Annotated in this window: 55 protein-coding genes, 2 tRNA genes and 1 pseudogene; 36 read left to right on the top strand and 22 right to left on the bottom strand. The window is 65.9% G+C overall.

The genetic code is table 11. The features are described 5' to 3' along the window. Positions 1–269 precede the first annotated feature (269 nt). Positions 270–455: pseudogene (locus tag V8324_RS22360) on the bottom strand (IS110 family transposase); the annotation flags it as partial. A 78-nt stretch (positions 456–533) separates the two neighbouring features. Here V8324_RS22360 and V8324_RS09480 point away from each other — a divergent pair. From V8324_RS09480 to V8324_RS09490, 3 genes are all read left to right on the top strand, one after another. Further along, positions 534–734, top strand: a complete 201-nt coding sequence (locus V8324_RS09480; protein WP_336419693.1) for an efflux RND transporter permease subunit — start codon at positions 534–536, stop codon at positions 732–734. A gap of 196 nt (positions 735–930) precedes the next feature. Then, positions 931–1,110, top strand: coding sequence for a copper-binding protein (locus tag V8324_RS09485; RefSeq protein WP_336419694.1), 180 nt, complete (start codon positions 931–933; stop codon positions 1,108–1,110). Between the two features lie 181 nt (positions 1,111–1,291). Continuing rightward, positions 1,292–3,622: a heavy metal translocating P-type ATPase gene (locus V8324_RS09490; RefSeq protein WP_336419695.1), complete on the top strand. Its 2,331-nt coding sequence runs from the start codon at positions 1,292–1,294 to the stop codon at positions 3,620–3,622. A 465-nt stretch (positions 3,623–4,087) separates the two neighbouring features. On the opposite strand, the gene V8324_RS09495 is transcribed toward V8324_RS09490, so the two are convergent. The 4 genes from V8324_RS09495 to V8324_RS09510 form a co-directional block, all read right to left on the bottom strand. Continuing rightward, positions 4,088–5,146: a glycosyltransferase family 2 protein gene (locus V8324_RS09495; protein ID WP_336419696.1), complete on the bottom strand. Its 1,059-nt coding sequence runs from the start codon at positions 5,144–5,146 to the stop codon at positions 4,088–4,090. 89 nt (positions 5,147–5,235) lie between these two features. After that, positions 5,236–5,994, bottom strand: coding sequence for a glycosyltransferase family 2 protein (locus V8324_RS09500; protein ID WP_336419697.1), 759 nt, complete (start codon positions 5,992–5,994; stop codon positions 5,236–5,238). After that, a complete protein-coding gene (locus tag V8324_RS09505) occupies positions 5,991–7,064 on the bottom strand; it encodes a polysaccharide pyruvyl transferase family protein (protein WP_336419698.1) in 1,074 nt (357 codons plus the stop codon). Before V8324_RS09505 ends, V8324_RS09500 begins: the two co-directional genes overlap by 4 nt. A 177-nt stretch (positions 7,065–7,241) precedes the next feature. Continuing rightward, positions 7,242–7,317, bottom strand: a tRNA-Lys gene (locus V8324_RS09510). Positions 7,318–7,557: 240 nt separating this feature from the next. Here V8324_RS09510 and dapF point away from each other — a divergent pair. The 7 genes from dapF (at position 7,558) to V8324_RS09545 (ending at position 14,098) form a co-directional block, all read left to right on the top strand. Beyond that, positions 7,558–8,391, top strand: coding sequence for a diaminopimelate epimerase (dapF, locus tag V8324_RS09515; RefSeq protein WP_336419699.1), 834 nt, complete (start codon positions 7,558–7,560; stop codon positions 8,389–8,391). After that, entirely contained in the window at positions 8,388–9,644 is a 1,257-nt protein-coding gene (gene mtaB / locus V8324_RS09520) for a tRNA (N(6)-L-threonylcarbamoyladenosine(37)-C(2))-methylthiotransferase MtaB (RefSeq protein WP_336419700.1), read from the top strand. The genes dapF and mtaB overlap by 4 nt, the downstream gene beginning before the upstream one ends. Positions 9,645–9,733: 89 nt before the next feature. Beyond that, positions 9,734–10,333, top strand: a complete 600-nt coding sequence (locus V8324_RS09525) for a glutathione S-transferase (RefSeq protein ID WP_336419701.1) — start codon at positions 9,734–9,736, stop codon at positions 10,331–10,333. 218 nt (positions 10,334–10,551) lie between these two features. Further along, on the top strand, positions 10,552–11,115 hold the full coding sequence (gene petA / locus V8324_RS09530) for a ubiquinol-cytochrome c reductase iron-sulfur subunit (RefSeq protein WP_336419702.1): 564 nt from the start codon (positions 10,552–10,554) through the stop codon (positions 11,113–11,115). A gap of 12 nt (positions 11,116–11,127) precedes the next feature. Next, positions 11,128–12,450, top strand: coding sequence for a cytochrome b (gene petB, locus V8324_RS09535; RefSeq protein WP_336419703.1), 1,323 nt, complete (start codon positions 11,128–11,130; stop codon positions 12,448–12,450). A 16-nt stretch (positions 12,451–12,466) separates the two neighbouring features. Further along, positions 12,467–13,312 carry a cytochrome c1 gene (locus tag V8324_RS09540; protein WP_336419704.1) on the top strand — a complete coding sequence of 282 codons (846 nt, stop codon included), beginning with the start codon at positions 12,467–12,469 and terminating at the stop codon, positions 13,310–13,312. Positions 13,313–13,432: 120 nt separating this feature from the next. Next, complete coding sequence (locus V8324_RS09545; RefSeq protein ID WP_336419705.1) at positions 13,433–14,098, top strand: cupin domain-containing protein; 666 nt, start codon at positions 13,433–13,435, stop codon at positions 14,096–14,098. On the opposite strand, the gene V8324_RS09550 is transcribed toward V8324_RS09545, so the two are convergent. Both V8324_RS09550 and mutY read right to left on the bottom strand, forming a co-directional pair. Further along, positions 14,095–15,234, bottom strand: coding sequence for an alkane 1-monooxygenase (locus V8324_RS09550; RefSeq protein WP_336419706.1), 1,140 nt, complete (start codon positions 15,232–15,234; stop codon positions 14,095–14,097). The two genes, V8324_RS09545 and V8324_RS09550, sit on opposite strands and share 4 nt — an antisense overlap. Next, entirely contained in the window at positions 15,231–16,322 is a 1,092-nt protein-coding gene (gene mutY, locus V8324_RS09555; RefSeq protein WP_336419707.1) for an A/G-specific adenine glycosylase, read from the bottom strand. Before mutY ends, V8324_RS09550 begins: the two co-directional genes overlap by 4 nt. Before the next feature lie 80 nt (positions 16,323–16,402). Between mutY and V8324_RS09560 the strand changes: the two genes are divergently transcribed. Both V8324_RS09560 and V8324_RS09565 read left to right on the top strand, forming a co-directional pair. Next, complete coding sequence (locus tag V8324_RS09560) at positions 16,403–16,918, top strand: DUF721 domain-containing protein (protein ID WP_336419708.1); 516 nt, start codon at positions 16,403–16,405, stop codon at positions 16,916–16,918. Positions 16,919–16,944: 26 nt separating this feature from the next. Next, positions 16,945–17,550, top strand: a complete 606-nt coding sequence (locus V8324_RS09565) for a DsbA family protein (RefSeq protein ID WP_336419709.1) — start codon at positions 16,945–16,947, stop codon at positions 17,548–17,550. 22 nt (positions 17,551–17,572) lie between these two features. Here the strand turns inward: V8324_RS09565 and lpxK are convergent, their stop codons facing one another. After that, a complete protein-coding gene (gene lpxK / locus V8324_RS09570; protein ID WP_336419710.1) occupies positions 17,573–18,571 on the bottom strand; it encodes a tetraacyldisaccharide 4'-kinase in 999 nt (332 codons plus the stop codon). Further along, positions 18,568–19,788, bottom strand: coding sequence for a 3-deoxy-D-manno-octulosonic acid transferase (locus tag V8324_RS09575; protein WP_336419711.1), 1,221 nt, complete (start codon positions 19,786–19,788; stop codon positions 18,568–18,570). Before V8324_RS09575 ends, lpxK begins: the two co-directional genes overlap by 4 nt. A gap of 173 nt (positions 19,789–19,961) precedes the next feature. On the opposite strand from V8324_RS09575, the gene V8324_RS09580 reads away from it, so the two are divergent. Further along, complete coding sequence (locus V8324_RS09580; protein WP_336419712.1) at positions 19,962–20,708, top strand: glutamine amidotransferase; 747 nt, start codon at positions 19,962–19,964, stop codon at positions 20,706–20,708. Here the strand turns inward: V8324_RS09580 and V8324_RS09585 are convergent. Both V8324_RS09585 and V8324_RS09590 read right to left on the bottom strand, forming a co-directional pair. Continuing rightward, positions 20,696–21,307 carry a methyltransferase domain-containing protein gene (locus tag V8324_RS09585; RefSeq protein ID WP_336419713.1) on the bottom strand — a complete coding sequence of 204 codons (612 nt, stop codon included), beginning with the start codon at positions 21,305–21,307 and terminating at the stop codon, positions 20,696–20,698. The genes V8324_RS09580 and V8324_RS09585 overlap by 13 nt on opposite strands. Beyond that, positions 21,304–21,960, bottom strand: coding sequence for a class I SAM-dependent methyltransferase (locus tag V8324_RS09590; protein WP_336419714.1), 657 nt, complete (start codon positions 21,958–21,960; stop codon positions 21,304–21,306). The genes V8324_RS09585 and V8324_RS09590 overlap by 4 nt, the downstream gene beginning before the upstream one ends. A 109-nt stretch (positions 21,961–22,069) precedes the next feature. Between V8324_RS09590 and V8324_RS09595 the strand changes: the two genes are divergently transcribed. From V8324_RS09595 to V8324_RS09610, 4 genes are all read left to right on the top strand, one after another. Then, complete coding sequence (locus V8324_RS09595; protein ID WP_336419715.1) at positions 22,070–23,104, top strand: succinylglutamate desuccinylase/aspartoacylase family protein; 1,035 nt, start codon at positions 22,070–22,072, stop codon at positions 23,102–23,104. A 157-nt stretch (positions 23,105–23,261) separates the two neighbouring features. After that, the gene (locus tag V8324_RS09600) at positions 23,262–24,809 is read left to right on the top strand and encodes a cation:proton antiporter domain-containing protein (protein WP_336419716.1); all 1,548 of its coding nucleotides are present in this window, start codon (positions 23,262–23,264) and stop codon (positions 24,807–24,809) included. A 61-nt stretch (positions 24,810–24,870) separates the two neighbouring features. Then, on the top strand, positions 24,871–25,800 hold the full coding sequence (locus tag V8324_RS09605; RefSeq protein WP_336419717.1) for a histone deacetylase family protein: 930 nt from the start codon (positions 24,871–24,873) through the stop codon (positions 25,798–25,800). A gap of 123 nt (positions 25,801–25,923) precedes the next feature. Continuing rightward, entirely contained in the window at positions 25,924–26,946 is a 1,023-nt protein-coding gene (locus V8324_RS09610) for an aspartate-semialdehyde dehydrogenase (RefSeq protein ID WP_336419718.1), read from the top strand. A gap of 208 nt (positions 26,947–27,154) precedes the next feature. Here V8324_RS09610 and V8324_RS09615 read toward each other — a convergent pair whose 3' ends face one another. The 3 genes from V8324_RS09615 to V8324_RS09625 all read right to left on the bottom strand — a co-directional run bounded on the left by V8324_RS09615 (position 27,155) and on the right by V8324_RS09625 (position 30,644). Continuing rightward, positions 27,155–28,783: an AMP-binding protein gene (locus V8324_RS09615; protein ID WP_336419719.1), complete on the bottom strand. Its 1,629-nt coding sequence runs from the start codon at positions 28,781–28,783 to the stop codon at positions 27,155–27,157. An 84-nt stretch (positions 28,784–28,867) separates the two neighbouring features. Then, complete coding sequence (gene gatB, locus V8324_RS09620; protein WP_336419720.1) at positions 28,868–30,382, bottom strand: Asp-tRNA(Asn)/Glu-tRNA(Gln) amidotransferase subunit GatB; 1,515 nt, start codon at positions 30,380–30,382, stop codon at positions 28,868–28,870. Between the two features lie 185 nt (positions 30,383–30,567). After that, positions 30,568–30,644 (bottom strand) — tRNA-Pro (locus V8324_RS09625). Between the two features lie 381 nt (positions 30,645–31,025). Here V8324_RS09625 and V8324_RS09630 point away from each other — a divergent pair. The 3 genes from V8324_RS09630 to V8324_RS09640 are packed head-to-tail and all read left to right on the top strand — an operon-like array spanning position 31,026 to position 33,730. Then, positions 31,026–32,174 (top strand): SPFH domain-containing protein, encoded by a 1,149-nt coding sequence (locus V8324_RS09630; protein WP_336419721.1) that lies wholly within the window; start codon positions 31,026–31,028, stop codon positions 32,172–32,174. A 4-nt stretch (positions 32,175–32,178) separates the two neighbouring features. After that, entirely contained in the window at positions 32,179–32,601 is a 423-nt protein-coding gene (locus V8324_RS09635; RefSeq protein WP_336419722.1) for a hypothetical protein, read from the top strand. A gap of 7 nt (positions 32,602–32,608) precedes the next feature. Then, entirely contained in the window at positions 32,609–33,730 is a 1,122-nt protein-coding gene (locus V8324_RS09640; RefSeq protein WP_336419723.1) for a primosomal protein N' (replication factor Y) - superfamily II helicase, read from the top strand. Between the two features lie 4 nt (positions 33,731–33,734). Here the strand turns inward: V8324_RS09640 and V8324_RS09645 are convergent, their stop codons facing one another. Further along, positions 33,735–34,151, bottom strand: coding sequence for an Hsp20/alpha crystallin family protein (locus tag V8324_RS09645; protein WP_336419724.1), 417 nt, complete (start codon positions 34,149–34,151; stop codon positions 33,735–33,737). A gap of 94 nt (positions 34,152–34,245) precedes the next feature. Between V8324_RS09645 and dtd the strand changes: the two genes are divergently transcribed. Then, positions 34,246–34,683, top strand: a complete 438-nt coding sequence (gene dtd, locus V8324_RS09650; protein ID WP_336419725.1) for a D-aminoacyl-tRNA deacylase — start codon at positions 34,246–34,248, stop codon at positions 34,681–34,683. Between the two features lie 21 nt (positions 34,684–34,704). On the opposite strand, the gene V8324_RS09655 is transcribed toward dtd, so the two are convergent. Beyond that, positions 34,705–35,427 carry a 2-dehydro-3-deoxygalactonokinase gene (locus V8324_RS09655; protein ID WP_336419726.1) on the bottom strand — a complete coding sequence of 241 codons (723 nt, stop codon included), beginning with the start codon at positions 35,425–35,427 and terminating at the stop codon, positions 34,705–34,707. Beyond that, the gene (locus V8324_RS09660) at positions 35,424–35,843 is read right to left on the bottom strand and encodes a TIGR01244 family sulfur transferase (protein ID WP_336419727.1); all 420 of its coding nucleotides are present in this window, start codon (positions 35,841–35,843) and stop codon (positions 35,424–35,426) included. Before V8324_RS09660 ends, V8324_RS09655 begins: the two co-directional genes overlap by 4 nt. A gap of 134 nt (positions 35,844–35,977) precedes the next feature. On the opposite strand from V8324_RS09660, the gene dapB reads away from it, so the two are divergent. After that, entirely contained in the window at positions 35,978–36,796 is an 819-nt protein-coding gene (gene dapB, locus V8324_RS09665) for a 4-hydroxy-tetrahydrodipicolinate reductase (RefSeq protein ID WP_336419728.1), read from the top strand. Between the two features lie 88 nt (positions 36,797–36,884). Next, positions 36,885–37,238, top strand: coding sequence for a dihydrodipicolinate reductase (locus V8324_RS09670; protein ID WP_336419729.1), 354 nt, complete (start codon positions 36,885–36,887; stop codon positions 37,236–37,238). Positions 37,239–37,279: 41 nt separating this feature from the next. On the opposite strand, the gene V8324_RS09675 is transcribed toward V8324_RS09670, so the two are convergent. Next, the gene (locus tag V8324_RS09675; protein ID WP_336419730.1) at positions 37,280–37,489 is read right to left on the bottom strand and encodes a DUF1674 domain-containing protein; all 210 of its coding nucleotides are present in this window, start codon (positions 37,487–37,489) and stop codon (positions 37,280–37,282) included. Positions 37,490–37,551: 62 nt separating this feature from the next. On the opposite strand from V8324_RS09675, the gene V8324_RS09680 reads away from it, so the two are divergent. The 8 genes from V8324_RS09680 (at position 37,552) to V8324_RS09715 (ending at position 46,814) form a co-directional block, all read left to right on the top strand. Continuing rightward, a complete protein-coding gene (locus tag V8324_RS09680; protein WP_336419731.1) occupies positions 37,552–38,823 on the top strand; it encodes an RsmB/NOP family class I SAM-dependent RNA methyltransferase in 1,272 nt (423 codons plus the stop codon). 81 nt (positions 38,824–38,904) lie between these two features. Next, positions 38,905–40,647, top strand: coding sequence for a heparinase II/III family protein (locus tag V8324_RS09685; protein WP_336419732.1), 1,743 nt, complete (start codon positions 38,905–38,907; stop codon positions 40,645–40,647). Between the two features lie 44 nt (positions 40,648–40,691). Continuing rightward, complete coding sequence (gene purH, locus V8324_RS09690) at positions 40,692–42,281, top strand: bifunctional phosphoribosylaminoimidazolecarboxamide formyltransferase/IMP cyclohydrolase (RefSeq protein ID WP_336419733.1); 1,590 nt, start codon at positions 40,692–40,694, stop codon at positions 42,279–42,281. A 7-nt stretch (positions 42,282–42,288) separates the two neighbouring features. Beyond that, a complete protein-coding gene (lspA, locus tag V8324_RS09695; protein ID WP_336419734.1) occupies positions 42,289–42,759 on the top strand; it encodes a signal peptidase II in 471 nt (156 codons plus the stop codon). A gap of 50 nt (positions 42,760–42,809) precedes the next feature. Then, on the top strand, positions 42,810–43,340 hold the full coding sequence (locus V8324_RS09700) for a DUF3035 domain-containing protein (protein ID WP_336419735.1): 531 nt from the start codon (positions 42,810–42,812) through the stop codon (positions 43,338–43,340). A gap of 106 nt (positions 43,341–43,446) precedes the next feature. Continuing rightward, positions 43,447–44,787, top strand: coding sequence for a M16 family metallopeptidase (locus tag V8324_RS09705; protein ID WP_336419736.1), 1,341 nt, complete (start codon positions 43,447–43,449; stop codon positions 44,785–44,787). Then, the gene (locus V8324_RS09710; RefSeq protein ID WP_336419737.1) at positions 44,784–46,097 is read left to right on the top strand and encodes a M16 family metallopeptidase; all 1,314 of its coding nucleotides are present in this window, start codon (positions 44,784–44,786) and stop codon (positions 46,095–46,097) included. Before V8324_RS09705 ends, V8324_RS09710 begins: the two co-directional genes overlap by 4 nt. A 36-nt stretch (positions 46,098–46,133) precedes the next feature. Next, positions 46,134–46,814 (top strand): aspartate/glutamate racemase family protein, encoded by a 681-nt coding sequence (locus V8324_RS09715; protein ID WP_336419738.1) that lies wholly within the window; start codon positions 46,134–46,136, stop codon positions 46,812–46,814. A 15-nt stretch (positions 46,815–46,829) separates the two neighbouring features. Here the strand turns inward: V8324_RS09715 and phaZ are convergent, their stop codons facing one another. After that, positions 46,830–48,110: a polyhydroxyalkanoate depolymerase gene (gene phaZ / locus V8324_RS09720; protein ID WP_336419739.1), complete on the bottom strand. Its 1,281-nt coding sequence runs from the start codon at positions 48,108–48,110 to the stop codon at positions 46,830–46,832. Positions 48,111–48,215: 105 nt separating this feature from the next. Between phaZ and phaC the strand changes: the two genes are divergently transcribed. The 4 genes from phaC (at position 48,216) to V8324_RS09740 (ending at position 52,264) form a co-directional block, all read left to right on the top strand. Next, positions 48,216–50,021, top strand: coding sequence for a class I poly(R)-hydroxyalkanoic acid synthase (gene phaC, locus V8324_RS09725; RefSeq protein WP_336419740.1), 1,806 nt, complete (start codon positions 48,216–48,218; stop codon positions 50,019–50,021). A gap of 147 nt (positions 50,022–50,168) precedes the next feature. Further along, entirely contained in the window at positions 50,169–50,594 is a 426-nt protein-coding gene (locus V8324_RS09730; RefSeq protein WP_442970504.1) for a phasin family protein, read from the top strand. A 130-nt stretch (positions 50,595–50,724) separates the two neighbouring features. Then, positions 50,725–51,291: a polyhydroxyalkanoate synthesis repressor PhaR gene (gene phaR, locus V8324_RS09735; RefSeq protein WP_336419742.1), complete on the top strand. Its 567-nt coding sequence runs from the start codon at positions 50,725–50,727 to the stop codon at positions 51,289–51,291. Between the two features lie 7 nt (positions 51,292–51,298). Then, positions 51,299–52,264 (top strand): LysR family transcriptional regulator, encoded by a 966-nt coding sequence (locus V8324_RS09740; protein ID WP_336419743.1) that lies wholly within the window; start codon positions 51,299–51,301, stop codon positions 52,262–52,264. Here the strand turns inward: V8324_RS09740 and V8324_RS09745 are convergent. Both V8324_RS09745 and V8324_RS09750 read right to left on the bottom strand, forming a co-directional pair. Further along, positions 52,256–52,714: a nucleoside deaminase gene (locus V8324_RS09745; protein ID WP_336419744.1), complete on the bottom strand. Its 459-nt coding sequence runs from the start codon at positions 52,712–52,714 to the stop codon at positions 52,256–52,258. The genes V8324_RS09740 and V8324_RS09745 overlap by 9 nt on opposite strands. Positions 52,715–52,754: 40 nt before the next feature. Continuing rightward, a complete protein-coding gene (locus tag V8324_RS09750; RefSeq protein ID WP_336419745.1) occupies positions 52,755–53,423 on the bottom strand; it encodes a cyclic nucleotide-binding domain-containing protein in 669 nt (222 codons plus the stop codon). Positions 53,424–53,529: 106 nt separating this feature from the next. On the opposite strand from V8324_RS09750, the gene V8324_RS09755 reads away from it, so the two are divergent. Next, entirely contained in the window at positions 53,530–54,333 is an 804-nt protein-coding gene (locus tag V8324_RS09755) for a pseudouridine synthase (protein WP_336419746.1), read from the top strand. Positions 54,334–54,405: 72 nt separating this feature from the next. Here the strand turns inward: V8324_RS09755 and V8324_RS09760 are convergent, their stop codons facing one another. Further along, positions 54,406–55,098, bottom strand: a complete 693-nt coding sequence (locus tag V8324_RS09760) for a metal-dependent hydrolase (protein ID WP_336419747.1) — start codon at positions 55,096–55,098, stop codon at positions 54,406–54,408. Positions 55,099–55,209: the final 111 nt, after the last annotated feature.

The raw sequence follows: 55,209 nt of genomic DNA on the forward strand, positions 1-55,209 counted from the left end.
GACCGTCATTTGGCGAGGCTTAGCCCGCCTCGCCGACCTCGTCGAAGGAGCATGTCTCGCAAACCCGCCCCCGGACACTTGTGGGTAACTGCAAGGGAAAACGGATGCTTACGGTGATCCCTGAAGGGCGGCATATCATGGCGGTGTTCACGCGCCGTCGATCCTCTGCCGAGAAAGGAATATGCCTCGCGTCAGAGACTACCATCACCAAGCGGCCAGTTCCATCCGGATTTTCTTCGGACCCGCTGAGCGATGTCATCCGAGAGTCAAGCCTCCATCCCGACGACGCAGCGTGGGACTTGCTCCAAAGTGGCATTCAGGGCCAAGCGCTTGATCTGCTTGCGGATGACCAGCTGGCCGGAGCGGTCGAACCCGACCAGGTGAAACGTGTCCTTCCCGATGTCGATCCCGACAACGGCAAGGTCCTCGATGCTTCCTGTCTTCTTTGCACACATGGCTGCTTCTCCTTGTTGCGCGGTTGATCCCGGTTAAGGATAACCCAACGGTGGGGGAAGCAGCCGGAACATCCCATTATGTATGGTGATGCGACCGGATCGGAGGTGATGCAGCGCATCGCCGCCCCCATGATCGGCGGTATGGCCACGGCGACGCTGCTGACGCTGTTCGTCATTCCCGCGATCTTCGTCATCTGGAAGCGTCTGGCCCTCACCAGGATCGACCGGCAGGAGCTTCAGCCCGTCCGCACGTTCACCACCCCGCAGCCCGGCGAATGACCGGCCCGCGAGTCCCGCGCTCAATAATGGAGGATCCCATGCGCAAACTCATCCTGCCCCTGACCGTTGCAACTCTCACCGCGCCTGCCGCGCTCGCACAGAGCGACATGAGCGGCCACGACATGACCATGGGCGATCACGCCACGAGGGCCGAGGGTTTTATGCCGAGGCCACACTCAACAGCCTGTCGGACGGCGTGGCCAATGTCAGCCACGGCCCGATTCCCGATATCGGCTGGCCCGCCATGACGATGGACATGACCCTGCTCGACGGTGCCGAGATCGATGGCGTCGAGCCCGGCGACGAGGTGATGATGATGATCGAGAAAGGCCCTGACGGCATGTACGCCATTCGCGCGCTGATGCCGAAGGAATAGCTCGGAAGACGACCTCTCCGCGCGGCACTTCGGCGCCGGGCGGAGAGGGAACGCGACCCGATCTACAAGCGGTCTTTCGTTTGACCCAAGAATGCTTAACTCGCGATGAGTTGCGGTCGGCCAAGACAGCACGCTCATGTGACCACGAACAGCTGACCCACCGGCATGAAGGAGCCGCCCCATGGCCAAGCACGCCCATCACGACCACGACATCGCCCCCGATGCAAAGACCGCGACCGACCCGGTCTGCGGCATGCAGGTCGAGATCCGGCAGGGCGCGCGATCGAGCGACTACGACGGCCAGACCTATCATTTCTGCTCTGACGGCTGTCAGGAGAGATTCGACGCCGATCCTTATTTCTATACATCCGTCAACGCCGAAAAGGCCGGCCAGCGCGGCCAGCCCGGGGCGCAATACACCTGTCCGATGCACCCCGAGATCGTCCGCGACGAACCAGGCTCCTGCCCCAAATGCGGCATGGCGTTGGAGCCGATGGTGCCGTCGGACGAGCCGAACCAGGAACTGACGGATTTTACCCGCCGCATGTGGATCAGTGCGGCTGCGGCCGTCCCGCTGATGATCATCACCATGGGCGAGCTTGTCGGGCTCGACGTGCGGGGTTGGCTGGGGCACCAGCTTTCGGTCTATGTCGAATTCGTGCTCGCCACGCCGATCGTTCTCTGGGCGGCGCAGCCCTTTTTCCGGCGCGGCATCGACTCGATCCGCAACGTCTCGCCCAACATGTGGACGCTGATCGCGCTCGGCGTGGGTGCCGCCTATCTCTATTCGCTGGTGGCGACCTTCGCGCCGGGGGTCTTTCCGGACCAATACCGGATGGGCGCGGGCGTCGGCACCTATTACGAGGCCGCGGTGGTGATCATCACGCTGGTCTTCGTCGGTCAGGTGCTGGAGTTGCGCGCACGCGAGCGCACCGGCGACGCGATCCGCGCGCTTCTCGATCTCGCGCCCAAGACCGCGCGCCGCATCCTGCCCGACGGATCGGAATACGACGCCCCGCTCGAGAACATCGTCGAGGGCGATATGCTGCGCGTGCGCCCCGGCGACAGCGTGCCGGTCGACGGCGAGGTGGTCGAGGGCCGGTCGTCGCTGGACGAGAGCATGATCACCGGCGAGCCGGTGCCGATCGAGAAGGTCGAGGGCGACCGGGTGACCGGCGGCACGATCAACAAGAACGGCACGCTGGCGGTTCGCGCGACCGAAGTGGGGGCCGACACGGTCCTTTCGCAGATCGTCGACATGGTGGCGGGTGCGCGCCTGTCGCGCGCGCCGATACAGGGGCTGGCCGACCGCGTGGCGGCTGTCTTCGTGCCGAGCGTTGTCGCCGTGGCGATCGTCGCGTTCTTCTCGTGGCTGATGGTCGGCCCCGATCCGGCGCTGGCCTTCGCCATCGCCGCGTCCGTGTCGGTCCTGATCATCGCCTGCCCCTGCGCCCTGGGGCTTGCCACGCCGATCTCGATCACCACCGCCGTGGGCCGCGGCGCGCAGGCGGGCGTGCTGATCAAGGATGCCGAGGCGCTGGAACGCATGGCCCGCGTCGACACCGTGATCGTGGACAAGACCGGCACGCTCACGGAAGGCAAGCCGCGGCTCACCGATGTCGTGGCCGAGGACGGGCATGACGAGGATGAGGTCCTGCGCCTCGCCGCAGCGCTGGAGAAATGGTCCGAGCATCCACTGGCCGAGGCGATCATCGCCGGGGCGACGGATCGCAATCTCACCCCCGAAAGTGCCGAGGATTTCGAAGCGGTGACCGGCAAAGGCGTGCGCGGCACCATGAACGGGCGCAAGGTCGCGCTCGGCAATGCCGCGATGATGGACGAGCTCGGTGTCGCAACCGACAGCTCCGACGACGCGGCCGATGCGCTCCGGCTCGAAGGCAAGACCGCGATGTATGTCGCCGTGGACGGATCGCTTGCCGGCATCGTCGCCGTTGCGGACCCGATCAAGGACAGCACCGAAGGTGCCATCCGCGAGTTGCACGCGCTTGGTCTGACCATCATCATGGCGACGGGCGACAACCGGCGCACCGCCGAGGCGGTCGCGCGCAAGCTTGGCATCGACGAGGTCCGCGCCGGCGTTCTGCCCGAGGACAAGCAGAAACTGGTCGAGGAGCTGCGCGCGAAGGGCGCTTCGGTGGCGATGGCCGGCGACGGGGTCAACGACGCGCCGGCCCTCGCCGCCGCCGATGTCGGCATCGCCATGAGCACCGGGGCCGATGTCGCGGTGGAAAGCGCCGGGATCACCCTGCTCAGGGGCGATCTCGTGGGCCTCGTACGGGCGCGCAAGCTTGCCACGGCGACGCTGCGCAACATCCGGCAGAACCTGTTCTTCGCCTTCGCCTACAATGCCGCCGGCGTGCCGATCGCCGCCGGCATCCTCTACCCGGTCTTCGGGACCCTGCTGTCGCCGATGATCGCGGCCGCCGCGATGAGCCTGTCATCGGTCTCCGTGATCTCCAACGCCCTGCGGCTGCGCCGTGTGAAACTGTGATGCAGACCCGNCTTCGGGACCCTGCTGTCGCCGATGATCGCGGCCGCCGCGATGAGCCTGTCATCGGTCTCCGTGATCTCCAACGCCCTGCGGCTGCGCCGTGTGAAACTGTGATGCAGACCCGGATGCTAGGCAGAGCACTCAGGGGGTTCTTGCTGTCGCGGGATAACATCAAGTGGCGGGGCATGAACATCGACCTATCGCCCGTGGACTGCCCGGGCACGTTGACAACCGAGCCGGCGCCGGTCCCGGACCGTGGATCACAGGCCCCGAGGGGCGCCATGGCGGATCAGAGGAGATCAGGCGACGACGGTGAGTGGAGCCGGGCTTGTCTCGGCGGCAGGCCCCTCCCATGGGCACGCAAGCTTGTTGGCGCCGTTTGTGGCAGAGCGCTTGCACCCGTAATTGCATAGTTACGTGCGGCACGACCTGTGCAAGTCGGTTGCTCGAAGTGGGATGGGTCGTTCAAAGCCCAATAGACACTCCGGCGTGTCTGAAATCGTCGAACCTGTGCAAAACGCGGGAATTCTCGTACAGAAATGTCCCGTCGCCGACAGCATGCATCTGCACCAGCAGATCCGACAACAGGTGGTGGTCCCGCGAACCCGCACTATAGGAATTTTCACGTATCGCCATGTCGATCTTGGCGTATAAAGCACCCGTGAACCGATAATGCTGGAAAGGCAACAGAATCCGGTGATTGCCGTCTAAGGACGTCCTGTGCGAATCTTTGAAATAGGCGCCGTCGGGCCACTTTGCCATCAACGGCTTGTAAATGTTATTGTATGGTGGAATTCTGGTGCCAAACCGGCTGTGTTTCATCCGTTTCCACCAAATCTCGTATCTGGATCTGGGCGTCTCCTGTCTCTGGTAAGGCCGTGCAATACCGTAGGCATTGTACAGCCGCGCACGGGCACCGGGGTGGAGGATCTTGGGAAATTTACCGACACGCAATTTCACATGAGGTTCGGCATCGAAATACCAATTCGCGGCCAGATCAATCTCGCGTTGATCGGACATTGCTGCGAGGTCGGACAATGTCTCGGGATAGACATCCAACATCAGGCCATAGGCAAGATTGCTTCCGTCTCGGTCCAGCATACCGGCAATGTCCTGAAACGTCTTGCCCGCAGGAAGATGAATGAATTCGTCAAGGTCAGTCTGCACAGCCCAACGATTTTTCGCAAAGCGGGCGTAGAAGATCGTCCGCCAGATATGCAGGATGCGGCCACTCAGCATCTTGTCTACCATGCTTTTGGGCAGATCGACCTGGTCGCCGTAACGATACTTGCTTTCGAAAAGTACGACATCCGGCTGCGATAAAAGATATTCTCTGGTCCCGTCCGTGGAACGGTCGTTCAGGATTGCGAATTGTTCGATGCCCAGTTTCCGGTAGTGCTCCAAGAATGCGGGTAAGAAATACATCTCGTTGCGACCAATGGCACAAAGCGTCATTGCCTCGGGATGCGGTTGGCGTGACGAGACGACTTCGAGATCGTCAAATGCGGTGAAAGGATGCGTCATGAAACACTTAAATAACAGTTGTCCAAAGCGCCAGTTTGCCCGGTTTGAGTATCATTTCGGATGTTCAAGTGTTTCAAGAGGACTCTCTTTTATCGAGTTTGGATTCGGAGATTGTGTTTGAACTGCCGCTTGAGGTCTCGTCTCAGAATCCTGAAGCCGATTGCAAGATACTCCATATAACTCAAATTATGGCGGTATAATCGTACGAACCGAAGGCGCCCAATGATATTAGTACTAAGTCTGGAGCCTTGATGATCACGGAGCACCGCAATCGCCATTGGAGACGCGGATATTCGTTCATCAAAAAGCATGAGTTCTATCGCCAGGGCCTTGTCTTCTGACGTGCGAAGCGTTTCATTAAAGCCGCCAGCGCGCCAAAATAAAGTCTTTTCGATCAACAGGTTTGAGCCGTATGTTCCCGGGTTCCGGTGTAACAATACTGAAATTTGCAAATTGTCAGGATCAAGAGATTTGTAGAGTTCAAGGTTTCCGTTCCGGTGAATATCCAAGCGCCCGTAAACACAACGCGTCCTGACCGCTTGCAAAACAGCCGTAGCCTCGCGCAGGTAATTCGTATCCCACCAGTCGTCGTCGTCCAGAAAGGCGAGGTGCGTGCCCTTGGCCATAGCCGCGCCGAAGTTCCGCGCGCGCGACGGACCCACTCGAGGCGGTAGCCTGTAGAGCGTAACACCTTGGGGCAGGCTTGCAGGATCGGCATTGTGCGTGCCATTGTCGACCACAATAACTTCAAGAGGGGTGAGGCTTTGCGCCAGAACCGAGCGAATGGCCGTACATACGAATTCTGAAGGTCGGTCACAAGTGGGGATGATGACGGAGATCTGCGTCACGATACCAGCTTTCTGATTGCGGACTGGAAAGCGATGATCTGATTGCTTTTCGCAATTTCTATATTCTTGCGGATCTGAGCAGCATACGTATCGTCAAGCGCATTGCCAAGGTACTCGTTTGCAACGCGATGAGTTGAAAAAATAAGTTGAGGATTGTCGCTGAACGCGTAGAGACCCTGCGCCATGAAGGCGTGAAATAGAAACTCCTTCTTCTTGTCGCCCAGAGTTGTGAATTGATGTCGGGCACCTTCTCCGACGCAAATAACGGGAACCCCCTCTCGCATCGCATTGATAGCACAATGATACGTGTCAGTGACAATCAATCGACAGCGCCTCAACTCCTCGAGTTTTTCGTAAAAAAGCGACGCATCGCCGCCTGATGATTTCCAGCCGATATCGTACAACGGAAGGCTTGCTGCACGAGACAGCGCTTTGGTAAAGCGATGGACAGGCCATTTGCGGAGCAGCCGGCTTTTAGGCCCTGCAGTTCTGCCAAAGCTGAAACCGATTCGATCGGCTGAGCCGACGGTCGCGGATTGCGTTGCCAAGAAAAACGCCGCATCGACGCCGCATGATACGTCAGTTGGATTGCCTCGGAAAATCTGCGCGATAGCAGCGCTCATGGGGTCACGTGGAATGATCGCCGCAGCTTGACTGTAGAGTCTTGTTGCCGTTTCCCTATACCGAGTCGACATTTGGCAAGCTGCGTTCGGCAATAAGTTTGAACTGACAATCAGCACCTTCTTCAAAATAGAGTCTGGACATTCCTCAAGAAGCAATCCTTTTAAATATATATCAATGGCTTTAGTTTCGGTGATTTTGAGCTTTGACACGAGGTGTTTTAGAACGTCATCCACGTAAACCGAGGACGTCGTGAAGTCACCCCAGATCACAATAATATCAGAATCAGATAGTTGACGCTCCGGAGAGTGTAGAAATTCATAATGCAAGCATCGGGAGCTTCCACAATCAATCGTGATAGCTTCTTCTATGTTGAAATATGAAACCTCAAAGTGATCACCCAAGGCGGCGTGGCAAAAGTTCTCGAACGCGAGATCGACACTGAGCATCCCGTAATTCATCTTCCGCGGAAACGCACATATGCAAGCTATTTTCATGGCCCTCTCGTTCCGCGCGTCGCTTTTTCGGCGGTAGTTGTCACATCCCGTAAAGTAGTATGGCTGTTTCTCGAACAGTTCCGGCTCTAGTTTGCGCTAGCCTTAATGTCTTGTTGTTTAAAGAAAAGATGGTGAGCCGTGCAGGATTCGAACCTGCGACCCACTGATTAAAAGTCAGTTGCTCTACCAACTGAGCTAACGGCCCATCTCTCGTTTCGGGCAACCCGTCGGGCCACCCGTCACCGCCTTAAACCGATCTCTCCCGAAGGATCAAGCGGTAATGTCCGGCGGCCTGCGTTCGAAAACGCGCGTCCTCCCACGTCGTGACGGGACGCCTCACAGGGTGCGTTCCTAGAAACACCGCCGCGAGGGGTCAACCCCGAAAGTGACGCGATTGCGTGGGACCGTATGGATTCATCCTGACAGTGCCGTTATATGCGTCGGGATGACAGATATGCGCGACACTGGATTGCCCTTCATGAAGATGCACGGCCTCGGCAATGATTTCGTCGTGCTGGATGCGCGAGCGCACGCGATCGATCTGTCGCCGGCGCTGGTCGCGGCCATCGCGGACCGGCACCGGGGCATCGGCTTCGATCAGCTGGCGTTGATCGAGGCCGGACCGGGCGACGCGCATCTGGTGTTCCATAACGCCGACGGCTCTGTCTCTGCGGCCTGCGGCAACGCGACGCGCTGCATCGCGAGGCATCTCATGGACGAAAGCGGCGCGTCCAAGCTGGAGCTGACCACCGCGCGCGGCCGTCTGCATGCGGTTGATGCCGGTGACGGGCGGGTCGCGGTCAATATGGGGCAGCCGCAGCTTGCCTGGGACGAGGTGCCGCTATCGGAGGCCATGGAGACGCTGGAACTGCCGATCGAGGGCGGCCCGGCCGCCACCGGCATGGGCAATCCGCATTGCACCTTTTTAGTCGCCGATGCCGACACCGTGCCGCTCGACAGTTTTGGGCCGCGCTACGAGCATCACCCGCTTTACCCCGAGCGCACCAATGTGCAGGTGGCAAGCCTCGTCGCCCCCGATCACCTGCGCGTGCGGGTGTGGGAGCGGGGTGTGGGCATCACGCTGGCCTCGGGCTCGTCTTCCTGCGCGGCCGCCGTCGCCGCGGTTCGGCGGGGGCTGACCGGGCACAGGGTGCGGGTCGATCTCGATGGCGGGACGCTCGACATCGACTGGCGCGCCGACGGGGTCTGGATGACCGGCGAGACGGCGCATGTCGCGACCGGGGTGCTAACCCCCGAATTTCTTGCGAGGATTCCATGACGGCGCCGCGTTTCACCACGCTCGGATGTCGGCTCAACGCCTACGAGACCGAGGCGATGAAGGATCTCGCCGGGCAGGCGGGGCTGGGCGACGCGCTCGTGGTCAATACCTGCGCGGTGACCGCCGAGGCCGTGCGCAAGGCCAAACAGGAGGTGCGGCGCCTGCGCCGCGAGAACCCGGACGCACGGCTGATCGTCACCGGCTGCGCGGCACAGACCGAACCCGGCACCTTCGCCGCGATGCCCGAGGTGGACGTCGTCATCGGCAATACCGAGAAGATGAAGCCCGACACCTGGGGCCGGTTGGCCGCGGATTTCATCGGCGCGTCCGAGCGGGTGCAGGTCGACGACATCATGAGCGTGACCGAGACCGCCGGCCACCTGATCGACGGGTTCGGAACGCGCAGCCGCGCCTATGTGCAGATCCAGAACGGCTGCGACCATCGCTGTACCTTCTGCATCATCCCCTACGGCCGCGGCAATTCGCGCAGCGTTCCTGCGGGCCTCGTGGTCGACCAGATCAAGCGGCTGGTCGATGCCGGCTATAACGAGATTGTGCTGACAGGCGTTGACCTTACGAGCTGGGGGGGCGACCTGCCGGCGGCGCCGCGGCTGGGGGATCTGGTGATGCGCATCCTCAAGCTGGTGCCCGATCTGCCGCGACTGCGGATCAGTTCGATCGATTCGATCGAGGTGGACGACGCCCTCATGCAGGCCATCGCGACCGAGCCGCGGCTGATGCCGCACCTGCATCTCAGCCTTCAGCACGGCGACGACCTGATCCTTAAGCGGATGAAGCGTCGCCATCTGCGCGATGACGCGATCCGGTTCTGCGAAGATGCGTTGCGCCTGCGCCCTGACATGACCTTCGGCGCCGACATCATCGCCGGTTTCCCGACCGAGACCGAGGCGCAGTTTGTCAACTCTTTGAAATTGCTAGAAGAGTGCCACCTGACATGGCTGCATGTCTTTCCCTACTCGGCCCGGCCTGGCACGCCCGCCGCGCGGATGCCGCAGGTGAACGGGCGCGTGATAAAGGAGCGCGCGGCACGTCTGCGCGCGGCGGGGGCGGCGCGGGTCACCGCTCATCTTGCGGAACAACAGGGCCGCGCCCACAATATCCTGATGGAACACCCGCGCATGGGCCGGACCGAGCAATTCACCGAAGCGCGCTTCGACAGCGACCGCCCCGAGGGCGCGATCGTGACCGCCACGGTGACCGGCCATACCGGCACGCAACTGACCGCGGCCTGAGCCCGGCCTGAGGCCTGCGTACAGCGTGTACGCTTTACACCCCCGTTGCGTACGCATAGCGTCGCCCTGCAACAGCCGAGGATCTCGCCATGCAGCTCATCGCGTCACCGCAATCCCCGTTCGTGCGCAAGGTGCGCGTCCTGATGATCGAGGCGGGGCTCGAGGATCAGATCGAGGTGGTCAACGTGACCACCACCCCGCTCGAGACCGATCCGCAGGCGGCCGCGGCCAACCCGCTTGGCAAGATCCCGGCGCTCGTCCGCCCCGAGGGCACAACGCTTTACGACAGCCGGGTCATCACCCGGTATCTCGACACGCTGGCATATCGCAGCGTCTATCCGCCCGCGCGGCTTTGGGAGGTGCTGACGCTCGAGGCCACCGCCGAGGGGATCATGGAGGCCGCCGTCCTGATGGTCTACGAGGGCAAGTTCCGCCCCGAGGAGATGCAATACGGCCCGTGGATCGAGGCGCAATGGGCCAAGATCGAACGCGGGCTCGACGCCATGGAGGCCCGCTGGATGAGCCACCTCGCCGGCCCGCTCGACATGAGCCACATCGCCACCGGCTGTGTGCTGGGCTATCTCGACCTGCGCCACGACGCGCGCAGCTGGCGCAAGGGGCGGCCGGCGCTGGAGGCATGGTACGCGGAATTCGCAGGGCGCGACAGCATGACGCGGACCGCCCCTTAGGCCGGGCCTTGCGCCCGGCATGTGAAAAAACCTGATCCGATGCTCAATTCGGGCAGTATAAAGCGCGACACAAGCGCGCTCTGCCCCGATCTCGGGGTATTGTGGGCTGGACGGCTTGGGCTAGCCCCGCTAGATAACGCGTTAGAATAAATCCAGCCAAGCTGTAGTCCGATCTTCGCGACGCTGCAGCGACGGCTCTGACAGATGGAGTTTACCTCGTGTCCCATACCGACGATCACGACGGCACCCGTAGGGATTTCCTGTACTTCGCCACCGCCGGGGCAGGGGCCGTTACTGCAGGCGCGGCGATCTGGCCGCTGATCAACCAGATGAACCCCTCAGCGGATGTGCAGGCCCTGTCCACCATCCGCGTCGATATCGGCGGTGTCCAGACGGGCCAGCAGATCAGCGTCAACTTCCTTGGCAAGCCGGTCTTCATCCGCCGGCGCACGGAAGCCGAGATCGAGGAAGCGCGCGGCGTCTCTCTGGACGCCCTGCCGGACCCGCTGGCGCGCAACGCCAACCTTGCCGATGACGCCCCCGCGACCGACGAGAACCGGACGCTGGACGAGAACGGTGAGTGGCTGGTCGAGCAGGGTGTCTGCACGCATCTCGGCTGCGTCCCGATCGGGGACGGGGCCGGCGATTACAACGGCTGGTTCTGCCCGTGCCACGGATCGCATTACGACAGCGCCGGGCGCATCCGCAAGGGACCGGCGCCCGAGAACCTTCCGGTGCCGATGGCCGAATTCGTCGACGATACGACGATCAAACTGGGATAAGGAGAGGCGCACATGTCCGGTATTCCGCACGATCATTACGAGCCGACAACGAGCGGTCAGAAATGGCTGCATTCGCGGCTGCCCATCGTCGGGCTCCTGTATGACACGATCATGATCCCGACGCCCAAGAACCTCAACTTCATGTGGATCTGGGGCATCGTCCTGACCTTCTGCCTTGCGTTGCAGATCATCACCGGCATTGTCCTGGTGATGCATTACGTGCCGCATGTCGACATGGCCTTCGGGTCGGTCGAGCACATCATGCGCAACGTGAATGGCGGGCACTTCATCCGGTACCTGCACATGAACGGCGCCTCGCTGTTCTTCGTCGCCGTCTACCTGCACATCTTCCGCGGCCTCTATTACGGGTCCTACAAGGCCCCGCGCGAGGTGACGTGGATCATCGGCATGCTGATCTATCTCGCGATGATGGCGACCGCGTTCATGGGCTACGTGCTGCCCTGGGGGCAGATGTCGTTCTGGGGCGCCACGGTGATCACCGGGCTGTTCGGCGCGATCCCGTTCATCGGCGAGCCAATCCAGACCTGGCTGCTGGGCGGTCCGGCCGTGGGCAACGCGACGCTGACGCGGTTCTTCTCGCTGCACTACCTGCTGCCCTTCGTGATCGCCGCCCTCGTGGCGCTGCACATCTGGGCATTCCACACCACCGGCAACAACAACCCCACCGGGGTCGAGGTGCGCCGCACCTCGAAGGCCGACGCGGAAAAGGACACGCTGCCGTTCTGGCCCTATTTCGTGATCAAGGACCTCTTCGCGCTGGCCGTGATCATGGTCGTCTTCTTCGCGATCGTCGGGTTCATGCCCAACTATCTCGGCCATCCCGACAACTACATCGAGGCCAACCCGCTGGTGACGCCGACGCACATCGTGCCGGAATGGTACTTCCTGCCGTTCTACGCGATCCTGCGCGCCTTTACCTCGGATGTCTGGGTGGTGATGTTCGCAAGCTGGATCACCGGCGGGATCATCGACGCCAAGTTCTTCGGGGTGCTGGCGATGTTCGGGTCGATCGCGGTCATGGCGCTTGCACCCTGGCTTGACACCTCGTCGGTCCGCTCGGGCCGGTACCGGCCGATGTTCAAGTGGTGGTTCGCGCTGCTCTGCGTCGATTTCGTGGTGCTGATGTGGGCCGGGGCGATGCCCGCCGAGCCTCCCTATTCGACGATCTCGCTGATCGGGTCGGCCTACTGGTTCGCCTACTTCCTGGTGATCCTGCCGCTGCTCGGCGTGATCGAGAAACCCGAGGCGGCCCCGGCCACCATCGAACAGGACTTCGATGCGCATTACGGCCCGTCTCAGGCCCCCGCCGAATAAGAAAGGACGAAAGACAATGTTCAAGACATCAGGCATTGCGGCCGTCACGGCGCTGGCCCTGTCCACCGGGGGGGCGTGGGCTGCCGCTGGCGAGACGCATATCGAGGATGCGCAGTTCTCGTTCGAAGGTCCCTTCGGGGCCTTCGACCAGGTGCAGCTTCAGCGCGGGTTGAAGGTCTACACGCAGGTCTGTTCGGCCTGTCACGGCCTTCAATACGTGCCGCTGCGCACCCTGGCGGCCGAGGGCGGGCCCAACTTGCCCGAGGACCAGATGCGTGCCTACGCCTCGCAATACGAGGTCTATGACGAGGAGATCGACGATTACCGCGAGGCCAAGCCCACGGATGATTTCCCGATGTCGCAACTGGAAAACGCGCCCGACCTGTCGCTGATGGCGAAGAAGCGGGCCGGCTTCCACGGGCCTTACGGCACCGGCATCTCGCAGCTGATCAACGGGATCGGCGGACCGGAATACATCTATTCGCTGTTGGTGGGTTACGAGGAGCCGCCGGCCTGTGCCCCCGACGACTTCGAGGGTAGCTACAATGTCGCGTTCGGCGCCGGCGGTGTCCCGGATGAATGCAAGGATGATCACGGCAATCCCACCATTCCCGGAAGCTGGATCAACATGGGGCAGCCGCTCTGGGGCGATGATGTCGAGTTCAACGACGGCACCGAGGCCACCATCGAACAGCAGGCCGAGGACGTGGCCGCCTTCCTGATGTGGACGGCCGAGCCCAAGATGATGGCGCGCAAGAACGCGGGCCTGACGGGTGTGATCTTTCTGACCGTGCTGTCGGTGCTGCTGTACCTGACGAACAAGCGCATCTGGGCCCCGGTCAAGGGCAAGAAGAACGGCTGACACGCCGCGCGTGATCAGAAAAACCCCCGCTGGCCTTGCCCGCGGGGGTTTTTCGTGGCCGGCTTGAACCGGCGGGCCGCGCGCTTATGTTGCGGGAAACTTTGGACAAGGGGACAGGCGATGCGTGTCAATGCCGATTTTTCGCAACGGGTGGTCATCCGCCCCGAGGATTACGAATGGGTGCAGTCCCCGGCTGGCGGGGTGGACCGCATGATGCTCGACCGGGTGGGCGACGAGGTGGCGCGCGCGACCACCATCGTGCGCTTCGCGCCCGATTCGTGGTTCGACGCCCACACCCATGGCGGCGGCGAGGAATACCTCGTGCTCGACGGGGTGTTTTCCGACGAATCGGGCGATTACCCGGCCGGAACCTATGTCCGAAATCCGATTGGCACACGCCACAAGCCGCACACGAAGGACGGCTGCACGATCCTCGTGAAGCTGCACCAGTTCGACCCGTCGGATACCGATCACTTCCATGTCGACACCAACCGGGCGGAATTTCAGCCCGGCCCGGCAGAGGGCGTCGAGATCTTGCCATTGCACAGCGCGGTCAACGAGACCGTGCGCCTTGTCAGGATGGCGCCCGGTACGCGGCTCGAGGCGCACCGCCATGCGGGCGGCAAAGAGATCTTCGTGCTGAGCGGCACCTACCAGGACGAGCACGGCGATTACCCGGCGGGCACGTGGATCAGATCCCCGGACCGGTCGGAGCATACGCCGTTCTCGGACGAGGGCTGTGTCATCTACGTGAAGACCGGGCATCTGCCGGCGCAGGCGGGCTAGCGCGGCCGCGGATTGGTCGCCGCGTTATAGGGCTGCCAATCGGTGACATGCGGGTAGTGACGGCGGCGCCATGCGCGCACCCGCGGGTTCATCACCCGGCGCCACAGCGGCGGCACCATCGCCGCGAGCGTCATTAGCGGATAGCCATGGGGCAGTTGCGGCGCCTCGGCTTCGTCATGCGTCTGCAGCAGCGGAAAGCGCCGGTCGGGCTTGTAGTGATGGTCCGAGTGGCGCTGCAGGTTGATCAGCAGCCAGTTCGACGCCCTGTGCGCGGCGTTCCAGCTATGCCGCGGTTTCACATGCTCGTACTTGCCGGCACCGAGATGTTCGCGCGTCAGCCCGTAATGTTCGATATAGTTTACCAGTTCCAGCTGCCAGATCGCGACGACGGCTTGCCACGCGAACAGCGCCAGCCCGGTCCAGCCCCCGACCAGACCGGCCAGCCCCAGCATCACCGCCTGTAGCGCCCAGTAGCGGAAGAACGGGTTCGACGGGTCGTACCAGGGTCGTCCCTTGCGCGCGAGCATCGCCTTTTCTGCGCCGAAGGCCGACAGAAGCGAGGCTTTCAGCACCCGCGGAAAGAACCGGTGAAACCCCTCGTTGTAACGCGCGGTCACCGGGTCGCGCGGTGTGCCGACATGGCGGTGATGCACCTGCAGGTGTTCCGACCGGAAATGCGAATAGAGCACCATCGCCAGCAGCAGGTCGCCAAGGAACCGCTCGGCCCGGTTGCGCTGGTGCATCAATTCGTGGCTGTAATTGATGCCCACGGTGCCGGTGATCGCCCCCAGCCCGAAGAACAACAGAATCGTTTCCAGCGGCGACAGATGCGCGTCACCCGGCCCCGTCACGTACCAGATCATCCAGTAGAGCAGCCCGAACTGCACCGGCACCCAGATCAGCGTGATCGCGCGGTACCATGTCAGCCGGTCCTCGGGCGTCTCGGGATCGGCATTCTCGGTGTAAAGCCCGAGGATCGCGTCGAGAATGGAAAACAGGTACCATGTCACGACCGGCACGAGGATCACCGTCCAGCCGCCGACCAGCGCGCCCGCCACGGCGACCGGCACCAGCAGAAGCGACAGCCAGAAGGGCAGGGCGCGGTGAAGCCGGGCGACGCGGGCGGCGGGGATCATGATCTGTCCTCGGGTGAATATTCGGATGCCGGCGCAGTTTCGAACGCGCCTTGGGCAAGGTCAAACACCTTCCGCATCAGCGTCGGCAGATGCGCGGGGCGAAAATCGTCGCGCGCGCGGAACGCGCCGGTTGCGGGCGTGGATCCTGTCGGCACCTCGGCCACCAGGACACGCAGCCGCAGGTGGAAATGCGTGAAAGTGTGGCGCGCCTCGGCGTCGATCATCTGCCAGTCCGCTTGTAGCGGAGGCGCGTGGTCGGGATCGTCGTCCCACGCGCTGCCGGGCCATCCCAGCATGCCGCCGAGAAGGCCGTGCGCGGGCCGGTCCTCGAGCAGGTAGGCACCATCGCTGCGGCGCGCGACATAAGCATAGCCAAGCCGCACGGGCTTGGCCTTTTTCGGGGCCTTGCGCGGCAGGTCGGCGGCGGTTCCGGCGGCGCGCGCCTCACAAGCCTGCATCCACGGGCAGATCCCGCAGGCGGGCGCGCGCGGCGTGCAGATCGTCGCGCCGAGATCCATCACCGCCTGTGCGTAATCGCCGGGCCGGTCGTCGGGCGTCAGCCCGGCCGCGGCGCGGGTCAGTTCGGGTTTGGCAGCCGGCAGCGGGGTGTGGATGTCGAACAGGCGCGCCATCACCCGCTCGACATTGCCGTCGACGACCGTTTCGGGCCGGTCGAACGCGATGGCGGCGATCGCGGCGGCGGTATAGGGCCCGATACCGGGCAGGCGCATCAGCCCCTCGCGGCTCTGCGGGAAGACGCCGTCATGCTCGGAGGCGACCACGCGCGCGCATTTCAGCAGGTTGCGCGCGCGGGCATAATATCCAAGGCCCGCCCATTCGCCCATCACATCCGCATCCGGGGCCGCCGCGAGATCGCCGACCGTGGGCCAGAGGGTCGTGAACCGCTCGAAATAGCTGCGCACGGCGGCGACGGTGGTCTGTTGCAGCATCACCTCGCTCAGCCAGACGCGGTAGGGGTCGGGGCGCGTGCCGGCCGCGCGGGCGTCCGGGCCGACGCGCCACGGCAGGGCGCGCGCATGGCTGTCATACCAGCGCAGGAGGTCGTCGGCATCGGCACGATAACGCATAGTTTATGGTCCACGCTCAATCTGGTCTGGCATCCGCCGTCACATGCCATAAGTTAGGCGTCATTGGGAGGGTGCCAAGCATGGCCAACCGACATACGACGACATACGGGTTCAAGCGGACCTCGGCGCTGCTGCAATCCAGTGTGCGCCGCGCCTCGGAAAGCCGAGGTTTCGCACAGTCGCGCCTGCTGACGCACTGGCCCGAGATCGCCGGGGAAGAGATCGCGGCGATCGCGCGCCCGGTCGAGGTGTCCTACGCGCGGCAGGGTATGGGCGCGACGCTGACCCTGCTGACCACCGGCGCCCAGGCGCCGATGCTGGAGATGCAGAAGGAAAAGCTGCGCGAGAAGGTCAATGCCGTCTACGGCTACAATGCCATCGCGCGCATCCGGATCACCCAGACCGCCGCGACCGGGTTCGCCGAGGGGCAGGTGAATTTCGACCACCGCCGCGCGCCAAAGCCGAGGACCCCTGCGGCCCCCGCGCCCGAAACGACGCGCGAGGCGGCCGAGATGACGGCCCCCGTAGCCGATGACGGCCTGCGCCAGGCGCTGGAATCGCTGGCGCGCAACGTATTGACCAAGACGCGACGCTGATGGTCCGAAACTGAAAAGGTGAGATGATGAAACGACTGATCGCAACCGCCGCACTTGCCCTTGCCGTGCTGACGGGACCCGTGCAGGCGCAGGACGCGCCGGACACCTCGCAGATCACGGAAATGACGATGGGCCCCGAGGACGCGCCGGTGACGCTGATCGAATACGCGTCCTTCACCTGCCCGCATTGCGCAAGCTTTCACGCCGGGCCGTTCAAGCAACTCAAGGCCGATTACATCGAGGATGGCCAGCTGCATTTCATCTATCGCGACGTCTATTTCGACCGGTTCGGTCTCTGGGCGTCGATGGTCGCACGCTGTGGTGGCGAAGAGAAGTTCTTCGGGATCGCCGACATGATCTACGACCAGCAGCGCGACTGGACCCAGGGCGAGCCGGCCGAGATCGCCGGCAACCTGCGCCGCATCGGCAAGGTGGCGGGGCTGGAGCCCGACACGCTGGAGGCCTGCCTGAACGACCAGGACAAGGCGCAGGCCCTCGTCGCCTGGTATCAGCAGAATGCCGAGGCGGATAACGTGACGTCCACGCCGACGCTGATCATCAACGGCGAGAAACACTCGAACATGGCCTACGACGATCTGAAGGCGATCATCGACGATAAGCTGGCCGAGTGAGTTCGCGCCGGCGGTGCCGGTGTCACAGCCCGACCCGGTCGAGCGCCGCATCGAGCGGCGCGGGATCCTCGAGTTGTAGCCTCACGGGCAGGGTCAGCACGTTGCGCCGGAAGGCGGGCGGCAGGCGGACGGCATCCTTTTCGGTGGTCACCAGTTGCGCGCCCAAGAGCTTCGCCTCGCGGTCGAGGCGTGTCATCAGCGCGACCGTCAGGGGTTGATGTTCCTCCAATGCCTCGGCGCGGACAAGATCGGTGCCGAGGCCGCGCAGGATGCCGAAGAACATTTGCGGATGGGCGATGCCGGCAAAGGCGAGGACGCGCGCGCCGCGCCAGTCCATTCCGGTCTGCAACGCCTCCATACGCGCGCGTATCTTCGGGATGTCGATCACGTGACGCCATGCACGGTCGAAGGCTTTTTGTGCGGCGGGCGGTCCGATGGAGACCAGCAGGTCTGCCCGCGCCAAAGCGGTCCCCACGGGTTCGTATAACGGGCCGGCGGGCAGGCTGCGACCATTGCCGAAGCCGGTCACGGCATCGGCCACGATCAACGTCAAGTCCTTGACGATATAGGGATCCTGGACTCCGTCCGCCATCAGGATGCAGTCGGTGCCTTGCGGTGAGCCCTCTGCGGCCCTGACGATGGCGCGTGCGCCGGCGGCGCGGTGCCGCGCCGCCCATGTCGGCGCGAAGGCGGCGGTCAGCAGTGCCGCGTCACCGACATCCTCTGCCGTATGGTGTTGGGGATCGACCGCCACGGGGCCGCGCTGCCCGGGCATCAGGATCGTCGGCCGCCGCCCGCGCGCCTGCAGATGCAGGGCGAGCGTCTGTACCGTCGATGTCGTGTCGGACCCGACGGCGTCGAGGGTGCCCACGCAGATCACCGGCAGCGGCGCGCGCCAGCCGCCCGGTCGCGCCATGCGGTGCGCCATGCGCCGCGCCTGAAGCCAGCCGAGAGGCGCCAGCAGCCGCGCCCGAAGACCGGGCGCATCGGGGGGCGTGAACCAGAAACCCGGCGGTCTCACCGCGCGGCCGCCTGCCGGTCGAGCCGGTCCAGAAGCATGTCGACGATGCGGTCGGTGACAGCCGCGCCTTTCGAGGCGACATTCCAGGCGGCCTGCGCCATCAGCGCGGAACGGTCGGGCGGCATGAGGGCCTGCACGGCCTCGAACAGCGTCTCGGCATCCTCGACGCGCCGTGCCGCGTCGGCCCTGGCGTAGCGGGCGTAACGGTCGCGGTAGCGCGCGACATGCGGCCCGTGGATGATCGCCGAGCCATGGGCGGCCGGCTCGTTCGGATCGCGCCCCGAATATCCCGGCATCAGCGACGAGCCCATGAACGCCACCGGGGCCAGCCGGTACCACAGCCCCATCTCGCCGGGCGCATCGGCCAGCACCACCTGCGTCGCCTCGCCCGGCATCTCGCCTTGGGACCAGCGCACATGGCGCCAGCCGGCCGCGGAGAGGTGCCGCGCGAAGGTGTCGGCCTCGGCCATGTCGTCGGGCACGAGGATCAGCAGCGACCGGTGCGCCACGCGGCCGAGGTTTTCATGCGCGTCGAGCACGGTGTACAGCTCGGCGGCCTGCACCATGGCGGCCAGCCAGACCGGGCGCCCGCGCAGGATGCGGGCCATTTCCTCGCGGTCGGACATGTCATGCGGCAGCGTCAGCGCCTCGGCCAGGAAGGGCCCGGTGGTGCGCAGGCTGGCATTCGGCGCGCCAAGCCGGCGCAGCAGCCGCGCGGCGCTGTCGCTTCTGGCGTGGATCTCGGCGAAGCGGCCCAGCACGGCGCGGGGCAGGTCGGGCGCCCATCGCCACGTCGTCCGGTCGAGCCGCGCCTCGTCGGCATCGACGAGGTAGAGCGGGATGTCGCGCTCTGCGGCATGGATCAGAAGCGCAGGTTTCAGATCGCCGCCCGTCCACAGGCAGATATCCGGGCGCCAATGATCCAGAAAGACGTCTGCCGCGGGCCCGGTATCGTCGGGCGCCTCCTGCCAGATCACCGCGCCGCGGGGGTCGAGCCGTTGCGGCGCGGGCCCGGGACCGGTCAGGATCATGTGGAGGCTTGCGCGATGTTGCACCAGCCGCTTGCTGAGGTCGATCAGAGTGTCGGCCCGCTCGGGGTCGATCGCATGCGCCCAGATCAGCGGGCCGTCGGGCCGCGGCGTCTCCGGTGGCGGCGGGGCCGGCCCGGCGCGGCGCGCGAATGCCATGTAGGCCGCAAGGCTGAGAGACCGGGTCACGGCCGGTCAGGCCCGGTATCGCGCGGGCGGCGTCATGCGCTGGATCATGTGAAGGGCTCGCGTCTGGATGCGCGCACCCTACCTCTCTGCCGGCCCGCGTCAAGTTCGCAGGCCGTGTCTTGACCCGGGCGACCGGGCAGGGCAACCACGCATCAGCCCATGGAGGTTGCCGAATGCCCACCCCCAAGCCGTTCCTGATCCTGCAACTGCGCCCCGAGGACGAGGCCGCCGATGACGAGTTCGCCGCGATCCTGCGCAAGGGTGGGCTGCGCGCGGCACAGACCCGCCGCATCCGCCTCGATCAGCAGGGCCTGCCGGAGGGGCTGGACCTTGGCGATGTGGCGGGCGTGATCGTCGGCGGCGGCCCCGGCTGTGTCAGCGACGCCCCGAGTGACAAGACCCCGCAAGAGGCGCGGATCGAGGCGGAGGTTCTTTCGCTGATGCCGCGGATTGCCACGGACGACGTGCCGTTCCTGGGGTGCTGTTACGGGATCGGGATCCTCGGCAAGCATCTGGGTGGCGATGTCGCCAAGCGCGCCTTTGGCGAACCCGTGGGCACCGCGGATTGCACGCTGACCGAGGCCGGTGCGGGCGATCCCCTTTTGATCGATGTGCCGCGCGACTTCGCCGCCTTCGTCGGGCACAAGGAGGCGTTGCAGGCGCTGCCGGCGGGCTGCGTTCACCTCGTCGCCTCGCCCAGCTGCCCCTACCAGATGGTGCGCTACGGGCGGAACGTCTATGCCACGCAGTTCCACCCCGAGGCCGACGCGGCGGGGTTCGAGACGCGCATCCGCATCTACCGCCATCGCGGGTACTTTCCGCCCGAGACCGCCGACGATCTGATCGCCATGTGCCGGGCCGCGGATGTGCACGCCCCCGAGCGGATCCTGCGCAACTTCGTGGCGCGTTACGGGACCTGACCCGATCGCCGGAAGATCGCCATCTGGCTGGCCCCGCCAAGTGCGGGATGTGTTCCGGCCACGTCGCGCCGCGTCACGCTGTAGCCGTTGCGCGCCGCCACGCCGTCGGCCCAGTGCCCGAAGCGCTCGCGCGACCATTCGAAATGGTGACCCGGATGCCGGAACCGGTGCGGCGGCACGCCGAGCACGGGGTTGTAGTCGGCATTCGGCGTGGTGACGATGATATGCTGCGGCCGCATGTCGGCGAAGAGCGCGCGTTCCAGCCGGTTGAGATCGGCGTGGGGCAGATGCTCTATCGTCTCGACAAGGGTTGCGCAGTCGTAGCCGCGAAGGCTGCGATGCGCGGCGGTCATCGAGGCGTTTGCGATCTGCACCCGCGCGCGGGCGTCGGCAGGCAGATCCGCCAGCCGTGCCTGCAGGCGGCGCAACGACTCCAGATCGGTATCGATCCCGGTGATCCGGGTGCAAGAGGCACGCGTCGCAAGCCGCAGGATCAGGTCGCCGCTGCCGCAGCCGAGATCGAGGACCGTGCGCGCGCCGGTTTCGTCGATCGCGCGGAGCACCGCCACCAGCCGGTCCTCTTGGAGCGCGGTGGTCATGGCGGGGGCACCTGCATCAGGGCCACGTCCTTGCGCGGGATGGTGCAGGACCAGCCGCGCGTGGCGGCCACGTGTCCCAGCGTTTCGGCGCGGTAGAACACCACATGCGTGGGATCCTTGCGGTAGTGCCAGTCCGCGAACCGCGCGTCATCGGTCTGGAAGCAGGTCATCACCGCCAGCCACCCGCCGGGGCGCAGCAAACCGCCAAGCCGGTCGAACTCCTCGGCGGGCCGGTGGAAATGCTCGACGACCTCGGTGCAGGTGACGAAATCGTGGCGATTGCACAGGGCGCTTTTGTCGGGCCGGTAGAAAGGGTCGTAGAGCGCCATCTCGTGCCCGGCCTCGCGCAGCATCGCCGCCAGCGCCGGCCCGGGCCCGCAGCCGTAATCGAGGCCCTGCGCCCCCGGCGAAAGATGCGGGCGCAGCGCATCGGTGAGCCGGGACAGGAAGCGCCGGTAGCCGGGGTCGCCCACATGGTTCTCGTGCCGGTCGTATTCGGCCTTTTCCGCCGACGCGCTTGGATGATGCGCGGGGTTCAGCCCGCGCGCGCCGCACGTGTCGCAGCGCCAGTAGCCAAGCCCGTCGAAAACGCCGAAGGCTGCTGGAGACGGGCCCCGGCAGACCGGGCAGTCGGGGGGAAGGTCAGAGGCCATGCGCCGCAATACCCCTGCAAGCCACACGGGATCAAGCCGGGATGGCATGGACAGCCCCGCCGCGATTGCCTAAGCCACCGGCACGGCAATTGTCACGAGGCGGACCAGCATGGCCAGGCGCAAACCCTTCGAGATCGGCGGCACCGCGGTGGCCCCGGGCACGCGCGCGCGGGTCGATATCCCGGTCAGCACGCTGTCCAATCACACGCCGGTGCACCTGTCGGTCGAGGTGGTGCACGGCAAGCGCCCGGGTCCGGTCCTGTTCGTCTCGGCGGCGGTGCATGGCGACGAGGTGATCGGGGTCGAGATCGTGCGGCGGCTGTTGCGGTCGGGCGCGCTCAAGACCATGGCGGGGACGCTGCTTGCGGTGCCGATCGTCAACACCTTCGGGTTTCTCAACCATTCGCGCTACCTGCCGGACCGGCGCGATCTCAACCGGGTGTTCCCGGGGCTGAGCGCGGGGTCCATGGCCTCGCAACTGGCGCATATCTTCATGCAGGAGATCGTGCTGCGCGCCGATGTCGGGGTGGATCTGCATTCGGCGGCGATCAATCGCACCAACCTGCCGCAGATCCGGCTGACCCCCGACAATGCGCGCCTCGAAGAGCTGGGGCTGGCCTTCGGCGCCCCGGTGATGATGGACTCGAAGCTGCGCGAGGGATCCTTGCGCATGGCGGCCGAGGCGGCGGGGATCGACGTGCTGCTTTACGAGGCGGGCGAGGGCCTGCGCTTTGACGAGTTCGCGGCGCGCGCGGGGGTGTCTGGCCTGCTGCGGGTGATGCGGCACATGCGGATGATCGGCAGCAAGGGCGTGCCGCGCAACAAGGGCAAACCGGTGCGGGCGCGCAGTTCCACATGGTACCGCGCGCCGCGCGGCGGGCTTTTTCGCGGCTACATCGCGGTCGGCGACGCGGTGCAGCCGGGCACGGTGCTGGGCGCTGTCGCGAATGCCTTCGGCGATGTCGAAAGCGAGGTTCTGGCCGAGCAGAGCGGGATCGTCATCGGGCGCACCAACATGCCGGTGGTCTACGAGGGCGACGCGCTGTTCCACGTGGCCGAGACCAGCCGCGCCGAAGCCGCCGCCGAGGGCATCAGCGCGCATCTCGAGGCGTCGCCGCTGGATGACGAGGACGAGATCATCTGACATCGCGCGGGTGCCGGCACGGCGCATGGCGGCGAGTTGGGGCTTGCCGCCGCGGGGATCCTCGGACACGCTGGCAGCAAGGCGTGATGTCGTGCGACCGCCCTGCGGCAAGGTGCGACCGGCGTGATCGGAACCCGTCATTCAGGAGGCATGCGCCTTGTTCGAAGTCATCACCATCAGCTTTGCCTTCCTGTTCGGTCTTCTGGTGCGACCCTTCGGGCTGCCGCCGCTGGTCGGGTTTCTCGCTGCGGGTTTCGCGATCAACATCTTCGGCCCGCCCCTGGGCCTGCCGGTCTACAGTGGCGAGGCGCTGGAGCATATCGCGCATCTGGGCGTGCTGATGCTGCTGTTCACCGTCGGGCTGAAGCTCAAGCTCAAGCAGATCGCGCAGCCGCAGGTGATCGGCGGGGCGCTGCTGCATTTCGCGATCTCGGTGCTGGTCTTCATGCCCGGCCTGAAGCTTTTCATGGGGCTCGACTGGAACACGGCGCTGCTGGTGGCGATCGCGCTTTCGTTCTCGTCGACGGTGCTGGCCGCGAAGCTGCTGGAGGCCAAGCGCGAACTGGGCGTCTTTCACGGCCGCACCGCCATCGGCATCCTGATCGTGCAGGACATCATCGCGCTCGTGGTGCTGGCCGTCTGGTCGGGCCAGACGCCGAATGTCTGGGCGTTGCTGGTCTTTGCCGTGCCGCTGTTGCGGCCGGTGCTGCACCGGCTGCTGGATCTTGCCGGGCATGACGAGCTGCTGGTGCTGATGGGCATGCTGCTGTCGCTGGTGATCGGCGGCATGGGCTTCGAGGCGATGGGCCTGTCGTCGGAGATCGGCGCGCTGGTGATCGGCGTGCTTCTGTCGACGCACAAGCGCGCCAAGGAACTGGGCGAATCGCTCTGGTCGCTCAAGGAGGTCTTCCTTGTGGGGTTTTTCCTGCAGATCGGTCTGACCGGGCTGCCGGACTGGGGGGCGCTGGCCTTCGCCGTCGCCGTCGGCATCGTGCTGCCGTTGAAGGGGGTGTTGTTCTTCGCCCTGCTCGCGGCGTTCAAGCTGCGGGCCCGCAGCGCCTTTCTGAGTGCGCTCAGCCTGACGGCCTATTCCGAGTTCGGGCTGATCGTGGCGGCGGGCGTGCTCCCGGAATTCCTGGTGCCGCTGGCGATCGCCGTGTCGATCTCGTTCGTGATCTCGGCGCCGCTGAACCGCTTCGCCCATCCGCTGTTCGAGCGGTTCGAGGAGCGCTTGCAGAGATACGAGCGCGACACGATCCATCCCGACGAGCAGCCCAAGGACATGGGCGATGCCGAGGTGCTGATCTTCGGCATGGGCCGCACCGGCAGCGCCGCCTACCAGAGGGCCGAGGAACAGGGTTTGAGGCCCGTCGGGCTCGACGCGGACCAGTACAAGACCGAGGCCCATGTCGCGGCCGGGCGCAACGTGCTTTTCGCCGATGCCGAGGACAGCAATTTCTGGCGCAGCTGCGATTTCCGAAAGATCCGGGCGGCGATCCTGGCGATGGACGATCTCGAGGCAAGGCTGATCGCCGCGCGCGGGCTGCGGCAGCGCGGCTTTACCGGGCCCATCGTGTCGCACGCCCTGTTCGAGTCCGACCAGCAAGAGTTGCGCGCGGCGGGGGCGGATTACACCTATCTGACCATGACCCAGGCCGGTGTCAGCCTCGCCGAGCAGACCGCGGACGTCCTCGGGCAGGGCTGAGGCGGCACTGGACAATGCCCGGGAATCCGGGTTGTCTCGGGCAAGACCCTGGAGGACCGCCATGACGACCGCGCTGATCACCCATGAAGACTGCCTTGCGCATGTGACGCCACCCGGCCACCCTGAACAGGTCGCCCGGCTGGAGCGGGTGCTTGCTGCGCTCGAGGGCAAGGACCTGGCGCGCGTCAGCGCCCCGCTGGCGGCCGAGGACGACCTGCTGCGGGTGCATCCCCGGTCGCATCTCGACGCGATCCGCGCCGCGGCCCCCGATAGCGGCTTTGCGCCGCTGGATGCCGATACATGGATGTCGCCCGGCACGCTGGCGTCGGCCTACCGCGCCGTGGGCGGCGCGCTGCGCGCCGTCGACCTCGTGCTGTCGGGCGAGGCGCGCAACGCGTTCGTCGCCGCCCGCCCGCCCGGCCATCACGCCGAGCGCGAGACGACGATGGGATTCTGCCTGTTCGGCACCGTCGCGGCGGCGGCGAAATATGCCCTCGATCATCACGGGCTGGGCCGCGTCGCGGTCGTGGATTTCGACGTGCATCACGGCAACGGCACGCAGGATCTGCTCGAGGACGATCCGCGCGCGCTGTTTGCATCAACGCACCAGTTCCCGCTCTGGCCCGGCACCGGGGCCGCGCACGAGACCGGCCCGCACGGCACGATCCTGAACGTGCCGCTCGCGCCGCGGTCGGGCAGCGCGGAGTTCCGCCGCGCCTGGGAAGAGACGGTCTTTCCGCGCGTCCGCGACTTCCGGCCCGAGCTGATCCTGGTTTCGGCGGGGTTCGACGCGCATCGTGCCGACCCGCTGGCCGAGCTGATGCTGGAGACCGAGGATTTCGCCTGGGTCACCGAGCGGCTGTGCGATCTGGCGGGCGAGTTGTGCGGGGGGCGTCTGGTAAGCTCGATGGAGGGTGGTTACGACCTCGACGCGCTTGCCGAAAGTGCGGCGGCGCATGTCGATGTGCTGATGGCGCGCGGTGCGGCCTGACGGCGTCAAAAAAGAGGCCCGGGCTCGCCTTGCCCTGTCCCGGGTCGAGGGTGGCCCCTTTCGCCTCGCCCGCAATCGCTGTATGACACGCCCCGCAACCCCCGCGCAGGAGGCATGATACACATGGGTTACAAAATCGCCGTCGTCGGCGCCACCGGCAATGTGGGCCGCGAAATGCTGAACATCCTCGCCGAGCGCGAGTTCCCGGTGGACGAGATCGCGGCGCTCGCGTCGCGCCGCAGCCTCGGGACCGAGATCAGCTTTGGCGACCGCACGCTCAAGACCCAGGATCTGGATGCGTTCGATTTCACCGGCTGGGATATCGCGCTGTTCGCGATCGGATCGGATGCCACCAAGACCTACGCCCCGAAGGCGGCCAATGCGGGCTGCGTGGTGATCGACAACTCGTCGCTTTACCGCTACGACCCCGACGTGCCGCTGATCGTGCCCGAGGTGAACGCCGACGCGGTGATGGGCTATTCCAAGAAGAACATCATCGCCAATCCCAACTGCTCTACCGCGCAGATGGTGGTGGCGCTGAAGCCGCTGCACGACCGGGCCCGGATCCGCCGCGTGGTCGTGTCGACCTACCAGTCGGTGTCCGGCTCGGGCAAGGAGGGCATCGACGAGCTTTGGGACCAGACCAAGGCCGTCTACAACCCCACCGACGATTACGAGGCGAAGGTGTACCCCAAGCAGATCGCGTTCAACGTGATCCCGCATATCGACGTTTTCCTCGAGGATGGGCAGACCAAGGAAGAATGGAAGATGGTCGCCGAGACCAAGAAGATCGTCGATCCGTCGATCAAGGTCACCGCGACCTGCGTGCGCGTGCCGGTCTTCGTGGGGCATGGCGAGGCGATCAATATCGAGTTCGAGGATCATCTCGACGAGGCCGAGGCGCGCGACATCCTGCGCGAGGCGCCGGGGATCATGGTGATCGACAAGCGCGAGGATGGCGGCTACGTCACGCCGATCGAATGCGTCGGCGACTTCGCCACCTTCATCAGCCGCATCCGCCAGGATTCGACGATTGATAACGGCATCAATCTGTGGTGCGTCAGCGACAACCTGCGCAAGGGCGCCGCGCTGAACGCGGTGCAGATCGCAGAGACGCTGGGTCAGCGGGTGCTGAAGAAGGGCTGATCGGTCGGGGGCAGGCGCAACGGTTCAGGCCAGGAGCCAATGCGCGGAATCAAGGCGCGGCACGCGCCGCTGCGCAGCGCACGACCGCCCCCTCGGGCGGGCGTTTCTGCAACGCTTCGATCTGGTGAAACCGGTGCAGTACTTGGCTGGCATAAAGTGCGTTGCGGACCTGTTGCAGCGCCCACCCGGCGGTCGGGCGCTGCGCGGCTCAGACCGACCGGGCGATCTGGCGCAGTTCGAATTTCTGGATCTTGCCCGTCGAGGTCTTGGGCAGATCCTGGAACACCACCGCCTTGGGTGTCTTGAACCCGGCCAGTTTCTCGCGCGCGAAGGCGATCAGCGCCTCTTCGGTCTCGGTCGCGCCGTCCTTCAACTCCACGAAGGCGCAGGGCACCTCGCCCCATTTCGGGTCGGGTTTCGCCACTACCGCGCACAGCAGCACGGACGGGTGGCGCATCATCACCCCCTCGACCTCGACGGAGCTGATGTTCTCGCCGCCCGAGATGATGATGTCCTTGGCGCGGTCGGCGATCTGCAGGTAACCGTCGGGATGCTGGATCGCGATGTCGCCGGAATGGAAATATCCGCCGCGGAACGCCTCCTGCGTGGCCTCGGGATTTTTCAGGTAGCCCTTCATCACCGGGTTGCCGCGGATCATGATCTCGCCCTGGGTCTTCCCGTCCATCGGGATCTGCTGCATCGTCTCGGGGTCCATCGCCGTGATGTCCTCCATCATCGGCATGGCGATGCCGGTGCGCGCCTTGATGGCGTAGCGCTCGTCATCCTGCAGATCGTTCCAGCGTTCCTGCCAGAGGCATTCGGTGACATGGCCGTAGGTTTCCGTCAGACCGTAGACCTGGGTGACCTGGAATCCTAGCGGCTCTATCGCCGCAAGCGTGGCGGCGGGGGGCGGGGCCCCGGCGGTGAACACGTCGACCACGTGATCGAACTCGCGCCGGTCCTCGGGCTTGGCGTTGACGATGGTGTTGAGCACGATGGGCGCCGCACCGAAATGCGTGACGCCCTCGTCGGCGATGGCGTCGTAGATCGCCTTGGCGGTGATGTCGCGGCAGCCCACCACGGTGGCCCCCAGCATCGGCATCAGCCAGACATGGTTCCAGTTGTTGCAGTGAAAGAGCGGCACGATGGTCAGGTATCGCGCATAGCGTGGCAATTGCCAGCTGACGACGGTGCCCATGGTCATCAGGTAGGTGCCGCGATGATGGCAGACCACGCCCTTGGGCTTGCCGGTGGTCCCGGACGTGTAGTTCAGCGCGAGGCTTTCCCATTCGTCCTGCGGCATGATCCACGCGAATTCCGCGTCGCCGGTGGCGAGCAGGTCCTCGTATTCGGTGTAATGCCCGTGGGCATGCACCCCGGCCTCGTCATCGGCCACCTCGATGATCTTCGGCGGGGTCCGCTCCATCAACTCGGTGGCCTGCATCAATGTGGGCAGGAATTGCGGATCGCACAGGATCACCTTCGCCTCGCCGTGATCGAGGATATAGGCGATGGTATCGGCATCCAGCCGGGTGTTGATGGTGTTGAGCACGCCCCCGCAGGCCGGCACGCCGAAATGCGCCTCGGCATGAGCGGGCAGGTTGGGCAGCAGGGTCGCCACCACGTCGCCCGGTTTCACCCCGAGCTTGACGAGGGCCGAGGCCAGCCGCGAGACGCGCTCGTGATACTCGGCATAGCTGCGGCGGGTGCCGTGATAGACCAGCGCCTCGCGATCCGGGTAGACCTGCGCCGCGCGCTTGAGAAACGACAGCGGCGTCAGCGGCACGAAGTTCGCCTCGCACCGCTCCAGCCCGGTCTCGTCTTTCATCCAGCCCATGAACCCCTCCCTGATTCTCTCCGCTCCCGTTCAGCAGAGCGTAGGGAATTCGGGTGGGCTTTCAAAGCAATAGATCGGCCGGGGTCACAGCCCCAGCTTGGCCGAGACGATCTCGTTGACGGCCTTGGGGTTGGCCTTGCCGCCGGTGGCCTTCATCACCTGCCCGACGAACCAGCCCGCCAGCTTGGGGTTGGCTTGCGCCTTTTCGACCTGCGCGGGGTTTGCAGCGATGATCTCGTCCACCGCCTGCTCAATGGCGCCGGTATCGGTGACCTGTTTCATGCCGCGCGCCTCGACGATCTCTTCGGGATCACCGCCCTCGGTGTAGACGATCTCGAAGACGTCCTTGGCGATCTTGCCCGAGATGGCGTCGGATTTGATCAGCCGGACGATGGCGGCCAGCTGCGCCGGGGATACCGGGCTGTCCTCGATGGCGTGGTCCTCTTTCTTGAGGCGGCCGAACAGCTCGTTGATGACCCAGTTCGCGGCCAGCTTGCCGTCACCGGCCTCTGCCGCGACCGCCTCGAAATAGGCGGCGTTGGCGAGATCCGCGGTCAACACGGAGGCGTCGTATTCGTTCAGGGCGAAATCCAGCACGAAGCGTGCCTTCTTGGCATCGGGCAATTCCGGCAGGGTGGCCTTGATGGCGTCGACCCAGGCCTGCTCGATCTCCAGCGGCAGCAGGTCGGGGTCGGGGAAGTAGCGGTAATCATGCGCCTCTTCCTTGTTGCGCATCGAGCGGGTCTCGTTGCGGTCGGGATCGTAGAGGCGGGTTTCCTGCACCACCGCGCCGCCCGATTCCACGATGGCGATCTGGCGGCGGGCCTCGTGATCGATCGCCATCTGGATGAACCGCATGGAGTTCATGTTCTTGATCTCGCAGCGGGTGCCGAGATGCGAGAAATCCTGGGTCTCCTGGTATTTCTCGTACTGGCCCGGGCGGCAGACCGAGACGTTCACGTCCGCGCGCAGGCTGCCGTTCTGCATGTTGCCGTCGCAGGTGCCGAGGTAGCGCAGGATCTGGCGCAGCTTGGTGATATAGGCGGCGGCTTCTTCGGGGCCGCGGATGTCGGGGCGGCTGACGATCTCCATCAGGCAGACGCCGGTGCGGTTGAGATCGACGAAGGAGGCGGTCGGATCCATGTCGTGAATGGATTTGCCGGCGTCCTGTTCCATGTGGATCCGCTCGATCCGGACGTTGCGGGCGATGCCCGGTTCCATGTCCACCAGGATCTCGCCCTCGCCGACCAGCGGGTGGTAAAGCTGGCTGATCTGGTAGCCTTGCGGCAGGTCCGGGTAGAAGTAGTTCTTGCGATCGAACGCCGACCACAGGTTGATCTGCGCGTTGAGGCCCAGCCCGGTGCGTACCGCCTGTTCGACGCAGAACTCGTTGATCACGGGCAGCATGCCGGGCATCGCCGCATCGACGAAGGAGACGTTCGAGTTGGGCTCGGCCCCGAAGCGGGTGGAGGCGCCGGAGAAAAGCTTGGCGTTCGAGGTGACCTGCGCGTGCACCTCCATGCCGATCACCAGTTCCCAGTCGTGTTTCGCCCCGGCGATAATCTTCGGTTTGGGCGCTTCATAGGTGAGATCCAGCATCGCGCGGCTCCATGTTCGGGTTTGGGGCGGGTTTTACGTGGCGCGGGCCGCGTGGACAAGGGCCTCGCGTTCCGAAGGGCTGCTGTCATCACACCGACAGGGGAAGCCGAAATTCTTGCCACGGCGACCGGGGGATCCGGCGCGAACGCGGTTTCGGTATCCGGAACTGGCGGAAAATGGAGACATGGTCGGGCTGAGAGGATTCGAACCTCCGACCCCCTGCTCCCGAAGCAGGTGCGCTACCAGGCTGCGCCACAGCCCGACCGTGACATGTCGCGTATACGGCGTATCGGGCCTTTGCAAGAGGGATCTGGCGGCCGCGGCGCGCCGCCGACGCGCTATTGCCCCTGCTGTTGCCCTCGGTCCTGCGTCGCAGACCCGAGGCGCGTGTCGCATGGGGGTGGTGCCGCCGTCGATCGCTTGCGCGCGCCATGCCGGATGCCATCTCTCGAAAGATCACCGGAAAATCCGGATGGATCGGGCAACGGCGTGATGCTAGTCTGCTGGTGCCGGTTCCTTTTTCCCGGCGGGGCGTTCACGACGTCCGACCCCCGCCATGACAGGGTGCCTTTCATGGCATCCCCGGCTGTGACGCGGTTCTCGAAAATGACCTTCAGGAAAAAGAAAAGAAGGAAAAGACTGCATGCCGATCTTCGACTTCCTCTCCGGCCAGTTCATCGACGTCATCCACTGGACCGCCGATGCCCGCGACACCATGGTCTGGCGGTTCGACCGCGAGGGCCACGAGATCAAGTACGGCGCCAAGCTGACGGTGCGCGAGGGGCAGGCGGCGGTGTTCGTCCACGAGGGGCAGTTGGCGGATGTCTTCACCCCCGGGCTCTACATGCTGGAAACCAACAACATGCCGGTGATGACCTCGCTGCAGCACTGGGATCACGGCTTTCGCTCGCCCTTCAAGTCCGAGATCTACTTCGTCGCCACCACGCGCTTCACCGATCTGAAATGGGGCACCAAGAACCCGATCATGCTGCGCGACCCGGAATTCGGCCCGACCCGCATCCGCGCCTTCGGCACCTACACCGCGCGCGTGTCGGACCCCGCGCGGTTCATGGCCGAGATCGTCGGCACGGATGGCGAGTTCACGATGGACGAGATCAGCTTCCAGATCCGCAACATCATCGTGCAGGCGTTCAGCCGGATCATCGCCGGCTCGGGCATCCCGGTGCTCGACATGGCCGCCAACACCCACGATCTGGGCAAGCTGGTGGCCGCAGAGATCACCGCAGTGGTCGCCGAGTACGGGCTGGAGATCCCCGAATTCTACATCGAGAACATCTCGCTGCCGCCGGCGGTCGAACAGGCGCTCGACAAGCGGACCTCGATGGGGCTGGCGGGTGATCTGGCCAAGTTCACGCAATATTCCACCGCCGAGGCGATGACCGCGGCGGCCACGACCACGTCGGGCGGCGGCGGCATCGGCGCCGGTCTGGGCATGGGGATGGGCATGGCGATGGCGCAGCGGATGGCCGATCAGGGGACAGGGCAGGGCGCGCAGGCAGGTCCGCAATCCGGCCCGTGGGGCGCGCGCCCCGAAGGTGTCGCCCCGCCGCCGCCCCCGCCGCCGGTCGAGCATGTCTGGCACATCGCCGAGAACGGCCAGACGCACGGCCCCTATTCCAAGGCCCGGCTGGGGCGCATGGTGACCGAAGGTGGCCTGATGCGCGACACCCATGTCTGGACCGCCGGTCAGGACGGCTGGAAGCGCGCCGAGGATGTGACCGAGCTGGCGCAGCTATTCACCGTGATGCCGCCACCGCCGCCGGGGGCCTGAGCCGATGCGCCGACATGTCACCATCACGCTGCACTGGCTGAACCTTCTGCTCTTGCTGTTCGTGCTGGGCGATGGCGGGGCGACGACGTGGCTGTCGCTGGTCTATGCCGCCTCGGCGCTGACGATGTGCGCAGCGGCGCTGGTCCTCGGGCTGATGAACGGGCCGGGGCCGAAGCTGGAAGGCCCGGTGCGCGCGGCGCATCCGTGGCTGCATCGCGGGCTTTACCTGCTGCTGGCTTGGGGGGCCGTGGCGCTGGTGGCCGAAACCTTCGGCCTGCCGCTGCCCGGCCCCGAGGCGCGCACGCTTCTGCTGGCGCTGCTCGCGGTGGTCGCGCTGCACGCCACGTTCAACCTCTGGCGGCACACGGCCCTCGGGGACGGTGCGTTGCGGCGGATCACGCCGCGCGCCATCCACCACATCCTCTGAACAAACGATGTCAGAGACACCGCCCCCCGCGCCGGCCGTGACCGAGCACCGCTTCCCCTGCGCGGCCTGCGGCGCGGATTACCGCTATGATCCGGGCGCGCATCAGCTGGTCTGCGAGCATTGCGGCGACATCGCCCGGATCCAGAGCGGCGGCCCCTGGCAGGGCGGCATCCGCGAGCTGGACTTCGCCAAAGCCCTGCGCGACCAGTTGCCCGCGCAGGAGATGGAGGAGACCCGCGTCACCGCTTGCACAAGCTGCGGCGCGCAGGTGGAACTGGGCACCGATACCCACGCCACCGAATGCCCGTTCTGCGCCTCGCCCGTGGTGACGGGGACCGGCACGCATCGCCATGTCAAGCCGCGCGCGCTTTTGCCCTTCGCGCTGGACGAGGGCGCCGCGCGGCAGGCAATGACCGACTGGCTGGGCGGGCTGTGGTTCGCGCCGAACGGATTGCAGGCCTATGCGCGCAAGGGCCGGCGGATGCAGGGCATCTACGTGCCCTACTGGACTTTCGACGCTTTCTCCGAGTCGGATTACCGCGGCGAGCGCGGCACCGTCTATTACGTCACCCGCACCGTCATCCGCGACGGCAAGCGCCAGACAGTCCGCGTGCCCAAGGTCCGCTGGCGCGGCGTCTCGGGGCGGGTGGCGCGGGCCTTCGATGACGTGCTCGTAATGGCCTCGACCGCGCTGCCGAAGGAGTTCGCCGACGGGCTGGAGCCGTGGGATCTTTCGGCGCTGGAACCCTACGCGCCGGAATACCTCGCCGGGTTCCGGGCCGAAGGTTATTCCGTACCGATCGAGGCGGGTTTTGTACAAGCCCGGCAGAAGATGGACGCGGTGATCGCCCGCGACGTGCGCTTCGATATCGGTGGCGACCGGCAGCGCATCCACGATATCGACACGCGGCTCGACCGCGTCACGTTCAAGCATGTGCTGCTGCCGGTCTGGCTGGCCGCCTACAAGTATCGCGGGCAGACCTACCGCTTCGTCGTCAACGCCCGCACCGGCCGCGTGCAGGGCGAACGCCCGTGGTCGGCTTGGAAAATCGCGGCGGCCGTCGGGCTTGGCGCGCTGGTCGCGGCCGGCCTGGGATACGTCCTTGCGGTCGAGCAGGGCGGGTTCTGACGGGTCAGCCGCGCTGGATTTCCACCTTGCGCCCCTTGGGACCTTCGGTCTCGCGGCGCGGGATCGTCAGGTGCAACACGCCATCCTTCAGCGTCGCCGCGACCTTGTCGCCATCGGCATCGGGCGGCAGGCGGAACGACCGGCTGAAGGCGCCGTACTGACGCTCTGTGAAGAACCAGGTCTCGCCTTTTTCCTCGCGCGCGTCGGTCTTCTCGCCCTTCACCGTGACCATGCCGTCATGCACCGAAAGATCGATGTCCTTCTCTTCGACGCCGGGCAGTTCCATGGTGATCCGGTAGGCCGTACTGTCCGACGACGCATCCGAGGCCGGCGCCAGCCATTCCGCCATGCGTGTCCCGAGATTGCGCAGCGGCTCATAGACCTGGGGCCAGAATCCGGCCGGTTGCGATTTTTCGATCATCCTTGATCTCCTTCGTGATGTTGAGTGAAATGGAGGATAAATCGAGGTCGCGGATCCCGGCCTTAACCCGCGTCAAGCCGAACACAGGATTGCCATGCGCGCCCTTCTGCAACGTGTCTCTCACGCCGCCGTCGCCGTGGACGGCGAGACGATCGGCCAATGCGGTCCCGGCCTGCTGATCCTCGTCTGCGCGATGCGGGGCGACACGGACGCCGAGGCCGACAGGCTGGCCGCGCGGATCGCCAAGCTGCGGATATTCGAGGACGCGGACGGCCGGATGAACCGCTCGATTCTCGACACGGGTGGTGAGGCGTTGATCGTCAGCCAGTTCACCCTCGCCGCGGACACGGCGCGCGGCAATCGTCCCGGGTTCTCGGGCGCCGCCGCACCGGAAGAGGGGCGTCACCTATATGAACGGTTTGCCGAGCGGATCGCGGCGCTCGGCATTCCCGCAGAGACCGGACGCTTCGCGGCGAAGATGGAGGTGAGCCTGCTCAATGACGGGCCGGTCACGATCTGGATGGAAAGCTGAACCGGGGGCGGGCCGCGGCGGTCAGCCCATCCAGTCGGCAAGCGCCGCGACGGCCGGGGCGAGGAGGGTCTCGGGGTCGATCGCATTCGTCGGCACGCCTTGCGCCGCGAGCGCATCTGTGACGTCGGACCCCGCTGCGGCGGCGGCGATCACCGCTACGCTCTGGCCCAGCCAATAGGGCCGTGCCGCGGCCAGTTCCGCCCCGAGAAGGTGCCCCGAGATCGCCGCGCTGTCGCCGGTGACCTCGGCGCTGCGCAGATGCGCGGCAAGACGTTCGGGGCGGCTCAGGCTGTCGCTCAGCGCGGTCATGTCCGGAGCTGTCGTGCCCCCGAGGGTCGCGGCAAGGCGCGGGCTGAGGAAGCTCTGGCAACTGACGGCCTCGCCGGCGCTGAGATGCACCCAGTGGCGCACGTCGCCGGCCAGCACGCAGGCGATACCCTCCCAGTTGGGCCGGTCCCGCACGACGCCCAGAAGCAACAGCCGCGTCCAGCCGTCGATCACGTCGGGCGGGGTTTTCTGGATCAGCCCGGCCAGACCCTGCCGCGCCGCATCCGGCAGAAGCGGCGCGGGCAGGGCATCCGGCTGGCCCTCGCCGACGCGCAGGAGCCGGCCGGGCACGGTCCCGAGGGCGGCGAGCGCGGACGCGCTGTCGGTCCCGTCGGCCGCGCGCATCACCGCCGTGCCGCTCAGCGCGAAGGCCCGCGCCCGCGTTCCATCATGCCCGACAAGCGCCCAATCGTTCACCGCCCGTGGCCCAGCTGGGCGACGAGACCCGACATGTCGTAGCCCGCCTGCCCGGTGGCGCGCAGGATCTCGTCGCCGCCGAGGGTCTCGATATGCGTCAGGCTCCACATCACCGTGCAGCGGGTGCCGCTGCGGCAGTAGGCGAGGATCGGCTTGGGCAGGGCCTCGTAGGCGGCGCGGAACGCCTCGGCATCGGCCTCTGTCATGTGCCCCGAGACGATCGGCACCGACCGGATCCTCAGGCCGCCTTCCTCGGCGGCGCGGGCCACGTCGTCATATCCCGGTTGACCGGGATCCTCGCCATCGGGGCGATTGCACAGGATGGACTGAAATCCGGCGGCCTTGATGGCGGGCATGTCGTCGGGGATGATCTGCGGCGAGACGAAGAAATCGTCGGTGATCCGGCGCGGGTCCATGGGGCCTCCTTGGCGATGCTTTGTCCCGGCTATGGGGGCGAATCGCCCGAAAGATCAAGAACGGGTGCGGCTTGCCGTGCCACGATCGCCGCGCTATGACTGCGACACAGGACGGAACGGAAAGGGCCGCAAGCATGAGCGATCTGCCGGGTATCGTGATCACCGGGGCCTCGGGCCGCATGGGGCGCATGCTGGTTCGGACGGTGTCCGACAGCCCGCACGCGCGGCTGATCGGCGCGGTCGAGCGGCCCGGCCATGATTGGATCGGGCGCGATGTCGGGGCCGCCATGGGGGGCACGGACCTGGGGGTCACGGTGACCGACGATCCGCTCGAGGTGGTGGCCCGCGCCCATGCGGTGATCGATTTCACCAGCCCCGAGGCGAGTGTCGAGATGGCGACGCTGACCGCGCAGGCGCGTGTCGTGCATGTCATCGGCACCACGGGTTTCGACGAGGGCCAACTGAAGAAACTGGACGCTGCCGCCCGACATGCAGTGATCGTGCGCGCCGGCAACATGTCGCTTGGCGTGAACCTGCTGACGCAACTGACCCGCAAGGTTGCCGCCGCGCTCGACGAGGATTTCGACATCGAGATCGTCGAGGCGCATCACAACCGGAAGGTCGACGCGCCCTCGGGCACCGCGCTGATGCTGGGCGAGGCGGCGGCGGACGGGCGCGGCGTGGCGCTGAGCGCGGTGCGGGACGCCGCGCGCGACGGCCTCACCGGCAAGCGTGAACGCGGCCATATCGGGTTTTCCGCGATCCGCGGCGGCGATATCGTGGGCGAGCATGACGTGATCTTCGCCGCCACCGGCGAACGCATCGTGCTGCGGCACGTGGCGACCGACCGGGCGATCTTCGCGCGGGGCGCGCTCAAGGCGGCGCTCTGGGGGCAGGGGCGCAGGCCGGGCAGCCATGACATGCTCGACGTGCTCGGACTGGGCGAAGACTGATCCGAGACCGCTTGCAGCGCGTATCCGTGATAACCAGATATTCAAGTATCTGTGATAAACAGGCATTACAGATGTTGGAGAGATCACGATGCGTACACTGCTATCAATCATTCTCGTGAGCGTCCTGGCGATGCCCGCGATGGCCGACGGGTTCAGCCAGATCAAGGACAAGTCGCAGTTCGTGTCGCTGATGAAGGGGCGCGACCTGACGCGGTTCGGCATTCGCGTTAACGTTACTCCCGATGGCGACATCAAGGGGCGCGCCTTTGGCAGCAATGTCAGCGGCGAATGGCGTTGGGACGGCTCATATTTCTGCCGTGACCTCTATTGGGGGGATCAGAATCTCGGGGCGAATTGCCAGGCCGTGGAACTCAAGGGCAATACGGTCCGTTTCACCTCGGATCAGGGTCGCGGACGTCACGCGGATCTCTATCTGCGGTAACGGGTGATTTTACCCGGAATTCGGATGCCACGGGCGATCGATCAGAAGTCGATCGCGCGTCCCATTATCTCCCAATCCCCGTAGCGTGCCGGGTCGAGGCCTTCGCGGCGCCCGCCAAGCTCGACCGGGAGGTCGGGATCCTGCATTGCCTTGCGACGTGCTTCCGCTTCTTGCAGCGCACGGCGAGCCGCGGGCGACAGGTTTTGTGTATCTGCCGCGGGCGACAGGTTTTGCGTGTCTTCGGTGCTCATGATCGACCTTTCCACCATGTCTCATCGTTGATATATCCCGCGCCTGCCGTTTCGCCAAGGACATGCCGATGAAAACCCACGTTCCGACGCCGCGCGCGGCCGCAGTCCAGCTTCTCGACCAGGTGCTGGGAGAGGGCCGGCTGATGTCCGACCTGCTGGCCGGGGGCGCGCTTCAGACCTTGCTCCCGGCGGATCGGGCGCGGGCGCAACGGCTGGCCGGCGACACGCTGCGCGGGCTTGAACGCGCCGACCGGCTGCTGGCGAAACACTTGCGCAAGGCGCCGCCCCTGCCGGTGCGCAACGTGCTGCGCGCGGCCACGGTAGAGCTTGCCCTGGGCGGCGATGCGCATGGCGTCGTCAACGAGGCGGTCGAGATCGTCGGTCGGCATCGGCGGCACAACCGCCTCAAGGCGCTTGTCAACGCGGTCCTGCGCAAGCTGGTGGACGAGGCCCCGGCGAAATGGCGCGATCTGCGCCAGCCCGGCCTGCCCGGCTGGCTGCGCGAGCCGCTGGTCGCGGCGTGGGGCAAGGCCGCGGTCGCGGCGATGGAGCGGGCGCATTTTGCCGGGGCGCCGCTCGATCTGACGGTGAAATCCGACGCGGCCGCATGGGCCGACCGGCTGGGCGGCACGGTGCTGCCGACCGGATCGGTCCGACTGTTTGAGGCGCCGCAGATCTCGACCCTGCCGGGATACGACACGGGCGACTGGTGGGTGCAGGATGCCGCCGCCGCGGTCCCGGTCAAGGTCTTGGCCCCGCAGGAGGGCGAGCGGGTGCTCGATCTCTGCGCGGCGCCGGGGGGCAAGACCCTGCAACTGGCCGCTATGGGCGCGCAGGTCACGGCCCTGGATATATCCGAGCGGCGGATGGCGCGGGTGACCGAGAACCTTGCGCGGACGGGGCTGACGGCGGAGTGTGTCACCGGCGACGCGCTTGCGCATCAGGGCCAGTATGACGCGATCCTGTGCGACGCGCCCTGTTCGGCGACCGGCACGATCCGCCGCCATCCCGACCTGCCGCATGCCAAGGACGGCACCGAGTTCGGCGCGCTGATCGATCTGCAGGCGGCGATGATCGATCACGCGCTGACGCTTCTCACGCCCAGCGGGCGGCTGGTCTTCTGCACCTGTTCGCTGCTGCCCGACGAGGGCGAATGCCAGGTCGAGGCCGCGCTGGATCGCCATCCCGGCCTGCGGGTGGATCGCGCGGCGCTCGACCTGCCGGGGATGGATCCGGCATGGATCACCGAAGAGGGCGGGCTGCGCCTGCGGCCCGATCACTGGCCCGAGCTGGGCGGCATGGACGGGTTCTACATCGCCTGCCTGCGCATCTGAGGCCGGCAATCAGGCGATGACGCCGCAGCACGGGTCGTCTAAGGTCCGTCCCGATGACCCCGAGGCCCTGTGAGGCGTCCCATGTTCGACCGTGACAGCCTGTCAGCGCGATGGACGCGCGCCGCCAACCGCATCGCCGCACGGCGTGCGGCGCTGCGCCTTGCGCCGACGCGGCTGATTTTGCGCCCCGAGCCGCGCTGCATCGGATCGCCGGAGCGCGGCGCGCAAATCCGCGACGGGCGCTTCATCGTCGCGGGACATATGGTCGAGGCGTCGAACACCCCGATCTGGGACATAGCGCCCGCCGATGCCGCCTTTGCCGCCGAAATGCACGGCTTTGGCTGGCTCGACGATCTTGCGGCCCTTGCCGACCGGGCTGCGCAGGAGCGCGCGCAGGCATGGACGTGGCAGTGGATCGCGCGGTGTGGCGCGGGCGGCGGCCCGGGATGGACGCCGGAATTGACCGGGCGGCGTCTGATCCGCTGGATCGCGCATGCCGATTTCCTGTTGCGCGCCCAGCCCGAAATGGCGCAGCGGCGGTATTTTCGGGCGCTCGCCCGGCAGGCCGTGTTCCTGCACCGGCGCTGGCCGGCCGCCGCACCGGGGCTGCCGCGCTTCGAGGCGGTGAGCGGCCTGATCCACGCGGGTGTGGCGCTGGAGGGGATGCAGGGGCTGTTGCCCCCGGCGTGCACTGCGCTGTCGCGCGATTGCGACCGCGAGATCGACGAGGGCGGCGGTATCGCGTCTCGCAACCCCGAGGAATTGCTGGAAATCTTCGCACTGCTCACATGGGCGGCGCAGATCCTTGGCGATGCGGGACATCCCGTCGAGGACGCGCATTGGCGCGCGGTCGAGCGGATCGCGCCGACGCTGCGCACGCTGCGCCACGCCGATGGCGGGCTGGCGCGGTTCCATGGCGGTGGGCGGGGGCTTGCCGGGCGTCTGGACGGGGCGCTGGCGACAAGCGGGGTCAAGGCGCGCCGCGCGGACGGGAGGGCGATGGGATTCGTCCGGCTGAGCGCGGGGCGCACCAGCGTCATCGTCGATGCCGCGGCCCCGCCGCGCGGCGCGGCCGCGATCCACGCGCATGCCTCGACACTGGCCTTCGAGCTGACCTCGGGGCGGCGGCCGCTGATCGTCGGTTGCGGGGCCGGCGCGCGCTTCAGGCTCGAATGGCGGCGCGCCGGGCGCGCCACGCCGTCGCATTCGGCGCTGGTGCTCGACGGCGGATCGAGCGCGCGGCTGAGCCTTGACCCCCGCCATCCCGACCGGCTGGACGACGGGCCGCGCAACGTCTTCGCCCGCGTGTCGAAAACCGCGCGGCGCCTGCGCTTCGAGGGGGCGCATGACGGCTATCTGCGCGCGCACGGGCTGACGCATATGCGCAGCCTCGATTTGTCGGCGGACGGGCGGACGCTGTCCGGCGAGGACGCGGTGCTTGCGGTCGAGGAGGCCGCACGGCGGCGTTTCGACCGGCTGCGCCATGGCGACCACCCGCGTGATGTACCGTTCGAGATACGGTTCCACCTGCACCCGGAGGTCGAGACGGACCTCGCGCCCGGCGGCAGCGCCGTCTTCGTGACGCTGCGCAGCGGCGAGATCTGGGTGTTCCGGGGCGACGGGCAGACCGCTTTGGCCTTGCACCCCAGCGTCTATCTTGAAAAGACACGCCTGACGCCGCGCGCGTCCGGGCAGATCGTCCTGTCGGGCCGCGCGCTGGATCACGCGACCCGCATCAGGTGGTCGCTGGCCAAGGCGGACGAGACCCCGGTCGGCATCCGCGATGTCGCCGAGGCCGTGCCCGAGCCCGCGACCGAGGATTGAAGCTGCCAGAACCCGACCCAGGACCAGGACAGGACCGACATACGATGACCGATCTCGCGCCCGTGACCCGCGCCCTTCTTTCCGTCTCCGACAAGACCGGACTGGTCGATCTGGCGCGCGCGCTGGCGGGTCGCGGCGTCGAGATCCTGTCGACCGGCGGCACCGCGCGCAGCTTGCGCGAGGCGGGCCTCGCGGTGCGCGACGTGGCCGAGGTGACGGGCTTTCCCGAGATGATGGACGGGCGTGTGAAAACACTGCACCCGATGGTGCATGGCGGGCTTCTGGCGCTGCGCGACGACGCGGGTCACGTGGCCGCGATGGAGGCGCACGGCGTGGCGCCGATCGATCTTCTGGTGGTCAACCTCTACCCGTTCGAGGAGACGGTCGCCAAGGGCGCGGATTACGCCACGGCAATCGAGAATATCGATATCGGCGGTCCGGCGATGATCCGCGCGGCGGCCAAGAACCATGCCTTCGTCAATGTCGTGGTGGATGTCGCGGATTACACAGCCCTGCTGGCCGAGCTCGAGGCGCATGACGGTCAGACGTCCTATGCCTTCCGGCAGCGGCTGGCACTGACCGCCTACGGGCGCACCGCCGCCTATGACGCGGCGGTCAGCACCTGGATGGCCGAGGCGCAGGGCGAGGCCGCACCGCGCCGCCGCAGCTTTGGCGGGACGCTGGCGCAGACGCTGCGCTATGGCGAGAACCCGCACCAGGGGGCGGCGTTCTACGTGGACGGGTCGTCCCAGCCCGGTGTTGCCACCGCCCGGCAGGTGCAGGGCAAGGAACTGAGCTACAACAACATCAACGACACCGATGCGGCGTTCGAACTGGTCAGCGAATTCGATCCCGAGGGCGGCCCGGCCTGCGCGATCATCAAGCACGCCAATCCCTGCGGCGTGGCGCGCGGGGCCAGCCAGATCGCGGCCTGCAAGGCCGCGTTCGATTGCGACCGCACCAGCGCGTTCGGCGGCATCGTCGCGCTCAACCAGCCGCTCGACGCCGCCACGGCCGAAGAGATTTCCGGGATCTTCACCGAGGTGGTGATCGCGCCCGGGGCCGATGACGCGGCCCTGGGTATTTTTGCCGCGAGGAAGAACCTGCGTCTGCTTCTGACCGATGGTCTGGCCGACCCCGCGAGCGCCGCGCGGATGGTGAGGCAGGTGTCGGGCGGCTACCTCGTGCAGGACAAGGATGCGGGGCGGATCACGGCGGACGAACTGCGCGTCGTCACCCGCCGCGCGCCGACCGAGGCCGAGATGGCGGACATGCTCTTCGCGTGGAAGGTCGCGAAACACGTGAAATCCAACGCCATCGTCTACGTCAAGGATGGCGCGACGGTGGGCATCGGCGCCGGCCAGATGAGCCGCGTGGACAGTTGCCGGATCGCGGCGAGCAAATCGCAGGACATGGCCGAAGCGCTTGGCCTGCCCACGCCACTGACGCAGGGCAGCGTCGTGGCCTCGGACGCGTTCTTTCCGTTCGCCGACGGGCTGATGGCCGCGGCAGAGGCGGGGGCGACGGCGGTCATTCATCCCGGCGGATCGATGCGCGACGACGAGGTGATCGCGGCCGCCGACGCGGCGGGTCTGGCGATGGTGCTGACCGGCCTGCGCCACTTCCGGCACTGAGCCGCGCATGCGACTGTTCTACTGGAGCGCATTCTGGGTCTTCCTGCTGGATCAGGCGACGAAATATTACGTCGTGCATGTCATGGATCTGCGCCTTGTCGGGCGGATCGACGTGCTGCCGCCCTATCTCAACCTGCGAATGGCGTGGAATACCGGGATCAATTTCGGCCTGCTGGCGGGCGATGCCGCACTGACCCGGTGGATCCTGATCGCCGTGGCGCTGCTCATCTCGGGCGTGGTGATCTGGTGGGTGCATCGCGAGCCGCTTGGGGCGTGGCAAAGGCTGACCGCGGGGCTGTTGCTGGGCGGGGCGATCGGCAACGTGATCGACCGTCTGGTCTATGGCGCGGTGGCGGATTTCATCAACATGTCCTGTTGCGGGATCGACAATCCCTATGCGTTCAACGTGGCCGATGTCGCGGTCTTTGCAGGGGCCCTGGGGCTTGTCGTGGCGCCGGGGGGCAAAAAGCCCTCGTGACCTCGGATCAGGAATGCGATAGAGACAGCAAAGATTGCAGGGGAGTGGCGATGAGCATGCCGCGCAAGAGCGTTCTGATCCTTCTGGTCGCCACCATCGTGGCTGGCTGCGCGCCGCGTGACGGGGACGTGACGCTGACCCGGATCCGAAATACCGGAAACGGTCCGGACGAGTTCTCGGTGCTGCCCGGCAAGCCGCTGGAACCGCCCCAGGACGTCACGCGCCTGCCCGCACCGGCCCCCGGCGCGCCCAACCGGACCGACCAGACCCCGCTGGCCGACGGGGCGGCGGCATTGGGGGGCACGCGGCGCGGGGCCGGCGGCGCGCCGGATCCGCGCAACGCGGCGCTTGTCAACCACGCCACCCGGTATGGCGGCGATCCCGCGATCCGGCAGATCCTCGCGCGGGAGGACCGGGAGATCCGGCGCAGACACGGACGTGTCAACATCCTCGGCATCCTGCCGGGCGACGACTACGTACAGGCCTATCGCCGGCAATGGCTGGACGCCCACGCCGAAGAACGCCGCCTGCGCAATCGCGGCGTGAAGACGCCGGCAAGCCCGCCCCCTGCCGATCGCTGAGAGGGAGCCGGCCAACGCCTGCGGCGGACAAGGGCCGGGGGCGTTGAAACATGACAGTCGCGGCGTATGTTGTGACCAGATGTTCACCGCGCAGGGGATCCCGCCTATGCCCAAACCGCTCGCCTTGCTTTTCGCCGTCGCCCTATCGCTGTCGCTTTCCGGCGCCGTGCTCGCCTCGGACAACGTGACCTCTTTCCAGCTTGAGAACGGCATGGACGTCGTGGTGATCGAGGATCATCGCGCGCCGGTGGTCACCCACATGGTCTGGTACCGCGCCGGCGCCGCGGACGAGCCGCCCGGGCAGTCGGGCATCGCGCATTTTCTCGAACACCTGATGTTCAAGGGCACCGAGACCCTCGCGCCGGGCGAGTTTTCCGCGGCCGTCGCGCGCAACGGTGGCTCCGACAACGCCTTTACGAGCCAAGATTATACCGCGTATTTTCAACGGATTGCCGCGGACAGGCTGGACCTCGTGATGGGGATGGAGGCGGATCGTATGGAAAACCTGCGTCTGGCCGAGGCCGACGTGCGGACCGAGCGCGAGGTGATCATCGAAGAGCGCAATCAGCGGGTCGAGAACAGTCCCTCGGCGCTGCTGCGCGAACAGAAAACCGCCGCGCAGTATCTCAATCATCCCTACGGCGTGCCGATCATCGGCTGGCGCCACGAGATCGACACGCTCGACCGCGAAGCGGCGCTGAAGTTCTACGAAAAGTATTACGCGCCCAACAACGCGATCCTGGTGGTCGCCGGGGACGTGACGCCCGACGAGGTGCGGACGCTGGCCCAAGAGCATTACGGCGCGATCCCGGCCAATTCCGATCTGCCGCCGCGCGCCCGGCCGCAAGAGCCGCCGCAACAGGCCGAGCGCCGCGCGATGATGCGCGATGCGCGCGTCTCGCAGCCCTACGTGACGCGGTCCTACCTGGCACCGGAGCGTGACAGCGGTGATCAGCAGGAGGCGGCCGCACTTTACCTTCTGTCGCAGATCCTGGGCGGTGGCCAGACATCGGTGCTGAACCAGCGCCTTCAGATAGAAGATAAAATCGCCGTTCAGGTGGGGGCGTGGTATTCCGCGACATCGCTTGACAGCACGACCTTCGACTTCGTCGTGGTACCCGCCGCCGGTGTCACGCTGGAGCAAGCCGAAAGCGCGCTCGACGAGGTGATGACCGAATTCGTCGAGACCGGGCCGAAGCCCGAGCAACTGGAGCGCATCAAGCTGCAATTGCGCGCCGAAGAGATCTACGAGCGTGACGATGCCGCCGGGCTGGCGCGACGCTACGGCCGCGCGCTGACCTCTGGTCTGACGGTCGAAGATGTACAGAACTGGCCCGAAATCCTGCAAGACACGACCGCCGATCAGATCGTCGAGGCCGCGCAGCGCGTGCTCGACCGGCAGGCATCGGTTACCGGTCAGTTGCGTGCCCCGGAGGTGACACAATGAAACATCTGCTTTTCGGCCTTGCCCTGATGATGGCAGCGCTGCCCGCGAAGGCGGCAATCGAGATCGAGGAGGTGACCACCGAAGGCGGGCTCGACGCGTGGCTGGTCGAGGATCATTCGATTCCCTTCGTGGCGCTGGAAATCCGGTTTCGCGGCGGGGCCTCGCTGGACGCGCCCGACGCGCGCGGGGCGACCAACCTGATGGTGGGGCTGCTCGAAGAGGGCGCCGGCGACCTGAGTGCGCAGGAGTTTGCCCGAGCGCGCGATTCGCTGGCCGCCAAATTCTCTTACAATGTGAGCGACGACGCGGTGTCGGTCTCGGCGCAGATGTTGACCGAGAACCGCGACGAGGCGGCCGCGCTGCTGCGGTCGAGCCTTGTCGCGCCGCGCTTTGACGAGGCCGCGATCGAGCGGGTGCGCGGCCAGGTGCTGTCGGGTCTGCGATCGGCGCAGACCGATCCGCGCGACAAGGTCAGCCGCGCCTTCGACGAGCTCGTTTTCGGCGATCATCCTTATGGCAGCCCGCTGGAGGGCACCATGGACAGCGTCGAGGCGCTGACCCGCGCCGATATCGCGGCCGCGCACGAGACCGCGCTGACCCGTGAGCGGGTCTATATCAGCGCGGTCGGCGACATCACCGCCGAAGAGCTTGGCCCGCTGCTGGACAATCTTCTGGGGGATTTGCCGCAGGAGGGCGCGCCGCTGCCCGACGCCGCAGATCTCGACCTGCCCGGCGGCGTTCAGGTGACCGAGTTCGAGACGCCGCAATCCATCGCCGCCTTTGCGCAGGCCGGCGTCGAGCGCGAGGATCCGGATTTCTTCGCGGCCTATGTCCTCAACCACATCCTGGGCGGCGGCGGGTTCGAAAGCCGTCTGGTCACCGAGGTGCGCGAGAAGCGCGGGCTGACCTACGGGGTCTATTCCTACCTTTCGGACAAGGATGCAGCGCAACTTTGGGCCGGGTCGGTGTCGTCGGCCAACGATCGCGTGGCCGAGGCGATCACCGTCATCCGGGACGAGTGGGCGCGGCTGCGCAATGAGGGCGTCACCGAGGAGGAACTGCGCGACGCCAAGACCTATCTCACCGGGGCCTATCCGCTGCGATTCGAGGGCAACAGCCAGATCGCGAATATCGCCGTGAGCATGCAGATGGACGGGTTGTCGCCCGATTACATCGCCAATCGCAATGACATGGTCGAGGCCGTCACGCTGGAGGAGATCAACCGCGTGGCGCGCGAACGCCTGAATCCCGAGCAGCTGACCTTCGTGGTGGTCGGTCAGCCCGAGGGCCTCGATGAGACGATCAATTGACGCGGCGCGCGTCGAAGATGGCGTGGTGAGCGCGGCATGAGGACGGTCGGCATCCTGGGGGGCATGGGCCCCGAGGCGACGATCCTATTGATGCAGAAGGTCATGGCGGCGGTGCCCGCGCGGGACGACGCCGATCACGTGCCGCTGATCGTGCATCAGAACAGCCAGGTCCCCAGCCGGATCGCCGCGCTGATCGAGGGCACGGGACCCGATCCTGGCCCGGTCCTTGCCGGCATGGCGCGCGATCTGGCGGCGGCGGGCGCCGACGCGCTCGCCATGCCCTGCAACACAGCGCATCACTACGCCCCGGCCATCCGCGCGGCGACGGACCTGACGTTTCTGGACATGGTGGACCTGACGGCGGCGGCGCTATCCGCGGCGGGTGCGCGGCGCGTGGGGCTTCTGGCCTCGCCGGCGACGCGGTTGGCGCGGGTGTTCGACGCGCCGTTCGGCGCACACGGGCTGGAACCCGTTATCCTGCCCGATGACGCCGCCCTTCTGGAGCTGATCCGGGCGGTGAAGTCAGGCGAGCCGTCAACGCGCCTTGCGCCGCGGCTGGCGGTCGAGGCCGACGCGTTGATCGAGGCCGGCGCCGATCACCTGCTGGTGGCCTGCACCGAACTGTCGCTTGTCCGCAACGCGCTGCCCGAAAGGGTCCCGAGCACCGACAGCCTCGATGTCCTCACCGAGGCGATCGTGTCGTTTTCGCGCGGGTGACCCGCGCCGCGCGGATCAGCCGTTCGAGACGACCTCGCGAATGGCCGGCTTCTTGTCGGCATGTTTGCCGGAGTTGGCGTCGATGAATTCGAGCACCAGCGGCCGGATGTTGTTGCGCCAGGATTTGCCCGCGAAGATGCCGTAATGCCCGGCCTCGGGCTCCAGGTAGCTGGCCTTCAGGTGATCGGGCAGTCCCGTGCAGAGATCGAGTGCCGCGACGCATTGACCGGGGGCCGAGATGTCGTCCTTGCCGCCCTCGACGGTCTTGACCGCGACATCGGTGATCTTGCCGATATCGACCGCGTGGCCGTAGACCGTGAAGCGGTTCTCGGCGATCTCGAGGCCCTTGAATATCCGTTCCACGGTCGAGAGGTAGAACTCTGCCGGCATGTCCATGACAGCAAGGTATTCGTCGTAGAACCGGTTGTGCTGGTCATTGTCCCGCGATTCGCCCTTGGTGACGCGCATGATCTGTTCGGTGAACGCCTTGGCGTGACGCTCTGCATTCATCGAGATGAACGAGGCGAGCTGAAGCATCCCCGGATAGACCATCCGCCCGACGCCCTTGTACTTGAAGCCGACGCGCTGGATCATCGTCTCTTCGAGCTGGCCCATGGTCACGCGGCGCCCGAAATCGGTCACCTCGGTGGGGGTGGCGTCGGGATCGATGGGACCGCCGATCAGGGTCAGGGTCTGCGGCTGCGCGTCGGGATCGAGCTCGGCCAGGTAGGCGGTCGCCGCCAGTGCCAGCGGCGCCGGCTGGCAGACCGCGACCACGTTCACGTCCGGCCCCAGTTCGCGCATGAAATCCACGAGGTAGAGGGTGTAATCCTCGATATCGAACTTGCCTTCCGACACCGGGATGTCACGCGCATTGTGCCAGTCGGTGACATAGACCTCGCAATTGACCAGCAGCGACTTGACCGTTGCGCGCAGCAGCGTGGCGTAATGGCCCGACATCGGCGCGATCAGCAGCACCTTGCGCGGCTGCTCGGGCCGGCCCGAGACGTTGAAGTGGATCAGGTCGCCGAATGGCTTGGAGACGACCGTGTCGATGTTGACGAGGTGGTCCTTGCCGTCCTCGCAGGTGAAGGTGCGGATGCCCCAGTCGGGCTTGGCCACCATGCGCTGGAAGCTGCGCTCTGTCACCTCGCCCCAGGCCGCCATCCATTCGAATGCGGGGTTTGGCATCATGCTAAAAACCGGATAAGATGACATCGAGAGGGCGGAGGCACCGAGCCATTGACTGGCATTCCGGAAGGATTCCATGAGATCGTATGTGGCCATGTAGCGCATAGTCTGTTCCTATCTTTGGTCAGCACCGCTTCGGTTCATATCGCCCACCCCCGATACGACGTCGCGATGCTGCTTTGCAGAAACTGGTAAGGGAAAATGACTGAAATGGCAATGCAAGACGATGGTAGCGGACAAAGTGTTCCCAGGATCAACGAGAATCTTGCAAAGGTCGAGCAGCTTTCGCAGCGTCTCATCAAGACGCTCGCATCGCGCAACCCTGCGGATCCCACGCTGGGCAACCCGTCCAACGAGCTTTTCACCAAGGCCGCGACGACCTACTGGACCGAGATGCTCGAGAATCCGGGCAGAATGTACGAGCAGCAGCTTGAATACTGGGGCAAGTCCGTGCGCCATTTCATGGAAGCCCAGCAATCGATGCTGCGCGGCAGCACGCCCGAGGACGAGGACGAGCCCGATCCGCTGGCCGGTGACAAGCGGTTTGCCAACCCGCTGTGGAACTCGCACCCGTTCTTTCGCTACATCAAGCAGCAATACGCCCTGAACGCGCAGGCGATCGAGCAGGCGCTGGACGATATCGACGAGGACCTGCCCGACAAGGATCGCAAGCGCCTCGATTACTTCGCGCATCAGATCATCGACATGATGTCGCCGACGAATTTCCTCGGCACCAACCCCGATGCGCTGGAAAAGGCCGTCGAGACCGAGGGCGAAAGCCTCGTGAAGGGGCTGGAGAACCTGATCGCCGATCTCGAGGCGAATGACGGCGAGATGGTCGTGCGCCTCGCCGACGACAAGGCGTTCGAACTGGGCACCAACATCGCCACCACGCCGGGCGAGGTGGTCTACCGCAACCGGATGATGGAGCTGATCCAGTACACGCCCACCACGGACGAGGTCCACGAGGTGCCGCTGATCATCTTTCCGCCCTGGATCAACAAGTACTACATCATGGATCTCAAGCCGGAAAACAGCCTGATCAAGTGGATCACCGATCAGGGCTACACGCTGTTCGTCGTCTCCTGGGTCAACCCCGATGCGAGCTATGCCGAGGTCGGCATGGAAGAGTATATCGAGGAGGGCTTTCTGACCGCGATCCGTGAGGCCAAGGCGATCACCGGGCAATCCCAGGTCAACACGGTGGGCTACTGCATCGCCGGGACGACGCTGCACATGGTGCTGGCGCTGATGGCCAAGCGCGGCGACAAATCGGTGAAATCGGCGACGTTCTTCACCGCGCTCACCGATTTCTCCGAGCAGGGCGAATTCACCCCGTTCCTGCAGGACGATTTCATCAATGGCATCGAGCGCGAAGTGTCCGAGCAGGGCGTGCTGCGGTCGTTCATCATGGGGCGCACGATGTCGTTCCTGCGCTCGCGCGATCTGGTCTACCAGCCGGCGATTCGCAGCTACATGATGGGCGAGTCGCCGCCGGCCTTCGATCTGCTCTACTGGAACGGCGACGGTGCGAACCTGCCGGCGCGGATGACGATGCAGTATCTGCGCGGCCTGTGCCAGCGCAACGAATTCGTCGAGGGCGGGATCGATCTGTGCGGCGAGACCCTGCACATCAAGGACGTCAAGGTGCCGCTGATGGCGGTGACCTGCCAGAGCGATCACATCGCGCCGTGGAGGGACTGCTATCGCGGGTTCAAGGCGACGGGGTCGCGCAGCCGTGGCTTCATCGTCTCGCAATCTGGCCATATCGCCGGGATCGTCAACCCGCCCGCGAAGAACAAGTACGGGCATTACACCAATGACGATCTGCCCGCCGCCGCCGATGACTGGATGGAGGGCGCGGTGCATCACGAAGGCTCGTGGTGGCCGCGATGGGAGGCTTGGCTTGCCAAGCGGTCCGGCAAGCGCGTCAAGGCCCGGATGCCCGGCGATGCCGAGCACCCGCCGCTGGAGCCGGCCCCGGGCACCTACGTGACCAGGAAGGCCGCTGTCTGATCGCGCGCGGCGCAGTAAAATTTTTCTGCGACGCAGCAGAAAACCCTTGCAATGCTGCAGTGCAGCATTTAATTGGTTGGCAGTAGCAAAGCAGATCACGAAAGGATCTAGACAATGGCAAACGCAAACACACAAGACTTCAGCAACATGTTCAAGGACGTCATGGGCTCGTTCCCCGTCGACACGAAAGCGATGGAAGACGCGTTCAAGAACCAGGCAAGCCTGAACGAGAAACTGTCCAGCGTCGCGCTGAACGCGGCCGAGCAGTCGGCTGAAATCTCGAACAAGTGGGCCAAGGACACCCTCGCCAAGATGACCGAGATGTCGAAAGCCAAGTCCGAGCCGGCAGACTATGCCAAGGCGATGACCGACTTTGCATCGGCCCAGTCCGAAGTCACCGCAGAGCACATGGCCGCCTTCGCCGAAGTCGCCAAGAAGGTCCAGATGGAAACCGTCGAGCTGATGATGTCGGCTGGCAAGACCATGCAGGAAGACGCCACGAAGGTTGTCAAGAAGGCGACCGACGACGCGACCGCCGCGGCCACCAAAGCCGGCAACGCTGCGAAGAAGTAACAGGTCGATTGCCCCCTCCCCTCCCTGGGGCATGATCTGTAAAGGGCGAGCCACACCGGCTCGCCCTTTCTTTTTGCTGCAGTTGCGTCTACGGTACGCTGCACTGCTGCATTCCACCGGAGGATACCTGTTGGCCGACCCCCAGAAACCGTTGCTGATCAAGCGTTACGCCAGTCGGCGGCTCTACAATACCGAGACCTCGGATTACGTCACGCTGGAGGATATCGCCGAGTTCATCCGCGGCGGCCGCGACGTCCAGATCATCGATCTGAAATCCGGCGACGACCTGACCCGGCAATACCTTCTGCAGATCGTGGCCGAGCATGAAAGCCGCGGCCAGAGCGTGCTGCCCAACAACGTGCTGACTGACCTGGTGCGCAGCTACACCACGCAGGCGACCAGCGTGGTGCCGGAATTCCTCGCGGCGAGTTTCGAGATGCTGCGCGACGGGCAGTCGAAGATGCTGGAAAACATGACCAAGGCGAACCCGCTGACGGCGATGCCCGGCATGGAGGCGATGCGCGCCCAGCAGGAAGCCTTCATGAAGGCGATGACCCGCGGCGAATTGCCGAAACTGGGCAGCAGCATGCCCGCAAGCGACGACGACGACACGCCGGCCGGCACCGAGGAAGAAATCGAAGAGATCAAGAAACAGCTTGCCGAACTGCAGCAGAAGCTTTCGAAGATGGACAAGTAAGCCCCTCATGGTCGAAAGCCCGGGGCGGATCACTCTCTGGGGGATCGAGGTGTTCATGGCCGCCGCCGACGAGCGGTCGATCTCGGCCGCGGCACGGCGGCTGGGGGCGAGCCCCTCGGCGGTGAGCCAGCAACTGACAAATCTCGAGACCGCGGTCGGCGCGATCCTGCTGCAGCGCAAGGCGCGGCCGGTCCGGCTGACGACGGCCGGAGAGATCATGCACCGCCGCGGCCAGGCGATCCTGAACGAGGCCGCGCAGGCCCGCGCCGAACTGGCGATGTCGCATCTGTCGATGCTGACGCGGTTCCGCCTCGGCATGATCGAGGATCTCGAGGCGGATGTGACCCCGCAGCTTCTGACCCACATGGCGGGCGAGCTGGACGGCTGTCAGTTCCTGCTGGAAACCGGCGCCAGCCATGACCTTTACGATCAACTTGACGCGCGGTCGCTCGACGTCATCGTGGCGGCAGAGCTTGGTGATGCGGCGGACTGGACAGAGGTGCATCCGGTGCTGCGCGAAGGCTTCGCCGTGGTCGCCCCGCGCGGGGTGATCGACCCCGGGGGCGATGTGCTGGGGCAACTCGAACGCCTGCCGCTGATCCAGTACACGCAGCGGCATTACATGGGGCGGCTGATCTCGGCGCATCTGGCGCGGGAAAATCTCAGCCTGCCGTACCGGTTCGAACTGGATAGCTACCATTCCATCCTGGCGCTGGTGGGGCAGGGGGCCGGGTGGTCGATCCTGACGCCGCTGGCGCTGATGCGCGCGCGCCGTTTCGCCGATCAGATCGACGTGTTGCGGCTGCCGATCGCACCGCTGACCCGCACGATCAGCGTGATCGCGCGCAAGGGGATCCTGCAGGACATGCCCGCGACGCTGGCCGCCAACCTGCGGCCGATCCTGCAGGACACCATCGTCGCCCCGGCGATCCGTCAGCACCCGTTCCTCGCCGCCGATCTGACGCTAGTCTGATCCCCGCCGGTCGCGGAAGAACGCGCGCAGCAGCGCCTCGGCCGCGCGCGCGCCGATGCCGTCGTAGATCTCGGGCGCGTGGTGCGATTGCGGCTGCGCCAACACCCGCGCGCCGCGCGCCACACCGCCCGATTTGGCATCCTCCGCCCCGTAGTAAAGCCGCGCGATGCGCGCCGCGGCGATGGCGCCCGCGCACATCGCGCAAGGTTCCAGCGTGACGTAAAGATCATGCCCCGGCAGGCGTTCCGACCCAAGCGCGGCGCAGGCGGCGCGGATCGCGAGGATCTCGGCATGCGCGGTCGGATCGCCCAGCTCGCGCGTGCGGTTGCCGGCACGGGCCACGACCGCGCCCGACGCATCCACCACCACCGCGCCCACCGGGACCTCGCCGCGGGCCGCGGCGGCGCGGGCCTCTGCGAGGGCCAGGGTCATGTGGCTGGGAAAGGTCATGGCGCACCGGTCCTCTTGCGGGCGTGCCCCGGGCCGGGCCTCACACGGTCAACGGGGTCGAGCGTGTGACCTTGCGCACGAGGTCGACATTGAACTGGGCCTGCAGCGCCACGTTCAGCCGCGGCGATTTGCGGGTCATCGCGCGCAGCGTCACGCTGTCCCATTCGAGGTAGCGCGCCCCCGCATCCAGCGTGACCGAGGCGCTGGCCGAGGCCCCGGTGATGAAGGCCAGCTCGCCCACGAACATGGGATCCTCGACACGCACCTCGCGGCCGGTCTTGTCGATCTGCACGGCACCGTGATGCACGTACCACAGCCGGTCCACCGGCGCACCCTGCCGCGTCAGGCTGACCGGTTCCGCGGCAGTGACGGACCGTGCGGATTTCATCAGCCTGCGGAACTGGCCCGGTGTCAGCATCGTGAAATGGTGAAACAGCGATTCGGTATGATGCGACATCGCGAAGGTGGTCCGCTCCAGCGCGATGACGGCGATCATCGCGATGTTCACGCAGCCCAGCACGGCATTGGTGATGACCGGCTCCCACAGCGGCGCCGCGGCGAGGTTGTAATAGTAGAAGAGGTAAAGCGCGCTGGCCGACAGCATGAAGACCCGCAGCCGCAATTCGTCCCGCGCGAGGAACCCCAGCACGCCGCACAGGAAGCCCAGATAGAGCAAAGCCTGAATCGAAAGCCCCACCTGTTCAGCCATCGCTGCGCGTTCGCCCCCTTGTTGACATGTGGCGGACCATAGACCCGGTTGACCACCGGTCAAAGGGCCTTTTGCACGCATCCGCTTTGGGCTATGAACTGATGCCATGAACACGTCCCCCTCCTCGCCGCCGGGCGAGCGTATCGCCAAGGTCATCGCCCGCGCGGGCCGCGCCAGCCGCCGCGAGGCCGAGCGCCTGATCGAAGCGGGGCGCGTCACGGTGAACGGACAAAAGATCACCCGCGCGGCGCTGAACGTGACACCGGACGACAAGGTCGTGGTGGATGGCCGCGCGCTCGAGGCACCGGAACCCGCACGCCTGTGGCTCTATCACAAGCCCACCGGCCGCGTGACCACCACCCGAGACGAACAGGGGCGCGCGACGATCTACGACGATCTGCCCGCCGACATGCCCCGGGTGGTCAGCATCGGCCGGCTCGACCTCAACTCCGAGGGCTTGTTGCTGCTGACCAATGACGGCGCGCTCAAGCGCAGGCTGGAACTGCCCTCCACCGGCTGGCTGCGCCGCTACCGGGTGCGCGTCAACGGTCGGCCCGACGACGCTGCGTTCGAACCCCTGCGCCGCGGCCTGACAGTCGACGGCGAACGCTTCCAGCCGATGACCGTGACGCTGGACCGCCAGCAAGGGGCGAACGCGTGGATCACCGTGGCGATCCGCGAGGGCAAGAACCGCGAAGTGCGCCGCGCGATGGAGGATATCGGCCTGCGCGTGAACCGCCTCATCCGCCTGTCCTACGGGCCGTTCCAGCTGGGCCAGCTGAAACCCGGCGCGGTCGAAGAGATCCGCCCCCGCGTGCTACGCGACCAGCTGGGCCTAAAGGACGCGTCCACCCCCGACGAGACGAACAAGCCCAAGCCAACCCCGCAGCGCCGGCGCAACCGGAGCTGATTTCATCTTTCCCCAAATACTCCGGGGGAGGCGCCCGGAACGGGCGACGGGGGCAGAGCCCCCGACACCGCCTCAGATCTCGATCGGCGTCATCACCTCGGGCTCGATCACGTCGACCCCGGGCAGCGCCGCCGCCAGCGCGTCCGCCGACTGTTCAAGCAGCGGGAAGGTCTTGTAATGGCACGGGATCACCGTCTTGAAGTTGAAGAAGGTCTTCGCGGCATAGCCCGCGCGGCGCATGTCCATGGTGAAATGCCCGCCCGCGCAGAGGATGCCGATATCGGGCTTGTGCAGGTCGTGGAACACCTTCATGTCGGCCATCACGTCGGTATCGCCCGAGACATAGATCATGTGCCCCTCGCCGGCGATCATGAATCCGCATTCGCTGCCCGGAACATGCGGGCCGGTATCGGTGCCGAAGCTGGTGGAATGGGTGGCATGCACCATGGTCACCCCGACGCCGTCCAGGTCCACCGTGCCGCCCTTGTTGAAGCCGACGACCTCGATCTGCTCGGTCGCCTCCCAATGGCTCATCAGGTCGAACTGCCCGACCATCGGGATATTCAACTGTTTCGCCAGGTCCAGCACGTCGGTCGCGTGATCGAAATGCGCGTGGGTCAGCAGGATATGCGTGGCGTCTTTAAGGGCCGCGTCATGCGCGTCCTCGGGCAACATCGGGTTGCCATTCAGCCACGGATCGATCAGCAGGACCTGCCCGCCGATCTCGATCCGGAAAGAGCTGTGTCCAAGCCATGTGATTTTCATCGTCGCCTCCGGTGATTTGCACTGCTCCGACAGTAGCAAGCCTGCCGGCGGAATAAAGGGGTGCGACCTGCGTCTTGCACCCTCACCGCGCGGACGCTAAACGCGGGCGGA

The sequence above is a fragment of the Roseovarius sp. D22-M7 genome, from assembly GCF_037083785.1.
In the GTDB taxonomy this organism is placed as follows: Bacteria; Pseudomonadota; Alphaproteobacteria; order Rhodobacterales; family Rhodobacteraceae; genus Roseovarius.

Excerpts from the sequence above, each read along its gene's own strand:
- V8324_RS09480 (WP_336419693.1), top strand. The coding sequence starts at position 534 with ATGTATGGTGATGCGACCGGATCGGAGGTGATGCAGCGCATCGCCGCC.
- V8324_RS09490 (WP_336419695.1), top strand. The coding sequence starts at position 1,292 with ATGGCCAAGCACGCCCATCACGACCACGACATCGCCCCCGATGCAAAG.
- V8324_RS09495 (WP_336419696.1), bottom strand. The coding sequence starts at position 5,146 with ATGACGCATCCTTTCACCGCATTTGACGATCTCGAAGTCGTCTCGTCA.
- V8324_RS09505 (WP_336419698.1), bottom strand. The coding sequence starts at position 7,064 with ATGCTCAGTGTCGATCTCGCGTTCGAGAACTTTTGCCACGCCGCCTTG.
- dapF (WP_336419699.1), top strand. The coding sequence starts at position 7,558 with ATGACAGATATGCGCGACACTGGATTGCCCTTCATGAAGATGCACGGC.
- mtaB (WP_336419700.1), top strand. The coding sequence starts at position 8,388 with ATGACGGCGCCGCGTTTCACCACGCTCGGATGTCGGCTCAACGCCTAC.
- V8324_RS09525 (WP_336419701.1), top strand. The coding sequence starts at position 9,734 with ATGCAGCTCATCGCGTCACCGCAATCCCCGTTCGTGCGCAAGGTGCGC.
- petB (WP_336419703.1), top strand. The coding sequence starts at position 11,128 with ATGTCCGGTATTCCGCACGATCATTACGAGCCGACAACGAGCGGTCAG.
- V8324_RS09540 (WP_336419704.1), top strand. The coding sequence starts at position 12,467 with ATGTTCAAGACATCAGGCATTGCGGCCGTCACGGCGCTGGCCCTGTCC.
- V8324_RS09545 (WP_336419705.1), top strand. The coding sequence starts at position 13,433 with ATGCGTGTCAATGCCGATTTTTCGCAACGGGTGGTCATCCGCCCCGAG.
- V8324_RS09550 (WP_336419706.1), bottom strand. The coding sequence starts at position 15,234 with ATGATCCCCGCCGCCCGCGTCGCCCGGCTTCACCGCGCCCTGCCCTTC.
- mutY (WP_336419707.1), bottom strand. The coding sequence starts at position 16,322 with ATGCGTTATCGTGCCGATGCCGACGACCTCCTGCGCTGGTATGACAGC.
- V8324_RS09560 (WP_336419708.1), top strand. The coding sequence starts at position 16,403 with ATGGCCAACCGACATACGACGACATACGGGTTCAAGCGGACCTCGGCG.
- V8324_RS09565 (WP_336419709.1), top strand. The coding sequence starts at position 16,945 with ATGAAACGACTGATCGCAACCGCCGCACTTGCCCTTGCCGTGCTGACG.
- V8324_RS09580 (WP_336419712.1), top strand. The coding sequence starts at position 19,962 with ATGCCCACCCCCAAGCCGTTCCTGATCCTGCAACTGCGCCCCGAGGAC.
- V8324_RS09585 (WP_336419713.1), bottom strand. The coding sequence starts at position 21,307 with ATGACCACCGCGCTCCAAGAGGACCGGCTGGTGGCGGTGCTCCGCGCG.
- V8324_RS09590 (WP_336419714.1), bottom strand. The coding sequence starts at position 21,960 with ATGGCCTCTGACCTTCCCCCCGACTGCCCGGTCTGCCGGGGCCCGTCT.
- V8324_RS09595 (WP_336419715.1), top strand. The coding sequence starts at position 22,070 with ATGGCCAGGCGCAAACCCTTCGAGATCGGCGGCACCGCGGTGGCCCCG.
- V8324_RS09605 (WP_336419717.1), top strand. The coding sequence starts at position 24,871 with ATGACGACCGCGCTGATCACCCATGAAGACTGCCTTGCGCATGTGACG.
- V8324_RS09610 (WP_336419718.1), top strand. The coding sequence starts at position 25,924 with ATGGGTTACAAAATCGCCGTCGTCGGCGCCACCGGCAATGTGGGCCGC.
- V8324_RS09615 (WP_336419719.1), bottom strand. The coding sequence starts at position 28,783 with ATGGGCTGGATGAAAGACGAGACCGGGCTGGAGCGGTGCGAGGCGAAC.
- gatB (WP_336419720.1), bottom strand. The coding sequence starts at position 30,382 with ATGCTGGATCTCACCTATGAAGCGCCCAAACCGAAGATTATCGCCGGG.
- V8324_RS09630 (WP_336419721.1), top strand. The coding sequence starts at position 31,026 with ATGCCGATCTTCGACTTCCTCTCCGGCCAGTTCATCGACGTCATCCAC.
- V8324_RS09635 (WP_336419722.1), top strand. The coding sequence starts at position 32,179 with ATGCGCCGACATGTCACCATCACGCTGCACTGGCTGAACCTTCTGCTC.
- V8324_RS09640 (WP_336419723.1), top strand. The coding sequence starts at position 32,609 with ATGTCAGAGACACCGCCCCCCGCGCCGGCCGTGACCGAGCACCGCTTC.
- V8324_RS09645 (WP_336419724.1), bottom strand. The coding sequence starts at position 34,151 with ATGATCGAAAAATCGCAACCGGCCGGATTCTGGCCCCAGGTCTATGAG.
- dtd (WP_336419725.1), top strand. The coding sequence starts at position 34,246 with ATGCGCGCCCTTCTGCAACGTGTCTCTCACGCCGCCGTCGCCGTGGAC.
- V8324_RS09660 (WP_336419727.1), bottom strand. The coding sequence starts at position 35,843 with ATGGACCCGCGCCGGATCACCGACGATTTCTTCGTCTCGCCGCAGATC.
- dapB (WP_336419728.1), top strand. The coding sequence starts at position 35,978 with ATGAGCGATCTGCCGGGTATCGTGATCACCGGGGCCTCGGGCCGCATG.
- V8324_RS09670 (WP_336419729.1), top strand. The coding sequence starts at position 36,885 with ATGCGTACACTGCTATCAATCATTCTCGTGAGCGTCCTGGCGATGCCC.
- V8324_RS09675 (WP_336419730.1), bottom strand. The coding sequence starts at position 37,489 with ATGAGCACCGAAGACACGCAAAACCTGTCGCCCGCGGCAGATACACAA.
- V8324_RS09680 (WP_336419731.1), top strand. The coding sequence starts at position 37,552 with ATGCCGATGAAAACCCACGTTCCGACGCCGCGCGCGGCCGCAGTCCAG.
- V8324_RS09685 (WP_336419732.1), top strand. The coding sequence starts at position 38,905 with ATGTTCGACCGTGACAGCCTGTCAGCGCGATGGACGCGCGCCGCCAAC.
- purH (WP_336419733.1), top strand. The coding sequence starts at position 40,692 with ATGACCGATCTCGCGCCCGTGACCCGCGCCCTTCTTTCCGTCTCCGAC.
- lspA (WP_336419734.1), top strand. The coding sequence starts at position 42,289 with ATGCGACTGTTCTACTGGAGCGCATTCTGGGTCTTCCTGCTGGATCAG.
- V8324_RS09700 (WP_336419735.1), top strand. The coding sequence starts at position 42,810 with ATGAGCATGCCGCGCAAGAGCGTTCTGATCCTTCTGGTCGCCACCATC.
- V8324_RS09705 (WP_336419736.1), top strand. The coding sequence starts at position 43,447 with ATGCCCAAACCGCTCGCCTTGCTTTTCGCCGTCGCCCTATCGCTGTCG.
- V8324_RS09710 (WP_336419737.1), top strand. The coding sequence starts at position 44,784 with ATGAAACATCTGCTTTTCGGCCTTGCCCTGATGATGGCAGCGCTGCCC.
- V8324_RS09715 (WP_336419738.1), top strand. The coding sequence starts at position 46,134 with ATGAGGACGGTCGGCATCCTGGGGGGCATGGGCCCCGAGGCGACGATC.
- phaZ (WP_336419739.1), bottom strand. The coding sequence starts at position 48,110 with ATGCGCTACATGGCCACATACGATCTCATGGAATCCTTCCGGAATGCC.
- phaC (WP_336419740.1), top strand. The coding sequence starts at position 48,216 with ATGGCAATGCAAGACGATGGTAGCGGACAAAGTGTTCCCAGGATCAAC.
- V8324_RS09730 (WP_442970504.1), top strand. The coding sequence starts at position 50,169 with ATGTTCAAGGACGTCATGGGCTCGTTCCCCGTCGACACGAAAGCGATG.
- V8324_RS09740 (WP_336419743.1), top strand. The coding sequence starts at position 51,299 with ATGGTCGAAAGCCCGGGGCGGATCACTCTCTGGGGGATCGAGGTGTTC.
- V8324_RS09745 (WP_336419744.1), bottom strand. The coding sequence starts at position 52,714 with ATGACCTTTCCCAGCCACATGACCCTGGCCCTCGCAGAGGCCCGCGCC.
- V8324_RS09750 (WP_336419745.1), bottom strand. The coding sequence starts at position 53,423 with ATGGCTGAACAGGTGGGGCTTTCGATTCAGGCTTTGCTCTATCTGGGC.
- V8324_RS09755 (WP_336419746.1), top strand. The coding sequence starts at position 53,530 with ATGAACACGTCCCCCTCCTCGCCGCCGGGCGAGCGTATCGCCAAGGTC.
- V8324_RS09760 (WP_336419747.1), bottom strand. The coding sequence starts at position 55,098 with ATGAAAATCACATGGCTTGGACACAGCTCTTTCCGGATCGAGATCGGC.